This window comes from Actinoallomurus acanthiterrae (assembly GCF_054775715.1).
Window position 1 is genome coordinate 6,510,447 of the sequence record NZ_BAAHCO010000001.1, and the last position, 57,671, is coordinate 6,568,117.

Genomic DNA, 57,671 nt, shown 5'->3' on the forward strand with positions numbered 1-57,671 from the left:
TGAGGTAGGCCACGGGAAGCGGAATGTGCAGGCCCAGCTGGAGTGCCTGGGCCATGATCGAGCCTTCGAGGGCGAAGAAGATGAAGGTGAAGCTCGCGTAGATGACCGAGGTCAGGGTCGATCCCAGATATCCGAAACCGGCCCCTCGGGTCAGCAGATCCATGTCGATGGAGTACTTGGCCGAGTAGTAGGAGATCGGGATGCCGGTGGCGAAGATGACGACGGCGGCGGCCAGGATCGCGATGAGCGCGTTGGTGAAACCGTTGGAGATGGCGATGGATCCGCCGATGGCGAAGTCCGCCAGGTAGGCGATGCCGCCGAGCGCCGTGGTGGCGACGACATATGGGGTCCAGCGGCGGAAGGACTTCGGCGCATAGCGAAGCGAGTAGTCCTCGAGCGTGGAGTTCCGCGTCCAGCCGTTGTATCGGCGGGAGGTCGTTCCAGAGGCGGTGTCCGGGGGGTTTTCCGATTTCTGTTCGGGCGTCGCCGCCGCTGCTGTAGACACGTCCGAATCCATGCGGTCAGACGCTAAATATCACCTGTTTCCGCGGACGCCCCGAAAGGTAACGGCCGCGTTTCGCCGGGCAGGTCCGTGATGCAGCTACTCGCCGAAGATCGCGTCACACTCCGCCTCGCGGGCCGCGCGTCCCGAAGGGCGCTTCGTGCCGACACGGGATCAGCGGCCGGTGACGCGGTGGGCGGCGGTGGCCAGGAGCAGGGCGGCGTGCACGTCGGGGTCGGTGACGGTGTGGCCGAGCAGTGCCTCGATGCGTTGCAGGCGCTGGTAGAAGGACTGGCGGCGCAGGTGGAGCACTGCAGCGGCGCGGGTGGCGCTGCAGCCGTGCAGCAGGAATGTCTCCAGGGTACGTACGAGGTCGGTACGGTGCGCGGCGTCCCACTCCACGAGCGGGCCGATGGTGTGGCGGACCAGGTGGTCGAGGTGGCCGCTCCCGCCGTGACGGGTGAGTTCCAGGTCGAGGGCGATGGAGCGCGCGCTGATCAGGCGGGAGCCGGGCCGCAGGTCCAGGGCGGCCCGGGCGTCGCGCAGCGAACCGCCGAGTTCACCGACCTCGGTAGCCGGATGTCCGACGGCGATCCGCACCTGCGGCGCGCTCAGCCGCCGAAGCGCCTCGTCGAGCGCCTGCTGCGCGGCACCGACCACGTCGCCGACGCTGCGGGGGACGGCGAGGACGCCCAGGACGAGCCGCGACACCCGGCCGCGCAGCGCGGGCGTATGCAGGACGCGGGCGGCGCGGTCGACGACTGCCAGCGCGGCCGCGGTCTCCAGCGCGTCGGCGGCGAGCCCGATGAGCAGGTGATCCGCCGCCGGACGGAAGCCCGCCAGCGCCGCCCGTACCGACGACTCGGCCTGGCCTTCGGCGGTGCCCTCCAGCAGGTCGGTGAGGAGGGCGGCGGCCAGCCGGTCGGGCTCACGCGGCGGGTCGCCGGTGCGCAGCATCGCCAGCGCCAGCGCGACCGTGGTCCGCTCCAGCGCCACCGCCAGGTCCTCGGCGGGCAGCGGAGAGCCCGGCCCGGCGACCAGCCGTCCCCACGTCGTCCCCAGCACGGTCACCGGCGCCTCGGCCAGCGGCGTCTCCGCGGCCCGCCACGCCTCGCGGTCGCCGGCGACGCCGTGCGCGGCGACCAGCGCTCCGTTGTCGGCGACCAGGATCAACGGCCCGCCCACCACACCGGCGGCTGCCGCGAGGAGACCGGGGACGCCGATGCCCGCGATCAGGACGTCGTTGAGCGCGCGGCTGATGGAATCGCCCAGCCGCAGCCGGTGGCCCGCCTGGTCGACGATGCGGGTGTTCGCGACCTCGGCGATCCGGCTGAAGGGGACGACGGCGTTCAGGGTGATGAACGGCAGTGCCTGCCGGCGGGCCTCGGCCACCAGTTCGCCCGGTACCTCGGGGAACGTCCGGCCGAGCTCCAGCGCGACGCCGGCGACGTCGCGTTCGGCGATCTCGCGGAGATAGTGCCGCCGCGCTCCGGCGTCGGTGCCCGCCAGGCCGAGACCGGTGGTCAGCAGCAGTTCGCCGCCGGTCAGCAGCGGGCCGATCTCGTAGATCTCGCTCGAGTGCACCCAGCGGACGACGCGGTCGAGCGCAGTCTCGCCCGCGAGCACCACGGGGCGGGCCTCGCGCATCACGTCGAACGCGAGAATCTCGCGGAGCGTGAGGGGCATCACACCATCTCATTACGGATCGTCCACTACAGAGGCTCATAGTACGGACGTTGTGTCCATTCCCCTTCCCGGGTCGCGCGGCGATAGTGGGCCCATGACCAGTGATGTCGTCGATGACGCTGCGATGCTGAGCGTCGCGCTCGAGGAGGCGCGCGCCGGGTACGCCGGGGGCGGCGTCCCGGTCGGGGCCGCGCTGTTCGGCGCCGACGGGCGGCTGCTCGGGCGCGGACACAACCGGCGGGTCCAGGACGGCGACCCGTCGACGCACGGCGAGACCGCGGCGTTCCGCGCGGCCGCCGGCAGCCCACGTACCGCGGCACGACCATGGCCACGACGCTGTCGCCGTGCTGGTACTGCAGTGGGCTGATCCTGCAGTTCGGCATATCCCGGGTGGTCGTCGGCGAGGCGCGGACGTTCGAGGGTCACCACGAGTGGCTGGCCGGGCACGGCGTCGAGGTCGTCGTGCTCGATGACCCGGAGTGCGCCGAGCTCATGACCGCCTTCATTAAAGAACAGCCCCACATCTGGAACGAGGACATCGGAGAGAGCTCATGAGCACGAGTGGCGTCGTTCCCGTCATCGACCTCACCGCCTGGTTCGAGGGCGACGCCACCGCCCGGGCGGACGTCGCGGCCCGCGTCGACGCGGCCCTGCGAGAGATCGGCTTCCTCGTGGTCACCGGGCACGGAGTGCCGGCCCCGTTGCGCGAACGGATCCGCTCAGCGGCCAAACGGTTCTTCGCGCTTCCCGACGCGCTGAAGGAACCGTACGCCGTCACGGTCGGCGAGCGCGGCTGGCTGCCGCCCGGCGTCGAGGCCAACGGCTACGCCGAGGGCACACCGACCCCGCCGGACCTGAAGGAGACCTTCGCGGTCGGCGCCGACCAGCCGACCGGCGACACGGAGACCGACGCCGAGTGGTTCCTGCCGAACGTCTGGCCCGCCGAGGAGCCTGAGCTCGAGCCGTTGCTCACCGACTACCTCGGCCGGATGCGGGCGCTCGCCGACGAACTGCTGACGCTGTGCGCGGCGGCGCTCGGTCTCGCACCGGACTTCTTCACGGCCAGGACCGGGCACCCGTCGTACACGCTGAACATCAACCGGTATCCGCCGCTGTCCCAGGTGGGGCCCGCCGAGCCGGGGCAGTTCCGCATCGGGCCGCACACCGACTTCGGCACGGTCACGATCCTCGACCGGCAGAACGGTGTCGGCGGCCTGCAGGTCTACAGCCCAGGCGGCGGCTGGGTGAACGCCCCGTACGTCGAGGACTCCTTCACCATCAACATCGGGGACCTGCTCGCCCGCTGGACCGGCGACCGCTGGCGGTCGAACCGGCACCGGGTCCTGCCACCGGATCCCACCGCACCGGACGAGGAACTCGTCTCGCTCATCTACTTCTACGAGTGCGATCCGAGCGCTCTCATCGAGTCCATCGCGCCGCCGATCGGCCGGGTGACCCACGAGCCGGTGCGCGCCTCCGACTACCTCCTCGACAAGCTCAACGCCATCACGGTGCGCTGAGCGCTCCCCGCTGGATCGAAAGGCACACCCATGACGGTGCTCAAGGAGCCTGCTCCCTCCCTGGAGGTACGGGAGGGGACGTACGGCGAGAAGGTCGCGGCGGTCGAGCCCGGGGGCGCGGAGTTCATCCCGCTCGCCGAGCGCCACGGCAGGCCACGGCAGCTGCTGTGGACCTGGACGTCGCCGAACCTGGAGTTCGCCACCGTGTTCCTCGGCGTGCTCGCGGTCGCCGCGTTCGGCCTGAGCTTCTGGCAGGCGGCGCTGGCGATCATCGTCGGCACGGTCCTCGGCTCGGTCACCCACGGCGTGCTGTCCGCGCGCGGCCCGGCGCACGGCGTGCCGCAGATGGTGCTCGGCCGGATCTCCTTCGGGTACTGGGGCAACGCCCTGCCGGCCGGGCTGAACGCCGTCGTCGCGGGGATCGGCTGGTTCGCGGTCAACAGCGTCAGCGGCGCCCTCGCGCTGAACACGCTGACCGGCTGGCCGAAGGCGCTCTGCCTGGTCATCGTGGTCGTGGCCATGGTGGTCCTGGCCTTCTTCGGGCACAACCTCGTGCACGCCTTCGAGAAGTACGCCCTGCCGGTGCTCGCGGTGATCTTCGCCGTGGCCTCCCTGATCATCCTGGCGAAGTCGCATCCCGGCGCTCCGGGCCACGGCGGCGGCCTGGGCGGCTTCCTGCTGACCGTCGGCGCGACGTTCGGGTACGCGGCCGGCTGGAACCCGTACGCCTCGGACTACACGCGCTACCTCCCCGCGGACAGCAGCCGGAGGGCCGTCGGACTGTACGCCGGGCTCGGCGTGTTCGTCTCCTGCGTCGTCTTGGAGATCGTCGGGGCGGCGTCCGTCACGATCGGCGGTGACGCGCTGGGCCAGCCCACCTCGGCGTTCACCGGTCACCTCCCGACGGCCGTCGCCGACCTCACGCTGCTGGCGATCGCGCTCGGCGGCATCGCGGCCAACGCGCTGAACGTCTACTCGGGGGCGATGTCCTTCGTCGCCCTGGGCATCAAGCTGCCGCTGGCGCTGCGGCGAGCCATCGTCGCCGTCGTGTTCGGCGCGATCGGCTTCGTCGTCGCGCTGTCCGGCCTGCACGACGCCGGGCAGAAGTACGAGGCGTTCCTGCTGGTGATCTCGTACTGGATCGGCCCCTGGCTGGCCGTGTTCCTGCTCGACCAGTATCTGCGACGCGGTACGGACGTGGACGGCCTGCTCTTCGACCGGCGGCACCGCAACTGGGCCGGGCCGGTCGCGATGGTGGTCGGCGTCGTGCTGTCGGTGTGGCTGTTCTCCAACCAGCAGAAGTACGTCGGGCCGGTGCCGAAGCACGTCAAGTCGGTCGGCGACATCGCGTTCGAGGTCGGCTTCGTGATCTCGGCTCTGATCTACCTCGTGCTGCGGCGGCCGAAGGCGAGATCTGCGGCATGAGGTCGTTGAACCGTTACGGCTCGCTCTCCGTAGGCCTAGGTGACATGACTTGACCCGACCGGCGCAGCCCCCGCCAGGACGAGATCCTCATCTGCGTGGTTCATCGCCAACGGTCGACAGAGGAGAGAGACCATGCCCGGCATGGACCCGAGCGCCGATCCCCGTCCGACCACTGTGGACCGGCGTCGGCTGCTCTTCGGCGTCCTCCCGGCCGCCGCCCTGCTGGCCACCGGCTGCGCCCGATCGAAGGCCAAATCGAAGGCCGAATCGAATGCCGACGAGCGGAGCGCCCGACCGCGCCTCGCGCTGATCTACAACGGCCCGCAGGGCTGCCCCGCATGCGGGCCGACCGTGGCCGCCCTGCTGCGCAGGGCACCGCAGCCGTACCGGGTCAAGTACGTGAGCGCCGTGACCGCCGCCGATCTGGCCGACGCGCAGCTCTACGTCCAGCCCGGCGGCGGCGCCGACCTCGAGGGAACCTGGCGGCACCTGAGCGGCTCTGCCGGGGTGATGCGCGACTGGGTCCGGAAGGGCGGCAGCTACCTGGGCCTGTGCTTCGGCGCCTATCTGGCCGGGCGCGATCCGGGCTTCGACCTGCTGCCCGGCGACACCAACGGGTACGTCGGCTCCCCCGGCGCCACGGTCCCCGACGATCGCGACACCGTGGTGGCGGTGAACTGGCGGGGCAAGCCGCGGCACATGTACTTCCAGGACGGGCCGGCCTTCTTCCTGGACGCCGGCGCCGACGCCACCGTTCTGGCGACCTACCCCAACGGAACGGCCGCCGTCGTCGTCGCCCCGTACGGCAAGGGCCGAGTCGGGGTGAGCGGCCCGCACCCGGAGGCCGACGACTCCTGGTACGCGGAGAAGGGACTGCACAATCCCGACGGCGTCCGCTTCGACCTGGCCTACGAGTTGATCGAGGCGACCGCCGGACGACGCTGAGACCCGGCGGGCTCCGTCCAGACGACGAGGTCGAGTCCTGGACGCTGCTCGGCTGATCTCGCGGTGGCGCCGGTTCTCAGAGACCTGATGGACGCTCTCCGGCGGATACGCGGGCGCTGATGTCCGCGTCGGTGTCCCTCCCCTGTGGGTGGTCGCACCGGTCCGCTTGCGGCCAGGGCACGAAGCGTCCGTCCGCGTGTTCCACCAGGAGCCGCTTGCCGTGTGCCAGCACACCGCGCGGCCGGAGCCCGAGCAGGCTCGCGGTGGTGTAAGCCGCGCTCAGACCGCCCAGGTCGTGGACGAGACCGATCTTGAACAGCGAGCGGGTCTCCGCGATGGCCTCGTGGTCCCCCGCACGCATGACCACGCGCAACTCGGGCGCGACCGCGAGTGCCGCCACCGAGACGGCGATGTTGTCCAGGTCGTCCGAGGCCACGGCGGCCATCGCCTGCGCTCGCTGGAGGCCGAGTTCGCGCAGTACGAACCTGTCGATGGCGTCGGCGACGACGACGGGCACGCCGAGTGCCCTGGCCAGGCGGAGGTTCGGGGCTGCCGGGTCCCGCTCGACCGCGACCACGCCGATGCCCAGGGCCTGCAGCTGGGTGCACAGCCGCAGTCCTACCTGTCCGAGCCCCACGACGACCACGTGGCCTGCTCGGGGCAGGGCCCGGGCGCCCACGATGCCGACCGAGCGCGGCGCCAGCAGACGATCGACCACACCTGCTGTGAAGACAGCGGTGAAGACAATGGTGCTGAGCATCGCGAGGCCGGAGAACACCAGATACGTGTCCGAGCCGTGGGCCGGTGCGGGGCCGACGGCAGAGACCGTTCGCGCCGCTTCGAAGAACGCCTCGACGGGTGGGCGGTGGCGCCGGGCCACGGACCAGACCCAGTCCGACAGCAGCACGGCGAGCAGGCCGACCAGACCCATCAACATGATCCGCGAGCTGCCGTCGTGTGGTCGCAGCTGCCCTCGCAGCTTCCCCAGCCGGGCCCGGTACCTCAGGGAGCGTGGTGGCCGATACGGCTCGAGGCGCACCGTTTCCCCGTCCCAGCGGGCACCCGCGTGACCGGAGGTCGTGCGGGTGACGGCCAGCAGTTCCGGCTGGAGGCAGCCTGCCATTAGGACGGGCGCCGCGACGTCGGCCGGGGAGGTGACCTGGCAATTCGGGACCACGCGGACGAGCTGGTCGGCAACGGTCCGGTCGAAGATCGTCACTACCAGTGTGACGTTGGGGCGGATGTGCTCGACCGCCAGCGCGTACCGCAGGGATTCGACGTCGTTGTCGAGCAGGACTGCGACGCCTGCCACCTCCCGGTCCAGGGCATGGCGCAGATCGTCGTCGGTGGGCTGGGCGAGGTGACACACACGGTGCCCGGCCGCTTGCAGGGAGCCGCAGACCTTGCGTGCCACGTCGCTGCCGATCACGACGAAGTACTGCCCCCGGGCTCCACCCCTGGGAAGCGGAGCACCGGCCGCGTTGTCCGTGTGTTCCGCCGCGGGGGCGCTGGTACTGGAACGCTCAGAGGCCGAAGTCGTCCACTCTGTAGGGCGGAGGTCACCCGGCACGCGGAACCGCATGACCCATAAAGGTAGGAGCGGGTTTTGCGCGGCACCATGGACAGATGCCGCACGGCCGGGGCTCCTGATTGCGACAGATGCTCAATCGCCATGGCCGGTGCGGAGTGTCCGCTCGAGGAGTCGCTCCTCTGGAGCGTGCCGCCTCGCGTGTCTTACAAGGCGCAGGCTCAAAGCCGCGCGGCCTTGAGCGCCAAGTGGAGCAGCAGCCGGTCCTCGCCCTCGTTCAGGTCGAGGCCGGTGAGTTTCTCCACTCGCGACAGGCGGTAGTAGAGCGTCTGCCGGTGGATGCCGAGGGCCGCGGCCGCGCGGCCCGTCTGGCCCGCGCAGTCGAGGAAGACCTCCGCCGTCTGGGCCAACTGCGCCTGCGCCGGCTCGAGCAGCGGAGCCACCGCCAGGTCCCTGCCCGCGCCCGCGGGAAGTTCGGTGAGGACGCGGTACGGGCCGATGTCGGGCCACTGGGCGATGGGGCCCAGCCGAGCCTCCGCCTGGGCCGCCCGTGATGCCGCCACCGCTTCCCGCCACGCGGCGGGCAGGTCGTTCAGCCCACGGCGCGGACCGCTGACGCCCGCGGTGGCGTCGGCCGGAGCCGCTGCGGGCGCCGTTCCGGCCGGGGAGCGGCCCGGCGGCCCCGCCGCACCGCCCGACGCGGTCGACCCGGGGCCCGCGCCGGAGTCCGCGGAGCCCGCGCGGAGGGAGCCCAGCAGGCGCTGTGCGGCCATCAGGGCAGGTTCGACCACCGTCGCCGCGCGCAGCCGCACCAGCGCGGCCAGCTTCTCCGTCCCGTCCCCCATACCGCTTCCGGCCGGCGACGCCGGGGCAAGGCACATCGCCGCCACCCCCGGATGCCCGGCAAGGCCGGAGCCCAGCTCCGCGGCGGCCAAGTCCCCCTCCCCGCCGCCGTCGCGGAGCCACGGCGTGACGGCGACCACCGCCAGCGGGCCGTCGGCCTGTGCACCGAGCGTGTCCCTCAGCCCGGCCTCGGCGGCGTCCCGGCCGCCCGGCGGCCCGGCCAGCAGGTCGCGCAGGAGCTCGCCGAGCCGTGTCCCGGCCCGGGCCTCGTCCGCCAACAGCGCCCCGATGCGGACGGCGATCTCCATGGCCTGGGCCAGGCGCGAGTCCGGCGGCACCCCCGGACCGCCGGTCTCCAGGCATGACAGATGCCCGTCGTCGAGCAGCCACACATAGCCGTGGACGACTCCCCGATGGCGTACGGGCAGGCAGATCCGGCCCATGAGCACCTCGGCGGCCGGGTCGGGCGGAATCCGCATCGGCCCGGTGGCCCGGGCGATTCCGAACGCCTCGAACCAAGCTCGTACGATCTCGGTGGAGCGGCGGTGCAGGATCGAGCGGGCGCGCACCGGGTCCAGCGTCGGTTCGCCGAGGTCACTGTCGTGCGCGCCGAAGGCGATCAGCCCGAAGCCGCGGTCCTCGAGCGTCGCGGGCGCGCCGAGCACCGCCGAGATCTCGTCCACCAGCTGCTGGTAGTCACCGTGCATTCCGCCGCCCCGCACTCTTTCATCCGTACCGGCCTGTCATTTCATCCATATCACCCCATCGTTCTCATACATCTGTCTGAGATACGGGTCACGGACGCGTGGCGTCTGTCGATGGCCCCGTAACCGGCGTGGTCCTTAGGTTTCACGGTGAGTTCATCGGTGCCCCCCTCATCGAGGGACGCCGGCCGTCATCGTGGCGATGCCCGTACTGGGTCCCGTGTTGCTCGCCGGCTCCCCGCAGCGACGCCCCCGCAAAATCCTGCGAATCCTAAGGACTCTGTATGAGCACACAGCCGACGACCGCCAAAGCGCCCCCTCCGCCCCATGGCCCTGGGCAGAAGGGCTCCTCCGACGGCCTCACGACCGGCCTCAAGAACCGTCACCTGTCCATGATCGCGATCGGCGGTGTGATCGGCGCGGGCCTGTTCGTGGGCTCCGGCTCGGGCATCGCCGCCGCCGGCCCCGGCATCCTGCTGTCCTACGCGCTGGTCGGCGCGATGGTCGTCATGGTGATGCGGATGCTGGGAGAAATGTCCGCGGCCAACCCGACCTCCGGTTCCTTCTCCGCCTACGCCGACCAGGCGCTGGGCCGCTGGGCCGGCTTCACCATCGGCTGGCTGTACTGGTTCTTCTGGGTCGTGGTGCTGGCCGTCGAGGCCACCGCCGGCGCGGTCATCCTCCAGGGGTGGGTGCCGGCGATCCCGCAGTGGGCCTGGGCGCTGATCGTGATGGTCGTGCTCACCACGACGAACCTGGTCTCGGTCGGCAGCTACGGCGAGTTCGAGTTCTGGTTCGCCGGAATCAAGGTCGTCGCCATCGCCGCGTTCATCATCATCGGCGGACTCGCGGTCTTCGGTGTCCTGCCCGGCGCTCACAGTGCGACGGCGGGCCTGAGCAACCTCACCGCCCACGGCGGTTTCCTGCCCCGCGGCCCCGGCGCCATCCTCACCGGCGTGCTGATGGTCGTCTTCTCCTTCATGGGCAGCGAGATCGTCACCCTCGCCGCCGGCGAGTCCAAGGACCCGCAGCGCGCGGTCACCAAGGCCACCAACAGCGTGATCTGGCGCGTCGGCGTGTTCTACCTCGGCTCGATCCTGGTCGTCGTCTCGCTGCTGCCCTGGAACGACCCCTCGATCGTGAAGCAGGGCTCTTACGTCGCCGCGCTCAACTCGATCGGCATCCCGCACGCCGGTCAGGTCATGAACGTCATCGTGCTGACCGCCGTGCTGTCCTGTCTCAACTCCGGCCTCTACACCGCGTCCCGGATGGCCTTCTCGCTCGGGCAGCGCGCCGACGCGCCGAAGGCCTTCGCCCGGACGAACAAGCGCGGGGTACCTCAGACGGCGATCCTGGCGTCGGTCCTGTTCGGCTTCGTCGCCGTCTTCTTCAACTACCAGTGGCCGGACACCGTCTTCGCGTTCCTGCTGAACTCCTCGGGCGCGGTGGCGCTGTTCGTGTGGCTGGTGATCTGCTTCACCCAGCTGCGGATGCGGGGGATCATCCTGCGGGAGAACCCGGACAAGCTCGTCGTGCGGATGTGGCTCTTCCCGTATCTGACCTGGGCGACCATCGCGATCATCTCCTTCGTCCTGGTCTACATGCTCACCGACCCCGCCGGGCGCCAGCAGGTGCTTCTGTCGCTGCTGGCAGCCGCACTCGTCCTCGCCGTCGCGCTGGTGCGCGACCAACTCGGCCGCGGCCGGAGCGACACGGCCACCCAGTCGTAAGGAGTCGTCAGGAAGAGGTCGCAAGGTCCGGCACCCGGTGATCGGGTGCCGGACCTTCTGCTTGTCAGGATCCGCGACCGCAGCGGCGTCGACCGTCCGCAGCCGGTCGATGCCGCGATAACGGAGTGTCCGCGTTCACGGCTCGAGACCTGCGGGTTGCCGGGGTGGACTTCACGAGGCAAGACCTGGCCGATCTCGGCGCGTCCAACGCCCAACCGGTCGGGCTCCGGTACTAACGGTTCCGAACTAATTGGCGGTTGCGCCACGTCTGTATATAGGTAAGGGTCTCATCCCCTGATGGAGACCGATGGTCGAACATGCGGGGTGGTGACGGCGATGAGGGGTAAACCGCGGGTCGCGAAGGCGAGTGACGCGTCGTCAGGCGCGACGCCACCGCGTTCGCCGTACGGGCCGGCGGCCCGGTCCGCCCGGCGGCTGTACGGCCGGCAGCCCGAGACGGCCGCGCTCGTGTCCGCGCTGGACGCCGTGGCCGGCGGCGCGGCCCGGCTGGTCTCGCTGGAGGGCGCGGCGGGCACGGGCAAGAGCGCCCTGCTGGCCCGGGTACGCGCGGACGGCCGGCGGCGCGGGTGGACCGTGCTCACGGGCCGCGGCTCGATCCTGGAGACGGCCAACGACTTCGGCGTTCTGTGGCAGGTCCTGACCGGGCTCCCACCCCTGCCGGACGGGCGGCCGGCCACCGCGCTCGGGCCGGCGCCGGAGGACAGCTCGCCCTTCGACGTCTTCGAGCGGGTGTCGGCCCACCTGCTCGACGCGGCCACGCGCACTCCGGTGCTGGTCGCGCTGGACGACCTGCAGTGGTGTGACGCTCTGTCGCTCCGCTGGCTCGCCTACCTCGCGCACCGGAGCGCGGACCGGCCGTTCGCCATCGTGCTGGCCGGCTCCCTGGGCGAGATCGGCGAACGGAGGTTCCTGGTCGACGAGCTGACCGCGTTCTGCGAACGGCGGACGCTGCCCCGCCTCGACCAGGCGCATCTGCGCCGGTGGATCGGCGACGCCCTGGGCGCCCGGCCCGACGACGCCTTCGTCGAGGGCTGCCACCGGGCCACCGGCGGCAACGCCGCGCTGCTGGCCGAGCTGCTGCCCGCGCTGGCCGCCCGTTCCGTGCCGCCGGTGGAGGAGTCGCTGGCCTCGATCGAGAGCGTCGGCGTCGCCGCGGTGGCCCAGCGCGTGCTGCCGTGGATCAAGCGGGGCGGGCCCGAGGCGCTGGCCGTCGCGCAGGCGATCGCGGTGCTCGGCGACGACAGCCAACTCGTGCTGGTCGCCGAGCTGGCCGGGCTGCGCCTGAACGATGCCGCCAGGGCGGCCGACCAGCTCATCAGGCTGGACATCCTGTCCGACAGCTCGCCGCTGCGCTACGTTCACTCGCTGACGCGCGCGGTGGTGGACGCCGGCATCTCCGCCGCACTCCGTACCTCGTACCACCTGCACGCCGCGCGCCTGGTGCGGGACCGCCACGCCGGACCCGAACGCGCCGCGGCGCACCTGATGGCCGCCAAGATGTCCGGCGAGGGTCAGGCGCTCGACACGCTCCTCGACGCCGCCGACGCCGCCCTGGACCGGGGCCCGGAGCCGGCCCTGCGGTACCTCCGCCGGGCGCTGGCCGAGCCGATGCCGGTCTCGGCGCGGGCGGAGCTGATGGCCGGCATCGGTGCCGCCGAGATCGGCGCGGGCGTCGCCGACGCCGAGCGCACCCTCCGCCAGGCCCTCTCCATGGCCACCGAGCCGTCGCTGCGCGTCCGGATCGGGGTCGACCTGGCGTACGTGGACGCCGCGGCCGGGCGTCCGCTCGGACCGGCCCTGAAGATCGTCGACGAGGCGTGCGACCTGCTGCCGCCGGAGAGCGCCGGCCTCGCCGCCGAGGCGGAGTTCGGCGTCTTCATGGCGTACGCGTCCTCCGCCGACGCCGGTGAGATCTTCGACCGGCGGCGGGCCCGGCTGCATGGGCTCGTCGCCGCCGAGCCCCGCCTGAACGTCCTGGCCGGTGTGGTCGACGCGTGGTCCGACACCCGGCGCGGGCGGAACCGGGCCGAGTGCGTACGCCGCGCGCAACCGGCCCTGTCGGCGACAGACCGCCACAAGGCATGGGAACTCCGGCTGGGGTGGCCCGCCGTCAGCACGCTCATCGACGCCGAGGAGTACGACCTCGCCACCGACCTGATCGGGACCGGCGACCACTTTCCCTTCGCGCATCGCCGGGGCGCGGCAGGTGACGCCGCGATCTCCGCCTACCTCCGCGGGCGCGTCGCCCACGGCCGCGGCGACCTGAACGCCGCGCGTACGGAGCTGGCCGCGGCACTGCGAAACCCCTCCGTGGCGGACATGCCCACGGCCGCGCGCCTGCTGCACGTGCTGGCCGACCTCGGTGACCTGGACGCCGCCGACGAACTGCTACGGGACCACGCTTCGGCCGCGCCGGCGGGCCCGGCCTGGCCGGCCGCCGCGTTCGCCTTCGCCCGCGCGTCCCTGTGCGAGGCACGCAACCAGCGCAAGGAGGCGCTGGAGGGCTTCCTGGAGACCGGGCGCGTGCTCGCAACGCTCGGCATCGAGGGTCCCGGCGGGCTGCCCTGGCGCTCGCGGGCCTCGCGATGCCACCTCGCCCTCGGCGACACCGCCGCCGCGAAGGCCCTGGCCGCCGATGAGGTGGACCTCGCTCGGCGCTGGGGCGCGCCCCGCGCGCTCAGCACCGCCCTCGCGACGGCCGGCGTGGTCAGCCTGGACGCGGACGCGGCACAGGAGGCCGTCGCGGTGCTCGACGGGGTGGCGGCGGAGTTCCACCGCGCGGTCGCGCTGGTGGACCTGGGAGTGGTGCGGCTGGAGTCCGGCGAGGCCGGCCAGGCGCTGGACCACCTGCAGGACGGGTACGCGCGGGCCCGTGCGATCAACGCCCGGCCCGTGTGGCTCCGGGCGGCCCGGCACATCAAACGCGCCAGCGGCAGGCCGGACCTCGGCCGGGTCGGCGGCGTGAACGCGCTCACCGCGCAGGAGCGCGCCACCGCGGAGCGCGCCGCGACCGGCGCGACGAACCGGCAGATCGCCGACGAGATGGTGCTCACGCAACGCACCGTCGAGCAGTACCTCACCAGCGCCTACCGCAAGCTCAGCATCACGGGACGGCCCCAGCTGGCCGCCGCGCTGTCCTGCTGAGCCCGCCCAGGCCCCCGCCCTCTCCCGATCCAGGAGTCCGCATGACGCACGTCGTCGCCCCGCAAGCCGTCATCGACCGCCGGCGAGGTCCTCGCCCTGTGCGCCGCCGGGTCCCCGGTCGCGGAACGGTCCTGACCGCCGAGCGTCGCCGGGCTCAGGACTCGTAGACCCGGGGAAGCGTCGCGGGGACGTTGGCGAGGATGTCCAACGGCACCATGTCGAGTCGCCGGGCCACTTCGGCGACGGTGAGCTCGCCGTCGTCACCCGGGCCCCACAGCACCACCTCCTCGCCGAGGCGGGGGTAGTCCTGGCCGACGTCCAGAACGCTCTGCTCCAGTCCGAGCACCCCGGCGATGCGGTGGCGCCGGCCGCCGACCAGCAGCTCGACCCCAGCCGCGGCAGCCGCCCGGGGCAGTCCGCCGGCGTAGCCGAACGGCACCAGGACCAGCGTGCTGTCGGTCCGGACCCGGTAGTCCAGCCCGTACATGACGCCGGTGCCGGCCGGGACGCGCTTGACCATCACGACGGTCGAGCGCAGGCTCATCGCCGGTCGCAGTTCGAGAGTGAGCGGGGTCTCGACCTGGCTGAGACCGTACAGCGCTATCCCGGTGCGAACCAGGTCGTAACGGCTTTCGGGCAGGGTGAACGCCGCCGCGGAGCTGGCGATGTGCCGCAGCTCCGGCTCCACACCCGCCCCCGCCGCGTACCCGATGGCCTCCTCGAACGCGGCGAGCTGCGCGGCGATGGACGGCTCCCGGGGAATGTACGAGCAGGCGAGATGAGAGAAGATCCCGGTCACCGTGACCTGACCGGCCGCCTGCGCCCGGCACGCCGCCTCCACCAGCTGCGGCCAGTCGTCGCGGAGGGCACCGCCGCGCGACAGCCCGGTATCGATCTCCAGGTGCACCCGGGCCGTACGGCGGTTGCGGTCGGCGGCCTCGGCGATGAGAGCGAGCCGCAACGGCGTGTCGACGCCGAGTTCGATGTCGGCCAGGACCGCGGCGTCGTAGTCGGTCCAGCGCCAGGGTAGCCATGCGAGGATCGGCGCGCTGACGTCCGCCCGGCGCAGGGCGAGCGCCTCGTCGAGCTGTGCCACGCCGAGCCGGCTCGCCCCGCCCGCGAGTGCGGCGCGGGCCGCCGGGACCAGGCCGTGGCCGTAGGCGTTCGCCTTCACGACCGCCATCACCGGCGTGCCTCCCGCGGCAGAGGCCACCACGCCGGTGTTGGCGGAGATCGCGGCCAGGTCGATGCGTGCGTGCGTGCCCTCGGCGACGTCCGTCGCCGCATCCCGGATGATGGAGTGCATGAGGCCAGCCTGCGGCGGCTTGCAGCCCGTATCGTCCGCTGGCGAAAACTACCCGGTGTCATGTGGCGGATTGCCCGGTTGGCGCAGCCGAAATGCCCGGTGTCCCCGGTAGCGCCACTCCCCCTAGCGTTCATTGGTAAAGACCGGATCCAAGGGGGGACAACGGTTGAGTGACGAGAGGATCAGCGTCGGTGTGGTGTTCGGCGGGCCGTCCGCCGAACATGAGGTGTCCGGCGCGTCGGCGCTGTCGGTCGTGCGCGGACTCCGGGACGACCGGTACCGCCCGGTCGTCATCGGGGTCGGCCGGGACGGCCGCTGGATGCTGCTCCCGCCCCAGGTGGTCGAGGAGGCGGCGGCCAGGAGACACGGCGGGCCGGCGATCGAGGACCGGCTGACCGCCGAGGGCACCGAGGTCGAACTCCGGCGTGGCGGCCGTCTGGTCTCCTCCGACGCCTCGGACGTCGTCATCGAGCGGCTCGACGTCGTCTTTCCCGTCATGCACGGGCCGTACGGTGAGGACGGAGTGCTCCAGGGTTTCCTGGAGACCCTCGACGTGCCGTACGCCGGGTGCGGGGTGCTCGCCTCCGCGGTCGGCATGGACAAGGTGGCGATGAGACGCGCGTTCACCGCCGAGGGCCTCCCGACCGCGCCCTTCGCCTGGTTCACCGAACGGCGGTGGCGGACCCACCACGACCCGCCGACGCTGGCCGGTGACCTCGGCTGGCCCCGGTTCGTCAAGCCGGCCAACATGGGCTCCTCCATCGGCATCTCCCGGGTCACCGGGCCGGAAGGGCTCACCCGCGCCGTCGAGGAGGCGTTCCGGTACGACGACGTCGTCCTGGTGGAGAAGGGCATCAACGCCAGGGAGCTGCTCTGCGGTGTGATCGGAGACGCCGACGAGGTCAGGGCCTCGCTGCCGTCCGAGGCGAAGCTCAGCGGCGGCTTCGCCGACTACGCCGTCAAGTACCTCAGCATGGCCGACGTGATCACCTCGCCCGCGGACCTGCCGGCCGACGTCACCGCGCGGGTGCGCGAGATGTCGACCCAGGCGTTCCGGGCCGTCGGCGGCCATGGCCTGGCGCGGGTCGACTTCCTCTACGACGACGCGGCCGGCAGGCTCTACGTTCTGGAGATCAACACCATGCCCGGGTTCACCGCCGACTCGGTGTTCACGCGAGGCTGGGCCGCGACCGGTGTGCCGTACGAGGAGATCCTCACCCACCTCATCGACCTGGCCTTCGCTCGCCACGAGCGCAGGCGCGCCAAGTCCGTGGAGGCCGCCCGATGATTCCGCTCACCCTGGAAGAGATCGCGCGGGCCGTGGGTGGCACCGTGCACGGGACCGCCGGTCCCGGGCCCACCATCACCGGACCGGTGGTCATCGACTCCCGCGAGGTGACCGCCGGCGCGCTGTTCACCGCCATCGTGGGAGCGCGCAGCGACGGGCACGACTACGCCGACGCGGTGTACGCCGCCGGCGCGAGCGCGGTGCTGGGCTCCCGGGCCGTCGACGGGCCGTGCGTCGTGGTGGACGACGTGGTCGCCGCGCTGACCGAGCTGGCCGTGTTCGTGCGCAGCCGGCTGGAGCCCCTCGTCATCGGCCTCACCGGTTCGGTCGGCAAGACCACGACCAAGGACCTGCTCGCCCAGATCCTCGAGCGCGAGGGGCCGACCGTCGCCACCGCCGGCTCGTACAACAACGAGATCGGGCTCCCGCTGACCATCCTCCGGGCCGACCGGCAGACCCGGTACCTCGTCCTGGAGATGGGGGCCATGAACGCGGGCGACATCACCCATCTCGCGCGGGTGGGACAACCGCAGTTCGGCTTGGTGCTCAACGTGGGGCCCGCGCATGTGCTCTCGTTCGGTGACCTCGACGGCGTCGCGAAGGCGAAGTCCGAACTGGTGCGGGCCCTGCCCCCTGTGGGGAAGGGCGGGTTCGCGCTCCTCAACGCGGATGACGAGCGTGTCGCCGCCATGGCATCGAAGACACCTGCCCAGGTGATGTTCTACGGCACCGCCGCGGACGTGACCGTACGGGCGGACGAGGTGACGGTCGACGTCTCGGGCCATGCGTCGTTCACCCTGCACACTCCGGCGGGGACGGCACCGGTACGGCTGCGGCTGCCCGGCGAGCACCAGGTCGTCAACGCGCTGGCCGCCGCGACCGTGGCCGGCGTCCTCGGCGTCACGACCGACCGGATCGCCGAGGCGCTCAGCGCCGCCGTGCCCCGCTCCTCCAGCCGCTTCGAGACCGTCGAGCGCCCGGACGGCGTCACGGTCGTCGACGACGCGTACAACGCCAACCCGGTCTCGATGGCCGGCGCCCTCCGCACACTGGCCACGATGGGCACCGGCCGCCGTACGGTGGCGGTGCTGGGCGAGATGACCGGCCAGGCGGACGGCACCGTCCACCACCACACGACCATCGGCGCGCTGGCCGGCGAACTGGGCATCGCCACCATGGTCGTCGTGGGATCCGGCGACGGCCCGGAGGCGCTGGCCGAGGCCGCCGGCGGCGCGGGCGTGTCCGTACGGTCGGTGCCGGACGCGGACGCCGCGATCGAGCTCCTTTCGGACCTGGTACGGCCGTCCGACGTCGTCCTGGTCAAGGCGTCGAGCGAGGTCGGCCTGCTGCCCGTGGCGGCGGCGCTCAAGTATCTCGGCTGATTCACCTGTTGATCGGTGGGCCGCTACCTGCGACGCCGGGGATGCCAGAAAGCCGACATCGCAGTAGTGGCGACACATAATTGTGGTTTTGGTCGGACCTCAATACCTTGACACCCGTCTACTCTGACAAGTCAGCATCCGATCCGAGAGGTTCGACAATGGAGCTCAAGCACGTGCGTGGCGCCGCTACTCTGGCCGTCGGCGGTGGCGTGATCGCGCTCGCGCTGGCCGGCTGCAACACCGGCGGGAGCACGGCCTCGTCGTCGGCTTCACCGGCGGAGGGGGCGCCATCCGCCGGCTCCACGAGCACGGGTGGTGCCAAGGCACCGGTCCGCCAGGGGAACAAGCCGGACTGCATGGCCTCCAAACTGCATGCGGTGATCCAGGTGCAGAGTCCCGGCTCGTCGGCCAAGGTCCTGGCGACGCTGATCCTCACGAACCGCTCGAAGCACAGCTGTGTCCTCTCCGCCGGCTGGGCGCCGATCGGTACCGGTGGACCGAACAAATACACGCCGTTCCCCGCCACCCGAACCAACTTCCCGGGCCGGGGCATGAACATCCCCCTGCGCGCCGGCAGTTCGGCGTACGCCGGGATGAAGTGGCAGACCGGCCGTGGCTGCGGCCCTAGCTCCGGCATCGGCGTCACCTGGCACAGCTCCTGGATTCCCGCCCGCTACGCCGGCGGCGACGAGCCTTCGATCTGCGGTTCCCTGGTCCTGGGCACGCTTCAGCCCGCCATGAACGGCGTCAATTTCTCCTGATGTTCCCCGCGCGCGCATCCGCTCGGTGCGGGCGGTGATGTGCGCGGCGGTCGCGGCCGGGCTCGAGCAGGTGCCGCTCTGGGCCCAGCCGCGCATGGGCTTACTTGTGGTCGATGCTCCAGACGCCGTTACCGGCGGTGGCGTCGTCGTGGAGGGCCGTCCAGGCGGTGCCGTCGAGCTTGAAGGCGTCGAGGAGGTAGGCGGAGATCGCGTCTGCGACGAGGGCGACGCGGGCCGGGTCTTCGTCGGTGGTCTCGGCGACTTTCTCGCCGGCGACGCCGCCGAGAGTGTGCTCGCCCTCGGTGATGGTGAGCAGGCTCTTGGGGGTCGGGCTGAGGTGGTAGGCGTCGGTGAACCAGTCCGGTCCGCGGGTGGACATCGCCGACTGGTCCTTGCCACCGGCGATGACCAGTGCCGGGGTGGTCATGGTGGAGTAGTCCGGCTTCATGAACGGCAGGTGCTCGGCCGCGAACGGGGTGAGGGTGTCGCCGGTTCCGGGCGCCGCGATGAGCGCACCCGCCTTGACCGCGGGGTGGGAGAAGTCCTCTCCTGGCACACCGTCGGCGTCGAAGACACGGGCGCCGAGGAGGGTGCCGACGGTCTGGGCACCCCAGGAGTGACCGACAGCGGCGGTACGGCCGTGTTCGACCCGGACGTCCAGGCCGCCGGCCTGGGCGAGGACGCCGTCGAGGTCGTCGAGGATCGCGTGGAGGTCGGCGATGCGTGCGCGCCAGATGGTGCCGAACCTCGGGTCGTCGAACCCGATGCCGTTGCGGCGGGAGTCCAGGTGGGTCGGCTGCACGACGACGAACCCGGCCGCGGCCCACCGGTCGGCAAGGGGCTCGTACCCGTCCAGCGACCACGCGTTGCCGTGGGAGAACACGATGACCGGCAGGTTCTCACCCGACGCCGGGGCGGTGACCTTCACCTGCAGCTCGATGCCGCGGTCGGTGGAGGGAACGGTGATGGGTTTGACCGCGATGATCTGTCGGCCGAGCTGGTCGGTGGGCATGGTGACCTTGCCTTCTGGGGTTGACCGTTCTGCCATAATTTGACGGAACATGGTTCCGCAAACTTAGCGGAACATTGTTCCGCGAGCAAGGGAGGACGTTGTGCCCGAACCGTCCGGGGCGCGCCAAGCGGGAGCGCAGCGCACCCGTGAGGCCCTGCTGTCAGCGGCGGCGGCCGTGTTCGTGGACCAGGGAGTACAGGCACCCATCCGCGACATCGCCGGACGTGCCGGAGTCGGCCTCGGCACCGTCTACCGGCATTTCCCGACCCGGGCGGACCTGGTCACCGCCGTATACCGGCACCAGGTCGACGAGTGCGCCGCGCTGGCGCCCAAGCTCCTGCGCGAACCCATCTCCCCCGCCGCGGCGCTGACGCGGTGGATCGACGCGTTCGTGGAGTTCCTGGTCACCAAGCACGGCCTCGGCGCCGCGTTGCGGTCCGAGGACCCCAGCCTGCAGAACCTGCACACGCTCATGCTCGACAAACTGGTGCCGGCATGCGCGACGCTGATCAACGCCGGCATCGCCGCCGGCGAGCTCGACCCCGACGTCGCCGCGTACACGCTGATGCGCGCCGTCGGGAATCTGTGCATCCTCGGCGGCGGCTACGACCGGACCGACGCGCAACACATGGTCGCCCGCCTCCTCGCCGGGTGTCGCCGAACGCCGTAGCCGCCGCCAAAAGGACCCTTCGGTTGCGGCGGTCCTGACGACGCAACCGGCCTATGAGCGACGTCAGCCGGCACGGGGTTCGGGATCCGTCGGCCACGCCGGGTCGCCGGGGAGATCGGCGGGGTCGCACGGATGACCGATCCATTGCTCGAGCTGATCGAGCTGCCGGCGAGCCGTGTCCGCCGCGTGCCGGGCCTCCGCCCGTACGCCGGAATCGTCCGCCAGCGCGGCGGCGTGGTCGAACCAGAGTGCCGCCTCGGCGTGCTGGTCGTCCTCGGCGCAACGGTTGCCGGCCGCGAACGCCGCGTCGACCAGCTCCTCACGGGCGACGAGCGGACCGGCGGCCATGAGGTGGCGGGCGATGTGCACGGGATGGCGGTGCGGCAGCTCGGCCAGCGCACGGGCCGCGGCCGCGTGCAGCAACTGACGGCGTGCCGGGGTGAGGTCCTTCAGCACCAGCTCGCGGACGAGATCGGGCATGAGGTACCGCCCTGGGCGGCCGGGGCCGGTGCCGTCCTCCCAGTTCAGCACCCGAGTGGTGACGGCCGCGTCGATGAGGGACAGCAGCTCTTCACGGCTGATCGTCCGGATCCGGAGGAGGAGCTCGGGATCGAGCTCTCCGCCCGTCACCGCGACGGCCTGCAGCATCGTGAGCACGCGGTCGTCCAGCAGGTCCATTCGCGCGCGCAGCACCCTGCTGACGGACGCGGGAAGGCGCGCCCCTGGTCCCGTCCGTTCCTCACTGGGCAACTCGAGGATCTCGGTGATGAGGAAGGGGTTCCCCTCGCCGCGCCGATGCAGCGCGGCCGCCTCTCGCTGATGGAGCTCGCTGCCCGGTGCGCCCGGGTTGAACGGGCTGGACCGATGTCGCATCAGCTCGTGGATGTCCGCGACGGTGAGCGGGTCCAACGGCAGGAGGGTGGCGCGGGTCTGCCGGACGAGCAGGGCCAGGAGCTCGCGCAGGCCCGCGTCGTCGGTGTCCTGCGTCGTGCAGACGACGATGAGCGGCACATCCCGCAGCACTGCGGCGTAGCTGCCGAGCCGGCGCCGGAAACGCGGGCCGGCCCGGTGCAGATCCTCGATGAGGCAGATGGTGGGCTGCTGGGTCAGCCGCTCCGTCAGCTCGCCGACGACCGCCTCGGATCCGACGTCCAGGCGGATGTCCGGGTACGCCATCGAGACCAGCCGGCCCATGGGGTCTCCCCCGTCCCCGCCGTCCCCGCCGTCCGCCTCCGAACCGATGTCGATGCCGCACCGGACCCACACGTTCTTGAACCCGGCGTCCGTCGCACGGGCCGCGAACTCCTCGGCCAGCCGCGTCTTGCCGATGCCCCCTTCCCCGGACAGCACCACCCAGCGGGTACGGCCCTGGCCCGCGTCGCTCAGGATCTCGTCGAACCGGGTCAGTTCGGCGGTCCGGCCGACGATGGCCGAGGCCGCGCCCGCCGGGCGCCCCACCAGCGGGACGGGTGCCGCGTGCGAGCGGCGGGGAGCCAGGGCTGCCAGGTCCTGGCGAAGCACCGCCACGTGAACGTCGCTGAGCTCGGGTCCCGGCACGGTGCCCAGCTCGTCGGCGAGCAGCGTACGGATCCTCTCGAAACGCGACAGCGCCTCCGCGGGCCCGCCAGGTACAGGGCTCGCAGCAGCAGCGCCCAGGCGGCCTCGCGCAGCGGAGACCGCGTGGTGAGTTCCTCGGCGATGAAGGTTGCCTCATCGGGACGGCCCTCGTGGAGGAGAACGGTGGCGTGCAGTTCACCGGCCGCCAGCCGGATCTCCTCCAGCCGGGCGATCTCCCGCTCGGCGAAGGCGTAGCTGGCGGCGTCGGCCAGGGCGGTGCCGCGCCACAGGGTCAGGCCGCGCTGCACCTCCCGGCGGGCCTCGGTGAGTCGTCCGCGGGTCAACAGCCCGCGCGCGTGGTTGACCGCCTCCTCGAACCGGGCCGAGTCCCGGCTGTTGGGCGGCGCGTTGAGCGTGTACCCCGCCGGCCCGCTGAGCAGGACGGTCTGCCCTCCCCGCCGCGTACGATCCGGCTCCAGCACGGCGCGCAGCCGGCTGATGTGCGAGTGAATGGAGGACAGGGCGCCCGCGGGCGGGTTCCCCTCCCACAGGTCCTCGCCCAAGCGGTCCGCTGACACCGGACGGCTGTCCGCGATCAGCAGCCGGGCGAGGAGGACACGGCGTTTAGGCGGGCCCAGGTCGAGCCGGGTGTCACCCGACCAGGCCTCCAGCGGGCCCAACAGCATGAACCTGAGGTGGTCGCTCAATCGTTTGCCTTCCACAGCCGCGTTCGCCTGCTCGGGGCATGGCTTGTCGGGATCGGCGAGCCCGCCGGTCGATCAGCCGAAGGACCAGATGTGATCGTCCTTGGGATCACACGGGAAAAGGGTGAGCCGTGCGTCCTTCCCCCCGGACCCGTAGTAGCCCGATACGTCCAGACACAACCCGTGACTGACGTAGTTGCGGATCCAGAAGTGGCCGCTGCTCCTCTTGTCGAGGTACCACATCTGGTTGTCGCTCAGCCCGGGATAGCAGAGGTTCTCCGACAAGGGAGTACGGGCGGGCGCGGCCCCCGCACCGGGCACGTCGAAACAGTAGTTGTCCTTGCTGTTGCGGATGGTGAACAGGTCGGCCCCATGCGGTCCGCGGCCCTTCATATTGACGACGAGATCCCAGAGTTGGTTGTCATCGTCCGACCGGGTGCAGGTGAATTGGTTGATCGGGCCCTCGACGCTGCCATTGCCGTAACCGGGGACGTCGGCGCACAGGCCGGTCATCGTGTTGTGGAGCAGGACGCGCGTAGTCGTGGAGAAGTTCGGCCCGGTTGGGAAGCGTCCCCCGCCGCTCGTCACGCCGACCTTGCCCGCCCTGGTCCCGTGCTTCCCGGCGGTGTCCTTGGACCCGGCCGTGCCGGCCTTCGTGCCCTTCTTCGGGGACGCGGACGCCGACGGTGACGGTGACGCGGTGGCGGTCGGCGAGGCGGAGGCGTACGCGCCTGCCGCGCCCTGCCCGCCGCCGGTCATCACCCGGTCCGCCGCGGCGGTGGTGCGCTGCTTTTTGCCGCCGTGGGACCCGGTCCCGACGAGCAGGATCGGGATCGCCAGCAGGACGACTCCGCCGATCGCCACGGCGGCGAGTACGGGTTTGCGCGGCCGGTCCGGCGGCATCTCGTCGCCGGCCGCCGCGGCGCCGTCCGGGGACGCCGGGGCCACCGCGATGTTCCGCAGCCACGCGGTGCGCTTCTCCTTCGTGGCGGCCTTGTCGCCCTTCTTGTCGCCGTCCTCGGGGGCCTTGTCGTCGGCCGCCGGCTTCGTGGCCTCGTCCGGTGACGCCGGCGATTCCTGAACACCGCCGGAGCCCTCTTCCTCCGGCGCGGCCGCCTCACCGGCGCCGGCGGTCTCCCCTCCGGCGGAGGCGGGCTGGTCGGCCTCGGATTCGGCGGCCGGGGTCTGCTCCTCCGCTGGAGGAGAAGCGGACGCGGGGGCCTGTTCCTCCGCGGCTGCGGAGTCGGAGGCCGCGCCGGCTCGTCCACCGACGTCGGACCGGAGGCCGGTGCCAGGTCCGCTGCCGCAGCTATGTCCGCTTCCGGCAACTTAACCGGCCGGCGGACGCCGAGCGACTTCGTTGGTTCGCCGGATTCCGACTGGGAGGACACGATGTTTTCTCCTTACATGTTCGTCAATTAGAGTCACGGATGGGGCCGGTTGTTCGCCGTTTCCGGAGGCGGCCTCCATCACATGACTCCACCCAGCGGCTCGGCGCAGCGGACGGGCCAGCCGGCCGGAGACGCTCCCTCGGCCGCGGGCGAATGCCGGCCCAGCGCTTCGTCGAGCTTCTCCAGAACGGCCTGATCGGCGGCGCCGAGCACGCCGGGCCGGTCGTCCGTCTTCGATCCCCCGCCGACGACCTCGCTCACGAGGACGATCCGGGCCTGGCCGTCGGACCGTACGCCGAGCACGCGGAAGGTGGTGCCCGGGGAGAACACGACCTCGTCGGCGCCGGCACCGGATCCGGAGCCGAGCAGCGGGCGCACCCGCCGGCCGGTCGAGGACCAGATGACGTATCCGCCCACGGCGGACGGACCCGCGGCACCGCCGATCGGCAGCGCGCTGACCGGCCCGGATCCGCGCAGGACGGTTCCCGGCACGAACCGCGCCAGACCGGCGTCGGCGGACAGTCCGCCGCGAACCGCCACCCCCCGGTACGACGGCAGACGGCTCAGACCGGAGGCGAGGCAGGCGAGGTAGGAGTCGGGGAACCCGGGTCCGCCCGGCTCACCGCCGTACGGCTCGCCGAACCCACCCGACAGGTGGACGTGCACCGCGACGAGATCGATCCGTGCCGCGTCCACCTGCCCGCCGCGCAGCGCCGGGCATCCGCGTCAACGCTCGGTTCACCGCGGCGCTGTGCCGCTCCCAGATCGGTTGTACGAGAGAGCGGAACTCCGCTCGTTCCGCCTCGGTGCTGCGGCGGAGGGGTTTCACGGCAGGTCCGGGCCGCGCTCCCCCGGTGACGGGAGCCGGACGGGCCTGGTGCTCGACGGCCGGGGATGGAGGGGTGGCCCGGCTCTCCGGCGCGACCGGAGACTCCGTGGCGGCCGGAGCCCGCGGCGTGGTCGGAGGCCCCGGAGCGACCAGGGACTCGGGGACGGACGGAGGCTCGGGAGGCTCCAGAGGGGTCGGGGTCGCCGTTGGGTGCTGCTCCGGAGGGGCCGGGAGCTGCGATGACTCTGGAGGAGCCGCGACCTCGGGGGCGTCCGGGGGCTCCTGGGCGGGTGGCGGTTCTGGGGGCGCGCCAGGGGCTTCGGGGGCCGCCGGTTCCGGCGCGCGCGACGGCTCCTGGGCTGGGGCGGAGCCTTCCGTCATGTCTCCGGGGGGATTCGCGGGTACGGGGGCCGTGGAACCTGCACGCCCAGGCACGGACGGGCTCGGCGGGCCGGCCTGCGCGGATCGCGGAGCGGCCATGCGATCGGGGAGGTTCGGTCGCGCGGGAGGTGTGGAAGCGTCGGCCACCGGACCGGCGAAGGTCGCTCGCGCGGGTTCCGAGTGGTCGGTCGCACGGGCGGAAGCACCCGTTCCCGCCACCGGTGGTGAGGCGGGAGACTCGCCGGCCCACTCCGCCTGAGGCCGGGCGGCACGCGGCGTCGCGACGGTCCGTACGGTGGGCGACGCGGGAGCGGGCGCAGCCTCGACCGGTTTCGGCTCCACGAGCGACACGTTGTGCTCGATGGCCAGCCGGAGCAGGCGGAACCCATCGTCGTCCGGCCCCTCCGGCTGCGCGACCCGGTGCAGGGCGACGAACTCACGGACATCGGCGTCCAGGTCGGAGAGGACGCTGGACAGACCGGCGAAGAGCGCGTCGTCGGCCGGCGCGCCGCGGAGGTTCACCTCGATGGCCAATTGTTCCGGTGTCACGGGCCGTCCGGCGAGGGCGGGCGGCCCGTCGTGGGGCCCCACAGTCAGCCCGGACATCGTCACGGCGACCTGCCAGCGATCCGACAGGCGGATGACGCCATCGTCCGTCTGGACGCCTCCGGACAGGGGTGAGCGCCAGCGGAGCAGCCGGGGCGCGGCGGGACCGTCCGTGCCGTCGGCGCCGTACGGCCGGCAGGCGACGGTCTCGACGAACGGCGCCCAGGTCGGTTCGGCGTCGGCGCCGATCAGGACCGGCCGGACGACGGGCTCGGTCTCGGAGCCGACGACCAGTGGGAGGCCGGTCCACGTCTCCAGCTCGGCGCCCAGGATCTCGGCGGTGTCCTGGACGACGGACAGCAGGTCGATGGGACCGCACGGGGCGAGACGGACCGATGAACGGGTCGTCGCGGGCAGGGCCGCCAGCAGGGAGGCGAGTTCCTCGGCCCGGAGCTCCGCGTCGCCGCTGAGCCGGGGGGCGCCGACGAGGACGGTGAGGCGCTCACCGTCCACCGGGACCGAGTAGCAGAGGTTCGCCGCCCAGTCTCTCGGCTCCCGCGCCGACCGTACGAGGACGCCGGCGGGAACCTGCTCCACGATGTATCCACCGGCGGTACGGCCGGGCAGCCGCGCCAGCGCCGACTGCCAGGCCGGCACCGGGCTGCGCGGCCCGAGAAGCCTCGGCTCCGCACCCGGCGTGAACGACCGCCAGCCGTGGCCGGGCACGTCGGCGCCGAGGGCGAACAGGGATCCGCCCGGCAGGATCAGGACGCCCGCGTCCGGAGCGATCACCTCGATCCCCCAGGCGTCGGCGATCCGCTGCGCGAGGGCGGGGCGGCCGGCGCGCCGGGCACCCGCGCCCGACAGCACGAGCCGAACCGCGGTGACCCCCTTCGCGCGCAGGGAGTCGAGCACGGTGCCGAGCCGGGCCCAGAGCTCGCCGCCCACGTCGTCCGCGCCGACGACGAGGGTGAAGCACTCGTCCACGCCGGCGAGGGCGCGGGCGAGTTCGGCGACGTCCTCGCGGCGCGGTGTCGCGTTCGGAGAGGAGCGCAGCAGGATCAGACCGTCGTACTCGTCGACCACCACCGCTGCCCGGCTCTTCGCGCGGGCGGCGCCGCGGTCCCCCGGCCCGGTCGAGGCCGAGGCGTCCTGCCCGCCCTGTCCCGGCCCGCGGCCGGGGGCTCTTCTCCAGCGAGTCACGATTCACCTCCGGCGACGGCTGCGGTCGCGGCGAAAGGCAGCCCGGTCGGCGGATCCGTCACCGCGCACCTCCTTGGCGTCACGCACAGCGAACTAAGGTCACCTCTCGGTCCGTACGGAGGCGAATCGGCGAAAGGTGGCCCCGCATACGCATACGGACCCGATGGCGCTTTCGTTCACCGCATACGACCGATTTTTTCCGGTCACGCCCGTTTGCGACTGTTTTCGACGGCCTCGGCCCAGCGGAGGGTGGATCAGGCATCCTCACCGGCAGGGCCGCCGCCGACCGTGGCCGGACGCGCCGGCGGCTCGACGACGTCCTCCTGATCACCGGCCTCGCCGGCGTCCGTTTCCTGATCATCGGCGTCCGCACCGGTCTGTTCCAGCGCCGTCAGGAGCATGCCGGTCTCCACCGTCATGCTCACCGGAGCCGAGGGGTTGAGGTAGAGGACGTGTTCCTCGGGGAGCGAGTCGACCAGCTCCCACAGGTCCATCAGCTCGAACGCCAGCCGACCGGCGGCGTGGAGGTAGACGGGCGACGTGAACACGGGGATCACCGGGGTCTTCCCGTCCGGTGCGGTCGCGGCCACCGGGTCGCCGTCGGGGGTGACGAAGACCGCCACCTCCTTCGCCGCGGCCAGCGCCTCGGTCACCGCCTCGCCGGGCCCGTAGCCGGTCGCCGCGAGCTGCACGGCCGCGTCGACGTCATCGGCCGGCTCGGCCCAGCCGAGGGCCGTCGGCGACGGGCGGTACTCCTCGTTCTCCCGCCACTCGACGATCTCGCCGTCGGGACTCGACCGCCACTGGCCGAGCATCGCCCACGAGGGCGGTTCGCCCGCACCGGTCCAGGCGGGGTCCACCATCCCGAGCCAGTGGTCCGGGGCGAGCCGGGCGGCATCCCGGATCGAATCCGGGATCGAGGGCATGTTGTCCGTCGTCATGATCCCAACCAGGTGATGTAGAACCCCGAGAAGGCGGACCTGAATCCCTGAGCCGTGAGCGGCGGAGGATGCAGTCGGTTCCACGGGTTGTACAGGTGGATGAACCCCTCGTCGTCCACGAGGACGACGTCGTAGTAATGGCCCTCGAGAAGACCGGCGGCGAGTAGCTGATCGCCGCCTTCTTCCTCGGGCGACCGCGTGCCGACCACGATCGGCTTGTTCTCGCCGAGCAGCGTACGGAAGCCGTCGATGAGCCGCTGATCCGCTTCGGGACCGGGCGGTTCGAAGAAGCCGGGGATCTCGAGGAACGACGAGCGCAGGCCGGTCAGCTGGGTGAGCATCTCGGCGCCCTCCTCCTGAAGGTTGCCCTGGTGGAGGCGGACGTACCCCCGCGGGACGGCTTCTTCGTCTCCTCCCATCGCCGTCCACCCGTCGATCCATCGCTGCCATCGTTCGGCGCTCCAGGTCTGGTCGATTCCGGCGAACGCCTTCTCCAGGATCGGCGCCCACGCCGTTCCCGCCCCCCGTGCGAAGGCGGGCGTCCCGGGGTCGTCGGCGAAGACGGGCAGGTCGGGCGTCACGGTGAGGGTGATGAGCCTCCCGGTCGGCCGGTACAGGTCGTCCTCCTCCACGTACTCCGCCTCATTCAACGACACCTGATAGTTGCCGTCCTGGGTCTCTCGTACGCGGCCGCCGATGACCCCGGGGTACCGCGCCGCGACCGCGCCGATCAGGGTGACCAGCTGGCAGTCGTCGAGGCCGCCCTGATACGCCTGCAGGCGCGTCGGCTGCCCGTCGAACAGCGGGACGCGGGTGCCGTCCGCGTACTGCAGGGGCCTGCCGTAGCCGTCGGGAACCGACTCCGGGTCCTCGTTCACGTCCTGGAATTCGGGGCGCTCCACGACGGCCGTCAGCCGACCCGCGCCCGTACCGGTGACGGTGGACGCGTTGTGGAAGACGGGGTCCGGAAGGGCCGGCGGACCCGGCGGCTGCGGTGTCTCGGCGAGCGCGAGCCGTACGCCCAGCGTCCGGGCCGCGGAGTCGACGACCGCCAGCAGCCCCGCCCGCGTCTCGTGGTCGGCGAGCGGATCCTCCATCGCCAGCCGGAACCGCTGGACGCGGGTGAGGCTCGCGACGGGCAGAGCGCCGTCCTGCAGGACCGCCTGGGTGTGCTGGGCGGCCGTCAGCGAGGCTCCGGCGTTCTCCAGGTCCTGGACCCGGACGTGCCCGTCCGCGCCGAAGAGCGGCGCGGACGCGGGCAGGCTCTCCTCGGTCAGACCCGCCATCAACCGGTCGAACGGGGAGCCCATCGCCGCCGACGGCCCGCCGGGCGTGCTCGTCTCGTCCCCGGTCCGCAGAAGGGACGCTCCGCGGTCCAGCGCCCGTGCCAGCGCCCTGCCGAACGCCTCACCCTCCTGCGGGACGACCGGCAGTTCGGCCAGGTCTCCGCCAGGCTCCTCCGGCACTTCGGAGCCGGGGGCGTCGACGGCCTCGCCTCCGGGTGACGCCTTCGGCAGCGGTTCTGCGATGCGCTCCGGCGCGGGACCGTAGTGGTCGACGCCTCCGTCGGGGCGGTAGCGGCGCACCGGCACGGCCCGGCCGGCGGCGTCCGGCAGGAGGTCGATCACCCCCGGCGTCGGCGCGATCCCGCCCGTCCCCTCGATGATCGTCAGGCCGTGCTCCCGGGCCACCCGTCCCAGCTCGGGTGACGGCGTCACACCGGCGTCCGTGCACGGCAGGAGGAACAGTGTGGTGAAACCACGACTGATGATCTCTCGCGCCGTGGTCGCGACGACGCCCGCCGTGTCCGGCGGCGGCTGGGAGCCGTGCCATGCCAGGAGGTACACGCCGTCGCGGTCGCCGACCGGCACCTCGACCGGCGCGCTCACCTCCCGGCCCGGCGCTCCCGACCAGGACCGGAAATCCGCGTCCTGCAACCCTCCGTAGAAGGGCGAGCGGAGCCGCCAGTCGTCCTCGGCGAAGTACGCCTGTCCGACCTCGCGCCCGTCCGCCGAGCGGATCTCCCGCCACTGCGGCCGGCTCGCGGGCGGGGCCGGTACGGCCTTCACCACGCCGGCGAGGTCATCGGCGCGAACGGGCACGAGCGCCCCGGCCGTCTCCGCCGATGCCTCGGGAGCGACGCTCTCGGTCGTCTCCGCCGGCACCTCGGGAGTCACGGGCTCGGCCGTCGCCGCCGATGTCTCGGGTGCGACGGGCTCGGTCTTCGCGGCCAACTGGAAGCGCTGGACGCGTGTGAGGTCCGCGCCGCGCAGGCCGCCGTTCAGGATCGCCTGGCTCCGTTGCGCGGTCGTCAGGTCGATCCCGGCGCGTTCGAGGTCGGCGAGGGAGACCTGCCGGTCTTCGTCGATGAGGGGCGCGGAGGCGGGCAGATCCTCGTCCGTCAGCCCCGCGAGCCGGTCGTGCGGTGGCTTGATGGCATCGTCCGGCTCGCCGGCGGGCGTGGTCGCCGGCCGCGAGGCCTGACGCGCGCTGCGCGGGTACCGGCTGATCGTTCCGTCGGCGTCGCTGGTGAGCAGTTCGACCGGTACGCCGGTCTGGGCGGTGATCCGGTCCGCCGCCGCGGCGGCCGACGCCAAGTGGTCGGCGCGGGTCCACAGCCGCAGTGTCCGGCCGCGGAGCACCGCCATGCCTCCCGCCCGGTCGATGATCGCGGCGGTGGCCTCGGGAGGAAGAGTGCCGTTCTCGGCCCACTGCGCCGGCAGGTCGGTGTCGCCCAGCGGCGGTCGTTCCAGGTCCAGGCCCAGGTCGGTGATCAGTCGCCGGACCACCGTGGCCGGAAGCATGCCGATGAAGCCGTCGGGGACGTCCAGGACGACGTAGTGCCCGTGCGGGCCGCTGACGTGGAATCGGGCGTCGAAGGTGTAGTAGTCGTAGTCGTCGTCGCGCTGCCGGTTGGACTCGACGTAGTCGCCGGCCGAGTTCTTGTGCGAACGAGCGATCCGGTTGTCCCGGCCGGCGGAAATCCCGGGGTCGATCATGGGCTGGTCGGCGTGCTCCTCCAGCGGCCGGGCGAACGTGTGGCCGAGGTCGAATTCGCCGTCGACGCTCCACCCCCGCTCGGCTTCGTGTTCCCGCGCCGGTTCCTGGGAGTGCTCGGGGAAGTTGAGCCCGGTGAATCCGCCCCGGGTCAGCCATCGTCCCCGGCCGGGCACCATCTGCACGGTGAGGTACTCACCGCCGACCAGCGGGATGCGGTAAGTGCCGCGCAGCAACTTGTCGACGTTGGCGGAGGCGTCGCGTTCGTCGAGCCCGATGTCGCCGGTCAGGCCGTCCTGGTGGGTCGGGCCGAACTCCTCGACCGTCGGTGCGACACCGCGCGCCACCGCCGCGCCGTCGATCCGGCGCCGGGGTGTCGCGGCGGCCGGCGCCCAGCGTGCCAGGTGCTCGATTCCGGGCATCGCCATGGCGTGCACGTGCTCGGCGAGCGAGGTGGCCAGTGCCGTGGGAGCCGGCGGCGGCGTGCGCGTGATCATCGGCCGTACGGGGGCCGACACCGATGCCGCGGCCGAAGCCGAGGCCTGACCGGCCGAGGTCGAGGACGGCCTTGGGCCGGCCGCGGTCAGGTGGGTGGGCACGAGGACCGTGGCCCGGCCGGGCACCTCCCTGGTGGCGGCCGCCGGGGTGGTGGTGGGGAACAGGCGCCACCACATTCGCCGGCTCTCGCCCAGGGAGAGGATGTCCACAAGCGTGGGCACGGCCTTCGCGACCTGCGCGGTCCGCCGGGAGAACTCGCTCGGCGAGTACCGGTGGAACACCTCGACGCGGAACCGGCCGCCGTGCCGGAACTCTTGTGAGGTGTCCTTGGCCGTGGCGCGCCGGACGTCGCGCGCGGTGGATTCGACGCCGACCTTCAGCCCGTGTCTGCGCTCGTACTTGACGCTCACTCCGCCGGCCGGCCGCAGGCCCAGCGGCGCGGTCGCCCACCGGCCGTGGAAGAAGCCGCCGCCGCGCCAGGCGTGGCCGCGGCTCCGATGCTCGCCGATCTGGACGAACGCCTGTCCACCGGTCGTCACCTTCACGTCGGGCCTGGGCCGCCGGTAGGCGATCGAGTCCTCGATGGCGGTCACCCGGATTCCGGTGTGCAGCGTCCCGCCGTTGCGGGCGGGCATCTTCAGGTAGTCCCAGACACGGCCCTCAGCCCACGTCTGGGCGGGGGTGGTGAGGACGCGGTGGATCCCGCCTCGGCGCGCGATCTTGTACTGGCCGCGGATCGCCTCCTCGTCGAAGGCCGTCTCGATCGCGCCGAGCACGTCCGGATCCAGGTCACCGCCGAGCATGGCCTCGATCGTGTCGACGACGTCGGCCGCGTCGACGTCCTCGATGTGCGCGGCGGCCAAGGCCAGGTCGTCGCCCAGGTAGTGACGTTCGCCCGTTGCGGACGGCAGGTCCTCCCGGGCCGGCACGGGCAGGCCGTGGTCGGCGGCGCGGACGTACGGGACGAGGAGCTCGGTCCCCCGGGTGATCTTCACATGCCGTTCGACGCGGTAGGAGACCCGGGTCCCCCTGCCCCGGATGAAGGCGCGGCGCAACTTACGCGACCCGCTCACGGAGCGCCAGCGCCGGTACTGGATGGTGTAGACCGGATCGGCGCCGAGTTGCTCGCTGTCGCCCGAGTAGGTGCCCAGGTTCAGATCCAGCGCACCGCCCATGTCGGTCACGCTGCGGCTCGGGAAGGACACATCGCCGCCGCCCATGGCGCCGCCTGAGATCTGGTTGCCCACCTTCTGGCTGGTCGTCTGGTGGCCTTCGCCCTCGTTGTGGCTCTCGGCGGACGGCAGGCCGAGCCGCACCACACCGCCCGGACCGGCGGAACCGTCGAGACCGTAATTGGCGGCCCTCTCCTCACCGAACCGGAGATCGGCCTCGGTGTACTGCTCCAAGGTGGCGCCCTTGACCGTCTGCTCGTGACGGACGTTGAAGGTCCGCATCCGGATTCGGAGCTCCTGCCGCCATCCGCCGGCGGTCGAGGGCAGCGGAATCCGCAGGCCACGGCGGCTCAGCAGGCGCCGGGCATTGGACTCCAGGAACGTGTGCGTGCCGGTGCGCAGGATCCGCTCCACGGCGCCGTACCGCCGACCGGACGGCACGAGCGCGGCGAGCACCTGTTTGAACGCGTCGGCCTGGGGCCTGGGTCCGGGCGCCTTGTTGTGCGCAGCCACCAGCTCGGCCATGTGCGCCGAGATCTCGCTGACGCCGGTCAGGTTGAGCTGGATGCCGGTCAGCCCCTCCCGGCTGAGATCGAACTCCTCGCCCCTGTCCTTCCCGAGCGGGGCGGCCAGCCGCCGGAGACCCTCCTCGTCCATCGGCCCGGTCTTCACCGTGACCTCGCCGTACGCCAGGATCTCGTCGGCGGGGAGCGGCTTGGCGGGCAGGTGCGCGTCGGAGACGGTGACGGCGGTCCAGTACTCGTCACCGGACTGCTCCCATACCCGGGCCGCGACCAGGTCTCCGGACGTACGGCTCGTCGTGACCGCCGACGTGTAAGCGGTCGCGTATTCAAAACGGGTGACGTTCCCGTTCGTCCGTTCGCGGCGGTACTCCTTGACCCCCGTACTGTTACCGATCTTGTGGTGCCGGGCGCGCTCGGCCTTCAGTTCGAGCAGGTGCAGGTCCAGGCTGAACAGCCGGGCCAGCTTGATCCGGAAGCTGAGCTTGAACCCGGCGCCGATGGTGCGGCCCTTCTTGTCCTCGGTGTCCAGCCCCGCGACGTTCTTGCGCTGGGTGTCCAGGCTGACGTCGGTCTCGGCCACCGGATCGCGGCGCAGCGCCCGCAGCTCGGTGTAGAGCACGGCGGTGAACTTGTAGCCGCCGATCGTCAGCTCGTGACTGATGTCGCCGTCGATGCCGTCCGCCATCGTGCCGCGAGCGCCGGGCACGCCGAACTTCATGGCCAGCGCCCGCGCCAGATGCTGACGAAGGGCGGCGGACATCTCGCCCACGACGCCGGCCGTACGCATCTGCCGTGCGAGCTCGTCCACCAGCTCGCGGTAGGCCTTCTCCCGGCCCGGCATCTCCCGCACGATGCCCCGGCCCAAACCGGTACGGGCGGCCAGCGCGAGCGGCTCACGAGGATGCACCACATGACGCCAGGTCCGCAGCGGACCATGCACCTGACCGCGCTCGTCGATGACGAACCGCTTCTCTCCGGCCTTCTCTCCGCCTTCCTGCTCCTCGACTCGCCTGCCGTCGGCGGCCACCACCTGGATCCGCGGCTCCGCCATCAGCGCGTCGACGGCGTCGTGCAGAGTCCGGTCCCCGCCCGGCTCCGCCAGCCGACTCCGCAACGCCTCGGTCAACTGGACCTGCGGGATCCCTCCTGAGGCCAGGAAGTCGGTGAGGGCCGTCAGCTCCGCCGCGCGCAGCGGCGACAGCAGATCCTCGTGCCACGGCGACGGCGCCTCGGCCGTCATCGGCTCCCTGGCCGGATTGGGGACGTACCAGCGCGGCTCCCGCTCGCCCTCGTGCTCGTCCATGAGGAGGGCGCCGACCACTCGCGCATTCTCGTCCAGCACGTATCGCCACACCGCGCCGCCGGAGGCACCGGAGTCCTCACCGGAGACGAGGAACGCGTGCTCGTCCGTCGGCAGCACCCAGGTGATGCCGGGATGCGCGTACAGGGTCCGCCAGCCGTCCTCCGCGACCAGCCAATGGGGGACGAGCGCGTCGTGCAGCGTGGGAGGAAGGACGATCTCGATCGGCCCTCGGGAGGCCAACGCGATGAGGTCGCCGACGTCCCGCACTCCGTCGCCAAGGAAGGGCGCGGGCGGGCCTCCGTCCGTGAACCGCGACCTCAGCCACCGGGCGAAGTCGGCCCAGGACGGCGCCGAACGTCCTGCCGCGGGCTCCGGCGCGGCGAGTGTTCCGTCGGCGACCGTCTCCGGCTCCAGCGTTTCCGGCTCGGCGGGCACCTCCGATCGGACCGGCGCATCTTCCTCGAGCGCCTCCGTCTCCGCCGGCAACCCCTCATCCAGCGCCGTCGACCCGGCGGGCGCTTCGAGATCCTCCTGGTTCCCCGATTTCTTCGGCGCCTCCGCGGGGATGAGGCCGGAGCCGGTGAGCACTCCGCCCAGAGCGCCGCGCTCGAACTTCTCGGCGTGCGCGAGACCGATCCCCAGCTCGCCGATGACCGGAAGAGTGAACGGGACATCGCCGCGGTCGGACTTGACCGAGACCGTCACCACGAACTCGGTCTGATAGCGGACCAGGCGGTCCTTGCGCATGGTGGCGTTCTTGACCTGCCCTCCGGAGGTCAGGGTGCGCCCGTGCTCCCGCGATGACCCCAGCTTCGGCAGATCGACACTGGGCGTGGCCAGATGGGAGCCGAGCTCGATGCCGAAGGCGACGCCCGGGGTGGCGCTCGCCCCGGAGCTGTGCTTCTGGCCGTCGCCGATCCGGACCGTGTCCGCGATGTCGTTACGGAGCAGGACCTCCTTCTCGGTGGTCGTCACGTACCGCACGGTGTGCGGCCGGCCGCTGACCTCCAGATGTCCCTGGAACGTGGACAGGGCGGACAGCCTCTTGGCGATCAGGCCCGTCACCCAGCTCCCGGTCAGCCACCACTGGCTGCGGTCCTTGAACGTCTTCTCGTTGACGTACTCCTCGGCGACGTCCTGCACGATCTCATCGACGTCCTTCGCCGGGAGACCGAGATGGTCGAGGACGCTGCGCAGCCCCGCCAGCAGCGCTTCGGGCACGATCGCGGTGACCGCGTGGTCGAGGCCGTCCAGCACGGCCGGGTCCACGACCCGCACGACCGGGTGCCCGCCGTCACCGGACGGCACCGCGAGGGCCGCGGTCTCGGCGGCGGACGAGTAGACCGTGGGGAACGCCAGCCGCGCCCTGCCCGAGAGCAGGAGGTCCGGACGCTCGACCCGGTTGACGGTGGCCCGCACCCGGATCCGTGCCGCGTGACCGTGGGTGGCGTTGGCGATGACCCGGTTCCCCGACTGGACCTCCATCAGGATGGTGTGCCAGGAACCGTGGCCGCGCTCCGTCCCGACCTTGAACACCGGCGAGACGTGCGACAGCCCTGCCTGCAACCCCACCGAGAGGAACAGGATCGGCTCTACCTGCGCGCTCCTCCCGCTCAGGGCTTGGCGCATGACCTCCTCGGCGTACGTGGTGTCGCCGTACTTGCTGAAGAACGTCTGGTGGCCCGGATCGGTCCCCGCGTCCTCCGGCGGCGCGAACTCCGTCTGCTCCACCGAGAAGGACAGCCTGACCCGTGCGTCCTTCTCGACGATCAACTTGCCGTGGAGCAGCAGCCGCTCCCACCTCACGGGGTCCTTCTCGGCCAGCAGCGCGAGGATCTTCTTGCGGACCGCACGTGCCACGGACGATGACAGCCCGGAGGTGACGCCATCGATCCAGCGGGTGACCGACTCGTCGGGCCGGCCGCCCGGCAGCGACCCGTCCACCACCTCGGCGACCGACGACACGGAACCGTCGCCGAGCCCGCCGCGCTCCACGTACCACGGCGCGAGCGGTGTCGCGTCCGAGCCTCGCGCCTCCGTATCGCCGGAATCTTCCAGCGCCTCCCAGAAGGTCCGGTAAGCGGCGTACAGCTCATCGTCCGCCGCCGTCTGGCCGGTGAGCGTGCCGGACCGCGCATCCTCCGGGGATACCGGCTCCGGGACCCGCGGCTCGGTCACCTCCACCACGGGCTCTACCGGCTCCGGGACCTGCGGCTCGGTCACCTCCACCGCGGGTCGTACGGCCGGCGCATGCTCGTCGGACGCCTGCGCGGGGAGCATCAGGTCCGTCACCGGCCGGTCGTCGGCCGGCTCGTTCCTCCACTGGTCGCGCCCGGCGCCGGCGGCGCCGTCCTTCAAGGGGATGCGGACGGCCGTACCGCGCTCCTCGAGCGGCACCAGGTACACGGCGTTCTCGTCCACCACGAGCCGGTACGGCCGGGCCCCCGGGTCCAGCGAGGTCAGCGCCTCCAGGAGCGTGTCGTGATTGCCGACGCGACCGAGCCAGCCGTTGTCCCCCCGCAGATAGGCGCCGGTCGGCTCGTGGACGAAGTCGTCCCCGAACCTCGTCCATCCGAAGGGCGACAGCTCCTCGCCGGACAGCCTGACCACGCCCGTGCGATCGATCTCGTAGGTGTACGGCGTCGAGCGGGACGGATGCGGGCGCTCGTACGCGAATGGCGCCCCGGAGGACTCGCCGACGACCGGCACCTCGTCCAGGGACACCTCGGTCAGGTCGCCGGGGTCGCCGAACCGAGGTGCCATGACGGTCAGCCGACGGCCGATCGGCCACTGTTCCGACAGCGGATTCCTGTCGTGGTCCGGGGATCCGCCGCGCAGGCCGCCGAACCGACGGCGCCGCGTCTGCGTGCCGGACGGGCCGGGGGTGTGCCGGTGTTCGTACGCGCGCAGGTCCTCGATCACCTGATCGACGCGCCGGCGCACGTGGTCCAGGTCACGACGGCCGGCGCGCACCGGGCCCGCGTTCCGCTCGTCGACGAGGGCGTTCCGGATCGCGGCGAGCGCGTGCCGTACGCCGCGGGCGGCCTCGGCGTCGGCGTAGCGGATGAGGTCGCGCAGCGCCACGACCGCGTCGGCCTGAAGGTTGCTGGTCACGTTCCCGCGGAAGATCGGATCGACGACCACATGGGGGGTCCTGCGCGCGATCGAGTCGAGTAGGTCGCGAACGGTCGTCACCATGTCGCCGCCGGAGGGATTGTGAGCGCTGACCGCCCGCACCGCCTCGGCCAGGCCCTCGTTGAAGGCCCGGCCCTCGGCGGTCCGGATGTTACGGTCCACCCGCTCGGCCCACGCGTAGAACCGCCGTGCGAGCTCGGCGAACGCCCGGGCGGTGCGCATCTCCGCCCGGAGGCTCGGCCCCGGCGGACCGACCTCGCGCATCTCCAGCACGGCCAGGTCGATCGCGAGGGCGCCGCGGTTGTCGTCGGTGCTGCGGAAGTCCGTCCGGACGTTCATCGCGTCGTACTGCTCGACGAGGACGCGGGTCCGGCTCAGCGGCAGCAGCATGTTGTCGGCGTAGTCGCCGACAGTCATCGTCTTGTCGTTCAGCGTGTAGTCGAACAGATCGAGCGGCTGCTCGTTCGACGCGCGTCGGCGCTGCTCGTAGCGGCGGATGGCCGACGCGAGCCGTTTCCTGAGATCCGTCTTCAGCCTGGTCCGGATTCGGTCACGGCCGGCCTCGAGGAACTCCTGGACCTCGTCCCAGAATGATTCGCGGATACCGGCGAAGGACGTGCGCAGGACCCCGTACACGAGGTTCTTCGCCAATTCGTCGTCGCGAAGGAACACGTGGGCCGCAGCGTACGTGTGCGTGTTCAGCAGCGTCGCCGCCGTCCGCACGTCCGCGACGCCCGGCACGTGTTCCATCGCCGGCACGGCGAACCGGCCCACGCGCTGCCCCAGGTCTTCGTTCAGGTAGTCGCGCGTCACCTCCGCGCCGAACCGCAAGCCGGCCCGTAGCGCGCTGGTCATGTCCCTGTGGGTCACGTACCTCTGGGCCGCGACCAGGAAGGCGGGGGTGAACGCGACCGGTACTCCCTCGGTGAGGTGCAGGCCGGCCGTCTTCACGGATCCGGGTGGCCGGAGGATGGTCACGTCGTCCGCCCTGGGCCCGTACTCGTAGTCGGGGTCGTCACCGAACAGCTCCCTCAGGGTGCTGCCGCGCGAGCCGCGCCCGCCTTCGCCGTCCCGGAGGCGCACCGCGTTGTTCAGCCGCCGCTCCACGTCCTGGACCCCGGCCTCCACGACCTCGGGGTCGTGACGATTCTCCTCGCCGAACGGCAGCACCCGTTCGATCGCGGTGACCACTTCGGTGATCGTGACGTTCTGGTCCTTGACCCGTCCCCGTCTCGATGCCCGCGCCGACTGTTGCGACGCGAAGTACCGACCGCCGGCCATGTAGATGCCGCCGGTGTCGGTCTCCACCTTGACGCCGGTCCTCCGGTTGTAGACGAGGACCTCTCTGCTGTCCCTGAACCGCGCGCCCTGGTGAACGTGGACGATGAAGGGCCTCTCATGCTCGGTGCCCTGTCCGCCCCCGAGCACCCGGGGTGCCTCATCGAGGGCGATCTGATGGGCGAGGTCGGTGGCCAGTCCTCGATGGTCCGTGGGGCCGTCCCGCGGGATGTCGCGCAGCGCCTGTTCGACCTCCCCGCGGTCGACCCGGCCGCCGAGCCATGCGCCGCCGAGGCGGGCCAGCTGGGAGTTGACCTCGCTCACGAGGTGGTCCGACACGGGGGTGCCCGGCCCGTACGCCCTGGTTCGGCGGTTCCGAAGCCGGTGGGTCACCGAGCTGCCCGCGGAGGTTCCGGATCAGGCCTTCGAGGTCGGCCGCCGCGCGCCGCATGCCGTCGAGGCGGTGCTGTGCGCGGCGGTGCGGCGGCACGTCGACGTGGCCGCCCGCCGCGTGGGCGTTCCAGAAGCGGTCGACGATCTCCCGCGCCTGCGCGTCGACCGCGGGCCTGGCGTCCGGGTCGAGGTGCTCCCGCAGGTCCCGGTAGTCGGTGCCCGCGCGCTCGACGCGTCGTTCCGAGGACCCGCGCAGCAGCGCGAACTGGCGGGCGGACCGGTCGGCGGGCGTCGGCGGCGCCGGGCGGAGCCGGTCCCACGGGATCTGCGGCGCGTCCTCGTCCGTGCTCTCGGCGCCCCGGAAATGGCCCGGAGTGCGGATGAAGTGGACACGGGCGCCGCCGGCGGGCCCGAGCTGCGTCACGTGCCGGTCCTGGACCAGCGTGACGGGCAGGCCGAGCTCGTTCGCCGCCAGGTGCGCGACGAGGTCGCCCGTCTCGTTGCGCCAGCTGTCCATCCGGCGGATCTGGTTTACGAGCGCACGGCTCCAGTCCGCGAAGGAGGTTCCGTCCCCTGACTCGTGGAAGAAACCGGCGTACCGCGAGAGCAGGCCCTCGTCCGCCACCGCGAGATCCGCCTCCAGCCGGTCCGCCAGCCAGTTCCGCACCACCTGCACGGCCTCGCGGCTGCCGGGCCGGATGCTCCGCAGGCCGGGGATCTCCCGGGCGAGGTAGGGACCGGCGATGGCGAGGAGGCTGTGGTAGAAGCAGTTGTCGTCGGCCGGAACGTCGATCGGCCGGAGGCGACGCGCGCTGAGCGCCGCGTCGAGCCGTGCCTGGTCGAACGCCTCCGCCTCGGCCTTCAGTGCCCGCGCGGCCGCCTGCTCGATCTCGCTCTCGCCGACGGTACGGGTGTCCGACCGGCCGGCGACCGGAGCCGTCCGACTCGTGCGCGGGACCGGGTCGGTCATGCTGAGCCCAGGGGCTGGTCGGGGCTGAGCGGCGGCGCGGGGCCGGGAGACGACGAGCGTGTGCCGGCCGTTGTCGAGCGGCGCCAGCGCGATCCGATCACGTGCCTCGCGCGGAGCGGCCGAGCCGGCCAGGAGAACGCGGTACCTGGTGGCGCCCGCCGGGTCCGTGACCACCGCCACGGCCCCCATCCGGGACGGGCCGATGAACCAGATCCACGTCCCGGGTGGCAGGTCGTCCGGAATCCGGTCGACCTCCTCGGCCAGCCGGTCGGGGCGTTCCTCGATCGCCCGCAGGACGTCTTCCTCCCAGGTCCGGTCGCCGGCTTCCGCCAGGAACCGGACCGCCGCGCCCAGCCCGCCGCGCGCGACGTCCTGAACGGTCGTGGGCCGGGCCGGCGCACCGTGGGTGAGCCAGAAGACCGGGACGAAGTCCGCCAGCGGGCCCAGCGGCGTCCAGCCCGGAACCTCCGCGTCGGCCGGTCCGATCCCGTGACGGCCCCGCTCGTTCCGGTAGACGTACGCGTCGTCCGGCACGCCTCCGCGCCTCGCGGTGTCCAGGCTCACGATGGGCGGCCGGGGGGTGTCCGTCAACGCGGCGATGCTCGCGCTCCGGTCGACGAGCCGGTTCTCGAACGCGAGCAGGGCCTGGTCGAGCGTGGGCCGCGACTGAACTTCCGTCCGCCGCGCGACCTGTCCGGCCAGGCCGGCGCCGAGGTGATCCACGACGGAGGCGAGCGCGAGGTCGCGCACCGAGGTGAACGACCTGACCTGTGACCTCGCCCCGTCCAAACCGGCGGGCGGGTCGAGCAGCAGGCCGTCACCGCCGAGGTCCAGGGAGTACAGCCGCCCGCCGCTCTCCGGAGGCCGCACCGGGAGTCCGGACACCGCCTCGAACCACCGGATCTCGCCTCGGTCGGCGACCACGGTGAACCGTTCGGCGGTGCCGTCCGCGCGGGTGGTGACGGCGAGGGAGACGGCGCCGTCCCCGGCCGCCGACAGCGTGTCGTGAAGCCCCTGGATCGCCTGCTCGATCGACGGCGCCTGCCGCCGCCGGTACGCCAGGTTCACCCGTCGCTCGTCCAGGGCGGACTCCGACGCGGTGAGGCGGTCCGCGGTCTCCTGTACGGCGTCCGCCGTCCAGCGCGCCGCTTCGCCGGCCCCGGCGCCCCGCCCGGTGACGCGCAGGTCGGCGAGGATCTCCTCCGTCCCCTGGAGTCCGTGACGCGCGTCCGCCAGGAGCGGCGTCAGGTAGGCCGTCGACTCCTCGTGCCGCTCCAGCAGTTCCTCTTGCTCGGCCTGCCGGGCCTCCAGATCCGAGATACGGTCCCGTAGACCGTCCAGCGCGGCCGGGTCCGGGGAGACGTCCAGGATCAGCCGCGTCCGCTGCGTGTACAGGTCGTCCAGGGCAAGCTGGAGGTCGTCGAGCTCCCGCTGGGCCCGGGTCGTCTCCGCGGCCGCCGCGGCGTGCTCCGCCTCGATCCGGGCGACGATCCCCCGCCACGCGGCGGCGGCCTGCGCGGTCCGGCCGAACATGCCGGGCAGCTCCGCGTGGGCCGTGTCCATTCGATCGAGGCGCCCGGCGACCTCGGCCAGCACCGCCTGCTCGAAGGTTCGCTGGTGCGACCAGGAGGTGCGGTACAGCCGGGCGAGATCGATCGGGTCGAGCCCGTGGTCGGCGGCGATTCGCCGGGTCCCGTCGCTCCAGAGCCCGGCGTTCGACGCCTGGTCGGCGGTCAGCGCCAGGTCGTCGAAGGTGCTGGGGTCGAAGGCGTAGAGCCGGCCGCTCGGGTCGGCCCAGTGGCTGCGCACCGTGCCGTCCGGCTGTGCGACGTCCAGCCGGACGTGCGTGCTCAGCTCGCGCGCGACGTCGCGGGCCAGGTGGACCGGGTCGAGCGAGAGCAGCGCCGCCTCCGGCGGCAGCGCGGCGGGGGCGCCGGTCGGGTTGTCCGGGCGGAGCGCGTGGACCCGGTTGACCTCGTTGATGATCGCGGTGATCTCGTCGTCGAGGGAGCCGGTCAGGCCGTCGAGCAGCCGGGTGTCCGGCCTGGCGCGCCGCTGCTCGTACACGTCGGGGACGGCCGGCGCCGGCACGTACGGGTCCGCCGCGCGCGCGGCCGCCAGGTCGTCGCGGATCGTCCGCGCCGCCCAGTCGAGGATCGCCCGGTAGTGCAGGATCCGCGTGTTCGCGCCGTGGGTGAGCACGACCGGGCCGCGGGCGCCGCCCTGCTCCCGGAGGTGGCTCACCAGGGCGTGGTGGGCCTGGGAGGCCGCGTACTTCGGTCGTGGCCCGGGCTGCGGGTGGGTCGGGTCCGGCCGGTACACGGCAGCGTCGGCGAGCAGCGGGGCCAGGTCGAAGCGCGGCGCGGTGCCCAGGCCGGCCCAGGCCTTCGGGTCGACCCGGTCGCGCAGCGCCTGCCGGGCCTGCCGCTCGTTCGCGGCCAGCTCCGCGCGCAGCTCCTCGTACTGCGCCTCGAACATCTCCACGACCACGTCACCGGTGATCGGGTCGCTGCGGACCGGCGCGCCGACGGGCTTGGGCTTGTTCGGCGTGACGAGGTGGTGGCGCATCTTCTGCGCCTCCAGCCAGAACTGGCCGCGCAGGCGCACCAACAGCTTCGAGCCGTACTCCTTGACGTCCTGCTCGCGCCGGTAGTTCTCGGTGCCGGCGCTGTTGTCGTTGGCCGACGTGACGCGGCTGCCCCCGTGGTTCAACGACCAGGAGTGATCCGGACGGTGCGGCGCCGCCTCGGTGCCGGGCTGCGGGTTGAACGTGTCGGTGCCGCCGATGCCGTAGTCGCCGGTGCCGCGTGTCAGGTCGCTGCTGTTGTTCGCGGTGGTCCCGCTCTGGTGCTTGATGTAGCGGCCGACGCCGCTGCCGTCGACCATCCGTATGACGACCTGCGCGTCGAACAGCTCCCCCCGCAGCGACATCGCCGCGCGCAGGTCGGAGTCGCCGGCCCGGAACAGGTCGGGGGGCAGCCGGTATTCGCCACCGCCGGTGGCCTCGAGCACGTGGTTGACCAGGTGCGACCGCGACAGCAGGAACGGCAGCGACTGGAAGGACCGTACGCCGGGATCGCCGGCCTCGGCGCCGAGCGCCTTCTCGTACCAGCGCGGGCCCAGCAGCGTGTCCAGCAGTTTCCGGGCGGCGGGCAGCAGGCCGTCCGCCGTCATGCCGACGACGGCCAGGTTGCGGTTCAGCTTCGGCAGCGGAAGGAGGTTGCGCACCTGCTCCGGGCCGTGCAGCGTGCCGGCCTCGGCGAGCGCGTGCGGCAGCTGGATGTCCAGCGTTCCGTCCGCGGTGGTCCGGGCGGTCGCGCTGTGGCGCGTCCAACGGTCCAGTCCGCCGAGGAGCAGGTTGTCCAGGGGACGGCCGGACATGTCGAGCCGGTCGACCTCCACGATGAGCCGCTGGCGGACGCGCACGGCGTAGTGGTTCGCCCAGTCGTAGTCGGTCATCTCGCTGACCGCGTTCTCCGCCCGGGTCGTGCCGCGGTGGTGCCCTTCGGCCGTCTTGATGTCGGCCGAGCCGCTGGCGTTGGTGCCGCCGGCGCTGAACTTGGGCAGGACGAGGGCCTGCGCCCCGTCCCTGGACCTGGACTGGGCGGTGCCGACGTAGCCGTGCGAGTAGACCGCGAGGCCGGTGTTCCACCGGTAGTCATGCACCTCCGGCTCGGAGATGCGCTCGGCCCTCATCCTGACCCTGACGACGTCGGTCAGCACCGGGCCGACGGGGTTGGCCAGGTAGAAGGTGAAGCCGTTCTGGGAGGGCAGTTCCTCCCAGAGCATCTGGTCGCGTCCCTCCGCCAGTATCGCCTGCAGCAGGTCCACGCCGCCCTGCATGCGGCCGATCCGGCGGCCCTTCCCGTCCCAGAGCGACGGGTCGGCCCCCAGCAGGCCCGGCGCCACCCGGTCGATCTGCTGCCGGACGATCTGTTCCGTCGTCCGGCCGTCGTCGTGGGTCCAGCGGTGGACGCCGTGGTGGCCGAGGAAGAAGCCGCCCGGGTCCGTCCTGGTGAGGTACTCCGGCAGCGTCATCCGGTCGAACGGAAGGCGCGGGTGCGACAGCTTCTGGCGGAACGTCGCGTTGAACCGGTCGCGGACCTCCAGGGACGTGATCGGCACAGCGCCGACCGTGTGCAGACCGGCCAGCACGCCCACCAGCGGCGGGCGGTTCACCGGCAGCCCGGCGGGCGGCTCGGGGACCTCGGCGTGCCAGCGCATCAGGAGGCGCGCCACCACGTCGCCGCTGAGCCGCAGGTCGCCGTCCAGCCATCCCCTCAGCACCTCGCCCAGCCGCTGGTCGGTGAGCGGCGCGCGGTCCTCGGCGTACGCCACGACGTCCTCGGGCATGTCGGGCGCGGTGAACGGGTCGTGCGGGGCGCCGAGCCGGCGCCCGAACGCGGTGTTGAACCGGTCCCTGACCCACTCGTCCAGGATCGGGGCCGCGCCGGTCTCGTGCAGGCGGACCAGCGTGCGGGCCAGCTTGTCGCGGCCGACCCTCGCGTCCTTCGGGAGGGTGGGCACCTCGCTCTGCCAGCGCATCAGGATCTTCGCCGCGAGATCCCCGCCGAGCTTCAGTTTGCCGATGTGCCAGCGGAGCATGGCGTTCCTGAGCTGGCGGTCGGAGATCGGCAGGTGACCGTCGGCGTACTGGGCCAGGGCCTCCGGCTCGGGCAGCGCGAACTCCACCAGCCGGGGACCCACGGTCTCGGTGTGGTGCGCGCTGCCGCTGGGCAGCAGCTTGGCGTGCTTCTCCAGGCGGCTCCGCACGTCGAAGGACACCGTGCTCCGGAAGAAGTACACCCGGTTGAAATCGAGCTGGAGGAGCTCCTTGCCGCCCGTGCGGCCGCTGGTGCGCGACCGGTTGAACTGCCAGTGCCGGTTGAGGTCCGTCTCGCCGGTCAGGTGGGCGGGCCCCGCGTCGCCGCCGAGCGCGACGTCGAGCTGCTCCCAGGTCCAGCCGTGGGAGCTCGTACCGGTGGCCCGGCCCTCCATCAGCTGGAGCTTGATGATGCCGGTGACCGCCTTGTGGGCGCTGGCGCCCGCGAAGCTGGTGGGTCCCAGGTGGCCACGGATGTCGATCGCGCCGAGCCGGTCGCGGGTCAGGCGCGACTCGAACGCGTTCTCGGTGGTGCACTGACCGCCCAGGATCTCCTTGAAGTACGACCGCATGGAGTCCGTGCCGGCGAAGGTGTCCCGCAGCGAGGCCGCCGTTCCCGCCGGGTCGGTCAGGTGGCCGAGTCCCTGGACCGCCTTACGGACGCCGGTGGTGTCGAGGAAGGTCACGACACCCTGCTCCAGCACGCGCCGGCGTCGGACCGCTCGACGTGGGGCCGCCCTCCTCGGAGACCGGCAGCACGAACACCCGGGCGGTCTCGCCCGGAAGCGTGATCGGCGGCGGGTTGCGCCGGCCCGCGAGGACCCGGCCCTGCCTGCCCGAGTGCTGAAGCTCGAACTTGATCTCCAGGTCCCGCGTCACCTCGAACTCGTGGGTGGGCCCGTCGAACTCCATGAGCTGGGGAAGGTTGGTGAGGACGCTCATCGCGTCGCTCGCACCGGCGCTCCGCTGGTACTCCAGGCCCATGACAGCGCCCTTGAGCACCTGGTAGAGGCCCCGCACCTTGAAACCCAGCGCGATCTTGCGCGAGTGGGAGACGGACATGCCGGCGCTGCTCATGCCCATCACCAGGTTGACGATGCGGTAGTCCTCCGCGGAGCCGAGGTACCGCGGAGCCGAGCCGCTCCCCCGCGCCGTGATGGTGACCTTCATCGAGTCGACGTCCCAGTCGACTCCCATGCCGCCACGCCGCTTCTTCAGCGTGAAGACCATGCCGTCCTGGTGGAGCTGGTCGAAGTGGGAGCTCAGGCCTCGGTCGGAGGCGAACTTCTCGATCTGCCGGCGGATGTCGGCCAGGCTGTCGAGCTTGTTGCCATGGCCGAACCGGGAGTAGTCCGCGAAGGGGTGGTCGGCCCGGGCGGGCAGGAACCCGTACCTGCGGGCCATCGTCTTGACCGCGTCCTGCACCCGCTGGATCGTGCCCTCGGACCAGAACGGCAGGCCCGTCCCGACGCCCTTGGCGTCTTTCAGCCACGGCGGCGGCGCGGGGTGATCGGCCGGGTCCGCCGGCATCTCACGCTTGCCGAGGCGGCGGATGTCGCCCTCGGCGTACGGCCGGGTGCCACCCGTCTGCGCACCCTTCAGCGCCTCCGCGTCCACCGGCAGACCGTGCTCGTACGCCATCGGTTCCGGCACCCGGACCAGCGCGTTCCCGTCGATCGGGCGGGTCGTCCCCGGCTGGGCGCGGCCGCGGACGCTGACCGTGACCCGGTGGCGGAACGACATCCGGTACGCACTGGTGTGGCCGACGTAGCGCGGCACCACGACGAACAGCCCGACCTTGCCCGCCGAGATCGAGTCGGTGTTCGACGACGAGTAGGACAGGTTGAAGGAGACGCCCATGCCGACGTCGGTGTTGTGGAACGGCTGCAGGCCGAAGTCGACGCTCGGGAACGTCAGCGTGCTGCTGTTCGTGATGCTGTGACCGCCGCTGGAGCCGGAGATGAGGGTCCGTACGTTCTCGATGTTGGAGTCTTTGCTGGTGGCGCCGACCCGGGCCGTGCCGGCCAGCAGCTCGGACCGGACCGACACCGTGGCCACCGGCCGCCCGTACTCGTTGTGCAGGTCGAACTGGTACCCGCCGTCGGCGTTGTTGACGGCGGCGTCCAGATGCATGTTGAGGTTCCACAGCTTCTGGAGCAGTTCCTTGCGGAGCTGACCGCCCACCGGCATGTCCAGTCCGCGCTGCCGCAGCTCCGCCATCGTCGCGTCGAACAGCTCGGGGAGATGCGACAGGCCGGAGGCGAAGAAGTACGCCGGGAGCCGCCCGGTCTTCACCGCGTCGCCGGTCGCGGTGACCTGGGCCGGCGCGGTCCCGAGGTAGTTGTCGGGGACCCACACGAGCAGCTTCTCGTCGGTCGGGTCGTCGACCCGGTGCACCGGGAGGGTGTCCCAGTTCCCGCCCGGCCCTCTGCGGACCTGGAACGACCAGTGCCCGGTGTAGGCGAGCAGCGTGTGACCGCCGCCGGCGACCTCGACGTGACCGCCCTCGGCGTCGGCGATGTGGGTCAGGGACCGGTTGGACTGGTTGGCGGTGCCCGACAGCGAGACGCCGACCCTCACGACCTGGAGCGCGAAGGGCGTCGCGCCGATGCCGAAGGACAGCGAGATCGCCCCACGCGTCGCGCCGGTCTGCCCGGACACGCTCTGGGTGTGCGCGCCGGTCGCGAACACCGAGTTCACCGTGCCGCCGGCCGTGTGCTCGCCCTCGACCGGCGGCAGGTCCGACACCTTCCGCGTCGAACCTCCCGGGTTCTGCACCTTCTGCGGGTCGGTGGCGTCGAGCCTGACCAGCACCTCGGCGTCGCCCATCGGCACCTGCAGGCCCTGGTGCAGGTGCGGGAAGTTGGCCAGCAGCCGCTGCGGGAGCAGGTCGACGTCCTCCTGCGTGTAGTGCGCCCCGATCCGATCCAGCTCCTGCCGGATGCGGGCGACCGCCACCATGATCTGCGGCAGGTCCTCGCGCGGAACACCGGCCCGGACGACCATCGGGTCCACGGTGACCGGAGTCACCTCCACTGACCCCGCCGGTACGGCGGGCTCCGACGGCTCTGTCGGCGCGGGCGGTCCCGGAGGGGCGGGCGGCGCCTCGCCATCGGCTTCGGCCTCGGCGTCCGGGGGGAACGGCAGCGGATCCGGTTCGACGACGGGCTTCGTCTCGCGCTCACCTTCGACCGAGGTGAGCAGCCCCGGGGTGACCGGCAGGCCCTCCCGGTCTCCCGGGATGAACATCCGGAACCACTCGTCCCGGCGGGGTTCCTCCGTCCCGGTGTCTCCGGAGGGGCGCGAGAGCAGGTCGCCGGTCCGCCGATCGAACATCGCCTCGTACGGGGTGGCCACCACCGGCCCGTTCAACGCCCGCGACACGGGCTCGGCGACGCTCGCGCCGTTGTTCATGGCCAGGAGCGGGTGCAGGCCGGGCGCCAGCTTCTCGATGGCCTTCGCCATCGCATAGGCCTTGAACTCCTGCTCACGGGCCGTGGCCAGGCCGTCCTGCGCTTCGCCGACGACCAGCACCATCCCCTCGGGCACGACCTCGCTCAGCCGGGAGAGCGTCTCGACGTCCCGTGGCAGAGCGGACTCGCCCTGGCCGGGCAGCCACAGCGCCACCGTTCGGTCGCCTGCCTTGCCCCACTGGGTCTTCGCGACCGTCTCGCTCGCCGACTGCTCGCGCAGTACGAGGTCGCGTGCGAGGTCCTCGCCGGCCGTGTGTCCGGACCGGGCGATCTCGGCGGCGATCAGCTCCCGCCAGTCCCGCGGCGCCCGTTCGAGGGCCGACCCGATGAGCGCCGCCCGGACGATGGCAGCGGTCTCCCGCCGGAGCTGCGCGCGCCGGACGTCGGACAGCAGACCGAGCGTCGCGCGAGCCCGGCCCAGGTCGAACCGGCCCGCACTGGTCAACTCGTCGAGGACGCGGGTGTCCGGCAGGCGCGGCAGGCCGAGGATGTCGGCCGCCAGGTCGGCGGCGGCCCGGTGACCGGCCCAGGCGATCTCCGCCTCCGTCAGCAGCAGGACTCGCTGGAGACCCCGCGCCGTCGCGCTCTCGTCGTCGGGGGCGATGCCGGTGAGCCGCCGGATGATGAGCCGGGCCTCGTGGCGAATCTGCGGGTAGTCCGCCTCCTCGTTGCCCCGCAGCAGGTCGATCGTGGTCCGGGCGACGTTCTCCCGGGCCCCGTCGATGAGGACCCGCGGCACGAGCGGCTCGTCGAGGTCGTACATCAGCCTGCGCGCGAGGGCCTCACCGGCCGCCGCGCCCGATCGGGCGATCTCGGCCGCCACCAGCAGGCCCGCCTGGTCGACCCGCGAGGCCTCGCCGCCGGAGTCCCGCACCGAGGGGATCCGGCCGCTCAGGTCGCCCACGAACGTCGCGGCCTGCCCCATGACCTCGGCACGGCGCCGCTCCGTCAGCCCCGCCAGGACCTGCCGCGCCCGGCCGAGCGGGGTCGAGGGCACGGTCTCCCCCGTGCTGATCGCCCTCCGGGCGCGCTCGCGATGCGAGGCGGTCAGCTCGCGGGCGAGGCGCTCACCGGCCTCCGGCCCCGTACGGGCGATCTCGGCCGCGACGCGCAGCCCGGCCCAGTCCTCCCACGGCACCCGGCCGCCGGGGTCCTGGAGCGAGGGAACCCGGCCGCTCAGGTCACCCACGAGCATCGACGCCTGGCCCATGACCTCGGCACGCCGCTCCTCCGGCAGCCCGGCCAGCACCTCCCGCGCCCGGCCGAGCGCGGTGGTGGGCACGGACGGGGTGACGGACTCGGGAGGCGCCGGGGTGGTCCCGGTCTCCCGGACCGGGTCCGGGGTGGACGGGGGAAGGGCGACCGTCTCCTCGGGCGCGGGAGGCGTGAGCGTCTTCTCGGGCGCGGGAGAGGTGGCCGTCTTCTCGGGCGCGGGAGAGGTGGCCGCCTCCTCGAGTTCGGTCCTCTCGGCCTGCGGTTCGACCTCGCCCCCGGCGTGCTCGGTCGCCCGAGCGGTGACCGGGGTTTCGGGCTCGTCAGTGATCTTCTGAGGCGCGGGTGGGCGCCCGGTCACGGAGGCGTCCGCCTCCGTGCTCGTCTCCCGCGCGGACGTCGGCCGCGTCGGCTCTTCGAGCATCGTGACGGTGCCGTCGCCGGAGCGCGTCGCCAGCAGCCCGCCGGTGCCGCCCGCCGACAGCGCGCGGCCGCCGCCCTCGGTCCGCGTGTCGGTGACCTGCCCGAGGGTGACGATTCTGGCCTTGGAGAACAGCGCAGGGGGCTGGACCTTCACAGGCCCGCGTTCCGCCCGCAGCCGCTGGGACTCGGCGCGGATGTCGTTGTCCAGGCCCGGAATGCCCGCGCCCCTGCCGTCCCCCTCGCCGAGCAGGTGGCCTGGGCCCGCGAACGGATCCCTCGACGGCCGCTCGGTGATCACCGGGTCGGCGAAGGTCCTCGTCAGGCCCGCGAGGTGAGCGTCCGCGTCGTTCTCCTCGCCGAGTCTCCGGCCGGGCGAGGAGAACGAGCCGGTCTCACGTGCCTGCTCGCGCGAGTACAGGTCGGCGAACGTCATCGCGTTGCCGGCCCCGTACCCCATCCGGGTCGCGGACACCGGGCGCGCGCTCCCGCCGGACGGTTCGCTCTCGTGGACCGACGTGACCTCGCCGGACGGTTCCTCCTCGCGGGCCGGAACGCCGTCGCGGGCCGGCACGACCTGGCCGGTGCGCAGCCGGTATCCCGGGGCCGCCAGCGGATTGCCCGGTCTGGCCGGCGGCGGGGTCTCGTGGGGGGCGGTGAGCGTGTCCCTGTGCGCGACCGCCCACGCCGCACGGGCGCCCCTTTCGAACCCGCGAATCCCCGTACCGTCGCCGGCGCCCAGCTCACCGCGGAAGAACTGGTACCGGCCGGTCGGGTCGGTCCAGCTCAGCAGCGTCCCCCGGCCGGTCTCGGCGGGGATGGGGGGCAACGCGAGACCATCCGCGTCGAAGGGGATGGGGGGTGGTGTGAGGCCACCGTCGACCGGTCCCTCGGAGCCCGAGGGAATCCCGGACGGCGGCCCGTACGTCCCCACGCCGCCGGGTGCACCGCCGGCCGTGTTGAAGTAAGGCGCGTCCGGATACTCCGACGCCGGCACGTCCCAGGTCAGCGTCTCCTGCGCGGGAAACTCCTCCGTACGGCCGTCGGGATGGACGACCCGCCACGCGCTGGGCCGGCCGTCGGCCCGCGGCGCGAGGTGGAAGTGCCCCGACGCCGTCACCGCGACGGCGTGGGTCACCCGGTGCATGACCATGCCGGCCGCGTGGGCCGTCGAGCCGAGGTCGTCCTGGCCCGTCCGCACGGGAGTGCAGACCAGGACCACGTTGTCGGTGTACCCCAGGCTCGCGAGCCGCCGCGCCGCCGCCTTGATGAGGTCCGCGCGCCCCGCCAGGTCGACGCCGTGGCCCGCGGTGAACGCCGTCCGTGCCGTGGTCGTGAGCGGCGGAGTGAACCGCGCTCCCTGCAGCCGTCCCTCCGACCAGCGCCAGACGATGCCGGTCATCTCGCGCAACCCGCCGTAGAACGACGCGCGGAGGGACCAGTCGAACGACGGGAAGAGGTGCAACCCGACGAGTTCCCCGTCGGAGTCCGTGATGCGCTGCCACGGTTCCTCGCCCGGTGCGGCGGTGAAGATCCGCCTGCGCAGGGCCGGCGACCACGGCGCCCGCGTCGTCCCCTCGTCGGCGCCTTCGGCCGGGGCGGAAGCCGGCGCGTCGTACGTCAGCAGGTGCGGCGGTGTCAGGTCGGCGAGCAGCTCCCGGTCGCCGGTACGCTCGCGCGGGCCGAGTTCCTCGTCGGTCCAGGCGTACAGGTCCGCCGCCTCACCGGACAGCGCCTTCTTTAGTACCGCGGAGCGGGGGTCACCGCCGAGCCCCGCCCGCAGCACGTCGAACAGCGGCTGCGACATGGCCGTGCCCCAGGAGATGGCCGCCTGGAGGAACAGCCGGTGGTGATCCGGTCCGAAGCCGAGCCGCCGGTAGACGCGGAAGAGCCACTCGGTCTGGTCGGGCGGCAGAAGATGCACGTGGTAGCCGCGGACGTCGCGCATCTCGGTGCGCCACTCGTCGCTCCGCTGCTCCCGGGCGCGCGGGACGTCCTTCCACAGTTCGGTCAGGGCCGCGTGGTGGTAGTGGACCGCCTCGTAGATCCCGGTCATGACGTCCTGGAGCGTCCACTCCGAGTCCTCGCCGAGCAGCCGCTCCAGCTCGGTCCCCGAGGCGACGCGGAAGCCGCCGGCGGCGGCGTCGGCTCCCATGCGGCGGGCGAGCGTGGCGTACAGGCGGCGGGCGGCGTCGCGGGCGGCGTGGAGCAACTCCGGGTCCGCCGCCAGTACCCGCCCGAGGGTGCGCTCGTACACAGTGCGCGCCGAGGCCCAGGAGGGAGAGTCGTAGACATGCCCGAACCTGACCGGCGATTCGGGGAGGGTATCGGCGTCCTCCGGACGCGTCAGATCCGCCGGAATGTCATCGGCGGTCGCGGGCCGGGCCTGCGGCGCACTCGTCCACCGCGGCCAGTCCGGCGGCGGAGACGGCACCGGCGAGGGCTCTTCCACCACCGTCTCGGACGGCACGGTCACCTCGCCCGCGTTCGCGGACAGGGAGGTACGGGCGAGCGCGTCGGCGAGTTCGTCCACCGATGGCTCCTGGCCGTCCTCCTCCGGCGGGAAGAGCCTGTGGGTCAGGTCGTCGTACCGCTCGCCGAGCACCTCGCGGAGCGAGCGGTCGAGGTCGGCATAGCGTACGAGCGTGCCGCGCCTCGGGCTGGCGCCCCCGAGTTCGGTCTCCAGCCGGAGTGCCGCCTCCTCGGCCGGTGTGCCCGCGCTCCGCAGCTCCTCCAGGACGCGTCCCGCGTACCGGGCGTACCGGAGTTCCCGCATCGCCACGGCGTGCTGGACGAGAGTGCCGGTCCGCTCCCGCATGTTCGCGTCGGCCTGTACGAGATTGCCCGCGTTGTACTGCAGGGGATGCGACTCGGCGTGTGCCTCCGTGATCACCGCGACGGCCCGGCCGATCGGATTGGACACCCTGTCGGAAAACCACCAGGAGGCCGGGGCCTTGTCGAACTCCTCCCACAATGCCTTCTGAACGTCGTCCAGCGCGCCGGTCAGGAAGAGGTTGCGGTCGTTGCCGGGATCGACGCCGATGGCGGTGAGCCACTCACCGGCGGTCAGCGGCCCGCGGCCGAGCGCCGGGTCGAGGACCATCCATTCCGGACGACCCTCCGCGTCGTGGGCCCACACCACCGCGGCGATGTGGTACTGCCAGGGAATCCGCACCGGGTCGAGGGAGCCCGGCAGGTCGCCGGAGCGCAGCCCCAGCCCCCAGCCGTCGGTGCCGGCGGCGGTCACCGTGATCTTGCCAACGGGGGCACCCCACTGCAGGAGCCGCAGCGCGACCAGATGGGCTCGGAGGTAGCAGCCGTCGGCGACGTGGTCGGTCGGCACTCGGACGGCGCCGAGCTCGTGGTGCTGGAAGCTCAGGTCGGTCAGCAGGTCGTACCACCGCCCGACCTGCGCGTACGACACCGGCTCCGGCCGGGTCTCGCCGAACAGGCTGTCGGCGGCGGCCAGCGGCCAGACCTCGGCCCAGCGGTGCCAGGCGACGCCGCCGTGCTCGCGCTCCCACAGGTCGTTCAGATGCCGGTCGATGGACGCGCCGTAACGGGCCTGATAGGCCTCCTGAACGGCCCAGGCCTGTGGCAGGTCCTCGCCGAGGAGGCGCAGCAGGGCGAACGCGCCCTCCGCGTCCTCATGCTCCACCAGCACCGTGTGCAGGTTCCCGACGAAGGCCTGGACCTGCGGCAGCGAGGCCGGCGACGTCTTCGGAGCGACCGCGATCGGACCGGGCGGCGGAGCCCCGAGAGTGAACTCCGAGACCAGGCCGAGCATCCGGAGGACGTCCTCGACCAGCGTCTCCGGCGCACGTCCCTCCGCGACCGCGTCGTCCATCGCCTCGGCCAGTGAGGTTCCCCCGGTCCGTTCGCGGAACGCGGCGTCCAGCGACTCGGCCGTCCGGTCGTCCCCGAGCGAGCGGCGAAGATGAAGTTGCTCCACGACCGCGGACTGATCGACCGGGTCGCCGGCCAGCAGCGAGGCTAGGCGATCGGCGTAACCCTCCTCGGACGGTCCGGTCACGACGACAGGGTCGACCGGAGAGGGCGCGCTGACCGGCCGGGCGGAGAGCGGCGCGGTCTGGTCCGAGAGCGGGATGAGGACGGCCGGGCCGCCCTCCGCCTCCACCGGCGTCAGGTGGATGCCCGAGGGCCCGCCGACGAGCGTGTACGGCGTGACCTCGAACCCCGGTGCGCCAAGGACCTCACGCAACCGATCCGCGTTGGCGACCTGACCGACCCAGCCACTGTCACCCCGCAGCAACGCGCCCGTCGGACCGTGGAAGAAGTCATCGCCGAACCGCAGCCAGCCGTCCGAAGACAGCGTCCGCCCGTCCGGAAGCCGGACCCGCCCCACGTCACTGACCTCATAACGGACCGGCACGGACCGGAACTCGAGCGGGCGCTCGTACGTGAACCACCGCTCCGCGGACTTACCCGTCCCCGCCGGCGCCGGAGCGGGCACTTCGGTCAGCCCACCGTGACGCGGCCCCTCGACCGTGAACTCCCGGCCGATCGGCCAGCCGGCCCGCAGCGGATCGACCCCGGTGTCCCGCGAGCCCCCGCGAAGACCGCCCCTCCCCATCGCGCCGATCGACGGCTCGGCGGCGGCGAAGACGCCGTCATCGGATCCGTCGACCGACATCTCCGCCACGGAGGACTCGTCATGGACCGGGGATTCGAGCGTCATCACGGCCATGGGCCCGCCCGTCGACGGGTCGGTGTCCGCGCGAGTCCCGGCGACGGAGAACTGCTCGCCGTCCAGGATGTAGTACAGCTCGCCCAGACCCGCCGCCTCGGCGAACCGGCCGGCGACCTGCACGGTCTCCTCTACCTGGTAGAGCTCCACCCGGCCGGGCCCGGCATCCCGCTCGACGCGGGCCAGTGCGTCCTCGGCCGACCCCCACACCGGGTGGACCGGCGGCACCGCCACCGGCTCGCCCGGCTCGGTGGCGGGCGACGACTCTGCCGACCACCACCTCGCCCAGTACACGACCCGCTGATCCTGGTCGAGGCGTACGGCCGCCCGCCGAGCGAGCTGCCACTCCAGGTCCGCGATCGGGTCGATGCCCTCGGGCTCCAGGCCGTCGACGCTCAGCAGGGCGGCGACCTCTCGCAGAGTCAGGCCCTGCTCACCGGCCGTTCGCTCGATCTGTCCCGGACCGGCCGCTTCCTGGAGATTCCTGGGGATGGACGGCGCCACCAGGTGGTCGTGCACCTGCAGATGCGGCTGCGTCAGCGCCGCCGCCTCCTGCGGGTCCGCGAGGTCGGCACGGCGAACGAAGGTCCGGTCGGCCCATTCGTAGAGGTCGCCCGCCTCAGTGGTGAGCACCGAGCGCACGGGTTCGGCCCCGGGCCCCGCGCCGTACCCGGCCTGTTCCCAGGCCGACACGACGTCGTACAGCGGATCCTGGTGCGGCCGGAGCACCCGCCAGCCGATCGCCGCCCCGAGGATCCACCGGCCGTCGGAGTCCGGTAGCGATTCCCGGTAGACCGAGAACAGCGCCGTAAGGCGGTCGAGCGGCTCGTCGGCCAGGCGGTATCCGCGCGACTCCCGCATCTGCTCGCGCCAGGCTTCGTCACGCTCTCCGGGGGCTTGAAGTCCGGCGCTGCTCCGTACGTATCCGACCGCGGTCGCGAGGGCGTCCATCGTCTCGTGCACGCCCCACTCGGGGCCGCTCAGCAGACGTTCCAGCTCCGCCGCCGAACCGACCGGCCACCGCTCCGTCGCGAACCAGGACGCGGCGTCCCCGAATCTCGCGGACAGGTCCTGGTGCAGCATGCGGACGCCGGCGGTCGCGGCTTCGAGCGCGCGCGGATCCTCCGCCAGCGATGAAGCGAGGGCCGTCTCGTAGCCATCACGAACGCCGGGCCAGGTTTCGTAGTCGTAGACGAGGCCCAGCCGTACGGGCGCGTCGAGAGGGCCGGAGTCGTCGGGCGAGCTCGACCGCGGCGACGGCGTGTCCGCCGTCTCTATCTCCCGCGCGCGTTCGACCGATGGCGCCAGGACCGGAGCGCCCCGGGCCGATGGCATGAGCGAGCCGGTGCCGGCCTTCGGCGGCACGACCCGCAGACCGCCCTCGCGAGGCCCGCCGACCGCCGGCTCCCGCCCGATCGGCCGACCCGCCGCGATCGGATCGGCTCCGGTGTCCCGCGCCCCCCCGCGAAGATCGCCCACCGGCCCGCCGAACCGGCCACCAGGCGCGAATCCCGTCCTTGAGAGGAGGCGCGGCTTGCCCAACTTCTCGTGGAGGAGCAGATGGGGCGCTCGCAACGCCATCTTCGCCCGCGCGTCCGTGATGCCGGTGAGGGGGGTGAACGCCGCGTTGACCCACTCGTAGAAGTCCGACGCCTCGCTGCGCAGCGCCCAGCGCGCCTTCTCGGTGCCGAACCCGGCACGCTGCCAGGCGAGCACGATGTCGTACAGCGAGTCCCCCAGCGGCACCCGCCAGGAGATCATCGCCGCGAGGATCCCCCGGCCCTGATCGGACTCAGGCAGCGGATTCGGGTGGTTCGCCGCCAGATTCCGGTACGCGGAGAACAGCTTCTCAACGTGGTCGAGCGGCGCGTCGCCCAGACGGTAGCCGCGCACCTGCTGCATGGCCGTGCGCCATGCCGCGGTACGGCCCACGGCTCCCTCGGCAGGGTTCGGCGGAGCTTGTCGTCGCACCGCGGCGGCGAAGGCGGCCATCGTCTCGGGCACGGCCCAGTCCGGCCGGGCCAGCAGGGCTTCGAGCTCCGCCCGCGAACCGACCGATCGTTGTTCCGTCGCGAACCACGACGCGGCGTCCTCACCTCGCGTGGCCGACAGGTCCGCGCTCAGCATCCGTACGGCGCCCCGCGCGGCGACGTACGCGCCCTGGCGACGGGCCAGGATCGAGGCCAAGGCCTTCTCGTGGCCTTCGCGGAGAACGGGCCAGGCCGCGTGGCGATAGACCATACCGAAGAGGACGGGTGGTGGAGAGGTCAGCGGGTCCGCGGGCGGGCGCGGCTGCTGCGACGACACCGGACCCGTCTCGCTCTGGCGGGCGTGTTCGGCCGGTGGCTGGAGGCCGGCCTGCCGGCCACCGCACCCGGCTCTTCAGCCGACCCGGCCGCCCCATGTCGAGGGCCGCCACCGGTCCGAGCGACCGTCCACGCCGGCAACGCGGACACGACGCGGAAGCCGGGCGGGGGAAAGAGGCGGTTCAGCTCCTCCACCGTGGTCTTCTGCAGGAACCCCGGGACGGTGCCCTGCCGGAGGTTCGGCCGCCCGGGCTCTCCTTCGGGGAACACCCAGTGGCTCAGGATCTCCTGGCGGCCCTGGGCGTCACGCGTGCCGAGCGCCAGCGCGACATGCGCCAGGGCGCCGAACACCACGAGATGCCCGGCGGGGACCTCCGGCGTGATCAGGCCGGTCCGGGGATCGACCTGATGGGTCGTGAGATCGCCGGCGAGCATCGACCGCGCGAACGCCTCGGCGTACGCGTAGTCCGCCTCCCACATCGCGCGGGAAGGCGACACCACGGCCAACTGCGTACGGAAGACCTCGGCCGTCACTCGAGTGGCGTCCTGATGGATCCCTTCCAGCCATGCCTTGTCGACGGCCCCGGACCGATGGGCCGTGAGCAGCAACGCCTCCCAGCAGTTCATCGCGCTCCGCGCCGACGGCATGGGGCCCTCACC

The 57,671-nt window shown here is 72.3% G+C and carries 23 protein-coding genes and 2 pseudogenes (2 of these 25 cut by a window edge); 10 read left to right on the forward strand and 15 right to left on the reverse strand.

Annotated elements, in window-relative coordinates:
* Together ACYVF7_RS30895 and ACYVF7_RS30900 are read right to left on the reverse strand one after the other, a co-directional pair.
* Window positions 1–505, reverse strand: partial view of a hypothetical protein gene (locus ACYVF7_RS30895; protein ID WP_460347674.1) — the 5' portion only. The gene continues 1,241 nt to the left of window position 1, outside the view; the window shows 505 of its 1,746 coding nt (coding positions 1–505); its start codon is at window positions 503–505; the stop codon falls past the left edge of the window.
* Window positions 506–676: 171 nt separating this feature from the next.
* Window positions 677–2,188, reverse strand: coding sequence for a helix-turn-helix domain-containing protein (locus tag ACYVF7_RS30900; protein WP_460347676.1), 1,512 nt, complete (start codon window positions 2,186–2,188; stop codon window positions 677–679).
* Window positions 2,189–2,312: 124 nt separating this feature from the next.
* Here ACYVF7_RS30900 and ACYVF7_RS30905 point away from each other — a divergent pair.
* The 4 genes and pseudogenes from ACYVF7_RS30905 to ACYVF7_RS30920 all read left to right on the forward strand — a co-directional run bounded on the left by ACYVF7_RS30905 (window position 2,313) and on the right by ACYVF7_RS30920 (window position 6,078).
* A pseudogene (locus tag ACYVF7_RS30905) lies at window positions 2,313–2,743 on the forward strand (nucleoside deaminase).
* The gene (locus tag ACYVF7_RS30910; protein ID WP_460347678.1) at window positions 2,740–3,708 is read left to right on the forward strand and encodes an isopenicillin N synthase family dioxygenase; all 969 of its coding nucleotides are present in this window, start codon (window positions 2,740–2,742) and stop codon (window positions 3,706–3,708) included. The pseudogene ACYVF7_RS30905 and the gene ACYVF7_RS30910 overlap by 4 nt, the downstream one beginning before the upstream one ends.
* A 30-nt stretch (window positions 3,709–3,738) precedes the next feature.
* A complete protein-coding gene (locus tag ACYVF7_RS30915; protein ID WP_460347680.1) occupies window positions 3,739–5,133 on the forward strand; it encodes a purine-cytosine permease family protein in 1,395 nt (464 codons plus the stop codon).
* Window positions 5,134–5,265: 132 nt separating this feature from the next.
* On the forward strand, window positions 5,266–6,078 hold the full coding sequence (locus ACYVF7_RS30920; protein ID WP_460347682.1) for a BPL-N domain-containing protein: 813 nt from the start codon (window positions 5,266–5,268) through the stop codon (window positions 6,076–6,078).
* Between the two features lie 76 nt (window positions 6,079–6,154).
* On the opposite strand, the gene ACYVF7_RS30925 is transcribed toward ACYVF7_RS30920, so the two are convergent.
* Together ACYVF7_RS30925 and ACYVF7_RS30930 are read right to left on the reverse strand one after the other, a co-directional pair.
* Complete coding sequence (locus ACYVF7_RS30925; RefSeq protein ID WP_460347684.1) at window positions 6,155–7,507, reverse strand: NAD-binding protein; 1,353 nt, start codon at window positions 7,505–7,507, stop codon at window positions 6,155–6,157.
* 320 nt (window positions 7,508–7,827) lie between these two features.
* Window positions 7,828–9,156, reverse strand: coding sequence for a PucR family transcriptional regulator (locus ACYVF7_RS30930; protein WP_460347686.1), 1,329 nt, complete (start codon window positions 9,154–9,156; stop codon window positions 7,828–7,830).
* Between the two features lie 281 nt (window positions 9,157–9,437).
* Here ACYVF7_RS30930 and ACYVF7_RS30935 point away from each other — a divergent pair, with 281 nt between their 5' ends.
* Complete coding sequence (locus ACYVF7_RS30935; RefSeq protein WP_460347688.1) at window positions 9,438–10,883, forward strand: amino acid permease; 1,446 nt, start codon at window positions 9,438–9,440, stop codon at window positions 10,881–10,883.
* A gap of 336 nt (window positions 10,884–11,219) precedes the next feature.
* Entirely contained in the window at window positions 11,220–14,048 is a 2,829-nt protein-coding gene (locus ACYVF7_RS30940) for an AAA family ATPase (protein WP_460347690.1), read from the forward strand.
* A 154-nt stretch (window positions 14,049–14,202) separates the two neighbouring features.
* On the opposite strand, the gene alr is transcribed toward ACYVF7_RS30940, so the two are convergent.
* Window positions 14,203–15,354, reverse strand: coding sequence for an alanine racemase (alr, locus tag ACYVF7_RS30945; RefSeq protein ID WP_460347692.1), 1,152 nt, complete (start codon window positions 15,352–15,354; stop codon window positions 14,203–14,205).
* A 166-nt stretch (window positions 15,355–15,520) separates the two neighbouring features.
* Here alr and ACYVF7_RS30950 point away from each other — a divergent pair, with 166 nt between their 5' ends.
* From ACYVF7_RS30950 to ACYVF7_RS30960, 3 genes are all read left to right on the forward strand, one after another.
* Complete coding sequence (locus tag ACYVF7_RS30950) at window positions 15,521–16,642, forward strand: D-alanine--D-alanine ligase family protein (protein WP_460347694.1); 1,122 nt, start codon at window positions 15,521–15,523, stop codon at window positions 16,640–16,642.
* Window positions 16,639–18,024: a UDP-N-acetylmuramoyl-tripeptide--D-alanyl-D-alanine ligase gene (locus ACYVF7_RS30955; RefSeq protein ID WP_460347696.1), complete on the forward strand. Its 1,386-nt coding sequence runs from the start codon at window positions 16,639–16,641 to the stop codon at window positions 18,022–18,024. The genes ACYVF7_RS30950 and ACYVF7_RS30955 overlap by 4 nt, the downstream gene beginning before the upstream one ends.
* Window positions 18,025–18,182: 158 nt before the next feature.
* A complete protein-coding gene (locus tag ACYVF7_RS30960) occupies window positions 18,183–18,785 on the forward strand; it encodes a hypothetical protein (protein WP_460347698.1) in 603 nt (200 codons plus the stop codon).
* A 100-nt stretch (window positions 18,786–18,885) separates the two neighbouring features.
* Here the strand turns inward: ACYVF7_RS30960 and ACYVF7_RS30965 are convergent, their stop codons facing one another.
* A complete protein-coding gene (locus tag ACYVF7_RS30965) occupies window positions 18,886–19,833 on the reverse strand; it encodes an alpha/beta hydrolase family protein (protein WP_460347700.1) in 948 nt (315 codons plus the stop codon).
* A gap of 64 nt (window positions 19,834–19,897) precedes the next feature.
* Here ACYVF7_RS30965 and ACYVF7_RS30970 point away from each other — a divergent pair, with 64 nt between their 5' ends.
* Window positions 19,898–20,467, forward strand: coding sequence for a TetR/AcrR family transcriptional regulator (locus ACYVF7_RS30970; RefSeq protein WP_460347702.1), 570 nt, complete (start codon window positions 19,898–19,900; stop codon window positions 20,465–20,467).
* A 63-nt stretch (window positions 20,468–20,530) separates the two neighbouring features.
* Here the strand turns inward: ACYVF7_RS30970 and ACYVF7_RS30975 are convergent, their stop codons facing one another.
* The 9 genes and pseudogenes from ACYVF7_RS30975 to ACYVF7_RS31015 all read right to left on the reverse strand — a co-directional run.
* Window positions 20,531–21,994 carry an AAA family ATPase gene (locus tag ACYVF7_RS30975; protein ID WP_460358182.1) on the reverse strand — a complete coding sequence of 488 codons (1,464 nt, stop codon included), beginning with the start codon at window positions 21,992–21,994 and terminating at the stop codon, window positions 20,531–20,533.
* A gap of 48 nt (window positions 21,995–22,042) precedes the next feature.
* Window positions 22,043–22,710 (reverse strand): annotated as a pseudogene (locus ACYVF7_RS30980) (AfsR/SARP family transcriptional regulator); the annotation flags it as partial.
* Window positions 22,711–22,803: 93 nt separating this feature from the next.
* Complete coding sequence (locus tag ACYVF7_RS30985; RefSeq protein WP_460347704.1) at window positions 22,804–23,676, reverse strand: RICIN domain-containing protein; 873 nt, start codon at window positions 23,674–23,676, stop codon at window positions 22,804–22,806.
* 521 nt (window positions 23,677–24,197) lie between these two features.
* On the reverse strand, window positions 24,198–24,815 hold the full coding sequence (locus ACYVF7_RS30990) for a hypothetical protein (protein ID WP_460347706.1): 618 nt from the start codon (window positions 24,813–24,815) through the stop codon (window positions 24,198–24,200).
* Window positions 24,739–27,078, reverse strand: coding sequence for a hypothetical protein (locus ACYVF7_RS30995; RefSeq protein WP_460347708.1), 2,340 nt, complete (start codon window positions 27,076–27,078; stop codon window positions 24,739–24,741). Before ACYVF7_RS30995 ends, ACYVF7_RS30990 begins: the two co-directional genes overlap by 77 nt.
* 254 nt (window positions 27,079–27,332) lie before the next feature.
* Entirely contained in the window at window positions 27,333–28,019 is a 687-nt protein-coding gene (locus tag ACYVF7_RS31000; RefSeq protein ID WP_460347710.1) for a type VII secretion system-associated protein, read from the reverse strand.
* Window positions 28,016–39,250, reverse strand: coding sequence for a hypothetical protein (locus ACYVF7_RS31005; protein ID WP_460347712.1), 11,235 nt, complete (start codon window positions 39,248–39,250; stop codon window positions 28,016–28,018). Before ACYVF7_RS31005 ends, ACYVF7_RS31000 begins: the two co-directional genes overlap by 4 nt.
* A 6,296-nt stretch (window positions 39,251–45,546) precedes the next feature.
* Window positions 45,547–57,012, reverse strand: coding sequence for a protein-glutamine glutaminase family protein (locus tag ACYVF7_RS31010; protein WP_460347714.1), 11,466 nt, complete (start codon window positions 57,010–57,012; stop codon window positions 45,547–45,549).
* Window positions 56,973–57,671 carry the 3' portion of a WXG100-like domain-containing protein gene (locus ACYVF7_RS31015; protein ID WP_460347716.1) on the reverse strand. 15,111 nt of this gene lie beyond the right edge of the window, so the window shows 699 of its 15,810 coding nt (coding positions 15,112–15,810); its start codon lies beyond the right edge, outside the window; it ends in the stop codon at window positions 56,973–56,975. The genes ACYVF7_RS31010 and ACYVF7_RS31015 overlap by 40 nt, the downstream gene beginning before the upstream one ends.

What these genes read in the sequence shown, in the direction of transcription:
- ACYVF7_RS30900 (WP_460347676.1), bottom strand. Translation starts at nt 2,188, where the DNA reads ATGCCCCTCACGCTCCGCGAGATTCTCGCGTTCGACGTGATGCGCGAG.
- ACYVF7_RS30910 (WP_460347678.1), top strand. Translation starts at nt 2,740, where the DNA reads ATGAGCACGAGTGGCGTCGTTCCCGTCATCGACCTCACCGCCTGGTTC.
- ACYVF7_RS30915 (WP_460347680.1), top strand. Translation starts at nt 3,739, where the DNA reads ATGACGGTGCTCAAGGAGCCTGCTCCCTCCCTGGAGGTACGGGAGGGG.
- ACYVF7_RS30920 (WP_460347682.1), top strand. Translation starts at nt 5,266, where the DNA reads ATGCCCGGCATGGACCCGAGCGCCGATCCCCGTCCGACCACTGTGGAC.
- ACYVF7_RS30930 (WP_460347686.1), bottom strand. Translation starts at nt 9,156, where the DNA reads ATGCACGGTGACTACCAGCAGCTGGTGGACGAGATCTCGGCGGTGCTC.
- ACYVF7_RS30935 (WP_460347688.1), top strand. Translation starts at nt 9,438, where the DNA reads ATGAGCACACAGCCGACGACCGCCAAAGCGCCCCCTCCGCCCCATGGC.
- ACYVF7_RS30940 (WP_460347690.1), top strand. Translation starts at nt 11,220, where the DNA reads ATGAGGGGTAAACCGCGGGTCGCGAAGGCGAGTGACGCGTCGTCAGGC.
- alr (WP_460347692.1), bottom strand. Translation starts at nt 15,354, where the DNA reads ATGCACTCCATCATCCGGGATGCGGCGACGGACGTCGCCGAGGGCACG.
- ACYVF7_RS30955 (WP_460347696.1), top strand. Translation starts at nt 16,639, where the DNA reads ATGATTCCGCTCACCCTGGAAGAGATCGCGCGGGCCGTGGGTGGCACC.
- ACYVF7_RS30960 (WP_460347698.1), top strand. Translation starts at nt 18,183, where the DNA reads ATGGAGCTCAAGCACGTGCGTGGCGCCGCTACTCTGGCCGTCGGCGGT.
- ACYVF7_RS30965 (WP_460347700.1), bottom strand. Translation starts at nt 19,833, where the DNA reads ATGGCAGAACGGTCAACCCCAGAAGGCAAGGTCACCATGCCCACCGAC.
- ACYVF7_RS31000 (WP_460347710.1), bottom strand. Translation starts at nt 28,019, where the DNA reads ATGACGACGGACAACATGCCCTCGATCCCGGATTCGATCCGGGATGCC.